The 57,671-nt window shown below is 60.7% G+C and carries 48 protein-coding genes; 16 read left to right on the top strand and 32 right to left on the bottom strand.

Translation table 11 applies throughout. The features are described from left to right. Positions 1 to 64: 64 nt before the first annotated feature. Positions 65 to 1,351: an integrase family protein gene (locus Q0864_RS04810; RefSeq protein ID WP_298566615.1), complete on the bottom strand. Its 1,287-nt coding sequence runs from the start codon at positions 1,349 to 1,351 to the stop codon at positions 65 to 67. A 365-nt stretch (positions 1,352 to 1,716) separates the two neighbouring features. After that, positions 1,717 to 3,174, bottom strand: coding sequence for a hypothetical protein (locus Q0864_RS04805; RefSeq protein WP_298566614.1), 1,458 nt, complete (start codon positions 3,172 to 3,174; stop codon positions 1,717 to 1,719). A 553-nt stretch (positions 3,175 to 3,727) separates the two neighbouring features. Between Q0864_RS04805 and Q0864_RS04800 the strand changes: the two genes are divergently transcribed. Then, the gene (locus Q0864_RS04800) at positions 3,728 to 4,060 is read left to right on the top strand and encodes a TfoX/Sxy family protein (protein WP_298566613.1); all 333 of its coding nucleotides are present in this window, start codon (positions 3,728 to 3,730) and stop codon (positions 4,058 to 4,060) included. A 70-nt stretch (positions 4,061 to 4,130) separates the two neighbouring features. On the opposite strand, the gene ndk is transcribed toward Q0864_RS04800, so the two are convergent. Continuing rightward, entirely contained in the window at positions 4,131 to 4,553 is a 423-nt protein-coding gene (gene ndk / locus Q0864_RS04795; RefSeq protein WP_248363266.1) for a nucleoside-diphosphate kinase, read from the bottom strand. Between the two features lie 146 nt (positions 4,554 to 4,699). Here ndk and Q0864_RS04790 point away from each other — a divergent pair, with 146 nt between their 5' ends. The 3 genes from Q0864_RS04790 (at position 4,700) to Q0864_RS04780 (ending at position 7,841) form a co-directional block, all read left to right on the top strand. Continuing rightward, positions 4,700 to 6,556 carry an ABC-F family ATP-binding cassette domain-containing protein gene (locus tag Q0864_RS04790; protein WP_298566790.1) on the top strand — a complete coding sequence of 619 codons (1,857 nt, stop codon included), beginning with the start codon at positions 4,700 to 4,702 and terminating at the stop codon, positions 6,554 to 6,556. Positions 6,557 to 6,558: 2 nt separating this feature from the next. Further along, complete coding sequence (locus Q0864_RS04785; RefSeq protein ID WP_298566612.1) at positions 6,559 to 7,182, top strand: MarC family protein; 624 nt, start codon at positions 6,559 to 6,561, stop codon at positions 7,180 to 7,182. 77 nt (positions 7,183 to 7,259) lie between these two features. After that, on the top strand, positions 7,260 to 7,841 hold the full coding sequence (locus Q0864_RS04780; protein WP_298566610.1) for a TIGR02281 family clan AA aspartic protease: 582 nt from the start codon (positions 7,260 to 7,262) through the stop codon (positions 7,839 to 7,841). A 9-nt stretch (positions 7,842 to 7,850) separates the two neighbouring features. Here Q0864_RS04780 and Q0864_RS04775 read toward each other — a convergent pair whose 3' ends face one another. Next, positions 7,851 to 8,396, bottom strand: coding sequence for a DNA polymerase III subunit chi (locus Q0864_RS04775; RefSeq protein ID WP_298566609.1), 546 nt, complete (start codon positions 8,394 to 8,396; stop codon positions 7,851 to 7,853). 4 nt (positions 8,397 to 8,400) lie between these two features. After that, positions 8,401 to 9,876, bottom strand: coding sequence for a leucyl aminopeptidase (locus Q0864_RS04770; RefSeq protein ID WP_298566608.1), 1,476 nt, complete (start codon positions 9,874 to 9,876; stop codon positions 8,401 to 8,403). A 134-nt stretch (positions 9,877 to 10,010) separates the two neighbouring features. On the opposite strand from Q0864_RS04770, the gene Q0864_RS04765 reads away from it, so the two are divergent. Genes Q0864_RS04765 through rsmA form a run of 6 tightly spaced genes read left to right on the top strand, consistent with a single transcriptional unit; the run spans position 10,011 to position 17,608 of the window. Next, on the top strand, positions 10,011 to 11,174 hold the full coding sequence (locus Q0864_RS04765) for an LptF/LptG family permease (protein WP_298566607.1): 1,164 nt from the start codon (positions 10,011 to 10,013) through the stop codon (positions 11,172 to 11,174). Beyond that, on the top strand, positions 11,171 to 12,268 hold the full coding sequence (lptG, locus tag Q0864_RS04760) for an LPS export ABC transporter permease LptG (RefSeq protein WP_298566606.1): 1,098 nt from the start codon (positions 11,171 to 11,173) through the stop codon (positions 12,266 to 12,268). Before Q0864_RS04765 ends, lptG begins: the two co-directional genes overlap by 4 nt. Further along, positions 12,268 to 14,418, top strand: coding sequence for an LPS assembly protein LptD (gene lptD, locus Q0864_RS04755; protein ID WP_298566605.1), 2,151 nt, complete (start codon positions 12,268 to 12,270; stop codon positions 14,416 to 14,418). The genes lptG and lptD overlap by 1 nt, the downstream gene beginning before the upstream one ends. Positions 14,419 to 14,460: 42 nt before the next feature. Beyond that, positions 14,461 to 15,774: a peptidylprolyl isomerase gene (locus Q0864_RS04750; RefSeq protein WP_298566604.1), complete on the top strand. Its 1,314-nt coding sequence runs from the start codon at positions 14,461 to 14,463 to the stop codon at positions 15,772 to 15,774. Then, positions 15,771 to 16,772, top strand: coding sequence for a 4-hydroxythreonine-4-phosphate dehydrogenase PdxA (gene pdxA, locus Q0864_RS04745; RefSeq protein ID WP_298566603.1), 1,002 nt, complete (start codon positions 15,771 to 15,773; stop codon positions 16,770 to 16,772). The genes Q0864_RS04750 and pdxA overlap by 4 nt, the downstream gene beginning before the upstream one ends. Next, positions 16,769 to 17,608: a 16S rRNA (adenine(1518)-N(6)/adenine(1519)-N(6))-dimethyltransferase RsmA gene (gene rsmA / locus Q0864_RS04740; protein WP_298566602.1), complete on the top strand. Its 840-nt coding sequence runs from the start codon at positions 16,769 to 16,771 to the stop codon at positions 17,606 to 17,608. The genes pdxA and rsmA overlap by 4 nt, the downstream gene beginning before the upstream one ends. Positions 17,609 to 17,621: 13 nt before the next feature. Here the strand turns inward: rsmA and Q0864_RS04735 are convergent, their stop codons facing one another. Continuing rightward, the gene (locus Q0864_RS04735; protein ID WP_298566601.1) at positions 17,622 to 19,310 is read right to left on the bottom strand and encodes a chloride channel protein; all 1,689 of its coding nucleotides are present in this window, start codon (positions 19,308 to 19,310) and stop codon (positions 17,622 to 17,624) included. Positions 19,311 to 19,386: 76 nt separating this feature from the next. On the opposite strand from Q0864_RS04735, the gene Q0864_RS04730 reads away from it, so the two are divergent. Then, positions 19,387 to 20,760: an FAD-linked oxidase C-terminal domain-containing protein gene (locus tag Q0864_RS04730; RefSeq protein ID WP_298566600.1), complete on the top strand. Its 1,374-nt coding sequence runs from the start codon at positions 19,387 to 19,389 to the stop codon at positions 20,758 to 20,760. Between the two features lie 6 nt (positions 20,761 to 20,766). Here the strand turns inward: Q0864_RS04730 and recN are convergent, their stop codons facing one another. From recN to Q0864_RS04640, 18 genes are all read right to left on the bottom strand, one after another. Continuing rightward, the gene (recN, locus tag Q0864_RS04725) at positions 20,767 to 22,419 is read right to left on the bottom strand and encodes a DNA repair protein RecN (RefSeq protein WP_298566599.1); all 1,653 of its coding nucleotides are present in this window, start codon (positions 22,417 to 22,419) and stop codon (positions 20,767 to 20,769) included. A 39-nt stretch (positions 22,420 to 22,458) separates the two neighbouring features. Then, the gene (locus Q0864_RS04720; RefSeq protein WP_298566598.1) at positions 22,459 to 23,400 is read right to left on the bottom strand and encodes an outer membrane protein assembly factor BamD; all 942 of its coding nucleotides are present in this window, start codon (positions 23,398 to 23,400) and stop codon (positions 22,459 to 22,461) included. Between the two features lie 221 nt (positions 23,401 to 23,621). Further along, a complete protein-coding gene (gene lpxC / locus Q0864_RS04715) occupies positions 23,622 to 24,554 on the bottom strand; it encodes a UDP-3-O-acyl-N-acetylglucosamine deacetylase (RefSeq protein WP_298566597.1) in 933 nt (310 codons plus the stop codon). Positions 24,555 to 25,038: 484 nt separating this feature from the next. Further along, positions 25,039 to 26,712: a cell division protein FtsZ gene (ftsZ, locus tag Q0864_RS04710; protein WP_298566595.1), complete on the bottom strand. Its 1,674-nt coding sequence runs from the start codon at positions 26,710 to 26,712 to the stop codon at positions 25,039 to 25,041. A gap of 234 nt (positions 26,713 to 26,946) precedes the next feature. Continuing rightward, positions 26,947 to 28,281, bottom strand: coding sequence for a cell division protein FtsA (ftsA, locus tag Q0864_RS04705; protein ID WP_298566594.1), 1,335 nt, complete (start codon positions 28,279 to 28,281; stop codon positions 26,947 to 26,949). Continuing rightward, entirely contained in the window at positions 28,278 to 29,186 is a 909-nt protein-coding gene (locus Q0864_RS04700) for a cell division protein FtsQ/DivIB (RefSeq protein ID WP_298566593.1), read from the bottom strand. The genes ftsA and Q0864_RS04700 overlap by 4 nt, the downstream gene beginning before the upstream one ends. Next, positions 29,174 to 30,088 carry a D-alanine--D-alanine ligase gene (locus Q0864_RS04695; RefSeq protein ID WP_298566789.1) on the bottom strand — a complete coding sequence of 305 codons (915 nt, stop codon included), beginning with the start codon at positions 30,086 to 30,088 and terminating at the stop codon, positions 29,174 to 29,176. Before Q0864_RS04695 ends, Q0864_RS04700 begins: the two co-directional genes overlap by 13 nt. 231 nt (positions 30,089 to 30,319) lie before the next feature. Continuing rightward, entirely contained in the window at positions 30,320 to 31,252 is a 933-nt protein-coding gene (murB, locus tag Q0864_RS04690; RefSeq protein WP_298566592.1) for a UDP-N-acetylmuramate dehydrogenase, read from the bottom strand. Between the two features lies 1 nt (position 31,253). Beyond that, complete coding sequence (locus Q0864_RS04685) at positions 31,254 to 31,499, bottom strand: DUF2484 family protein (protein WP_298566591.1); 246 nt, start codon at positions 31,497 to 31,499, stop codon at positions 31,254 to 31,256. After that, positions 31,496 to 31,735: a DUF2484 family protein gene (locus Q0864_RS04680; RefSeq protein ID WP_298566590.1), complete on the bottom strand. Its 240-nt coding sequence runs from the start codon at positions 31,733 to 31,735 to the stop codon at positions 31,496 to 31,498. The genes Q0864_RS04685 and Q0864_RS04680 overlap by 4 nt, the downstream gene beginning before the upstream one ends. Then, positions 31,732 to 32,937 (bottom strand): APC family permease, encoded by a 1,206-nt coding sequence (locus Q0864_RS04675; protein ID WP_298566589.1) that lies wholly within the window; start codon positions 32,935 to 32,937, stop codon positions 31,732 to 31,734. The genes Q0864_RS04680 and Q0864_RS04675 overlap by 4 nt, the downstream gene beginning before the upstream one ends. Positions 32,938 to 32,980: 43 nt before the next feature. Beyond that, entirely contained in the window at positions 32,981 to 34,396 is a 1,416-nt protein-coding gene (gene murC, locus Q0864_RS04670) for a UDP-N-acetylmuramate--L-alanine ligase (RefSeq protein ID WP_298566588.1), read from the bottom strand. A 51-nt stretch (positions 34,397 to 34,447) separates the two neighbouring features. Continuing rightward, entirely contained in the window at positions 34,448 to 35,566 is a 1,119-nt protein-coding gene (locus Q0864_RS04665; protein ID WP_298566586.1) for a UDP-N-acetylglucosamine--N-acetylmuramyl-(pentapeptide) pyrophosphoryl-undecaprenol N-acetylglucosamine transferase, read from the bottom strand. Continuing rightward, positions 35,563 to 36,732: a putative lipid II flippase FtsW gene (ftsW, locus tag Q0864_RS04660; protein WP_298566585.1), complete on the bottom strand. Its 1,170-nt coding sequence runs from the start codon at positions 36,730 to 36,732 to the stop codon at positions 35,563 to 35,565. Before ftsW ends, Q0864_RS04665 begins: the two co-directional genes overlap by 4 nt. Positions 36,733 to 36,908: 176 nt before the next feature. Further along, entirely contained in the window at positions 36,909 to 37,835 is a 927-nt protein-coding gene (locus Q0864_RS04655) for a DMT family transporter (RefSeq protein ID WP_298566584.1), read from the bottom strand. A 101-nt stretch (positions 37,836 to 37,936) separates the two neighbouring features. Continuing rightward, positions 37,937 to 39,370, bottom strand: a complete 1,434-nt coding sequence (locus Q0864_RS04650; protein ID WP_298566583.1) for an NAD(P)(+) transhydrogenase (Re/Si-specific) subunit beta — start codon at positions 39,368 to 39,370, stop codon at positions 37,937 to 37,939. A 13-nt stretch (positions 39,371 to 39,383) separates the two neighbouring features. Next, a complete protein-coding gene (locus Q0864_RS04645; RefSeq protein WP_248363319.1) occupies positions 39,384 to 40,955 on the bottom strand; it encodes a Re/Si-specific NAD(P)(+) transhydrogenase subunit alpha in 1,572 nt (523 codons plus the stop codon). A 178-nt stretch (positions 40,956 to 41,133) separates the two neighbouring features. Then, on the bottom strand, positions 41,134 to 41,592 hold the full coding sequence (locus Q0864_RS04640; protein ID WP_248363321.1) for an isoprenylcysteine carboxylmethyltransferase family protein: 459 nt from the start codon (positions 41,590 to 41,592) through the stop codon (positions 41,134 to 41,136). 141 nt (positions 41,593 to 41,733) lie between these two features. Here Q0864_RS04640 and kynU point away from each other — a divergent pair, with 141 nt between their 5' ends. Then, the gene (gene kynU / locus Q0864_RS04635; protein ID WP_298566582.1) at positions 41,734 to 42,936 is read left to right on the top strand and encodes a kynureninase; all 1,203 of its coding nucleotides are present in this window, start codon (positions 41,734 to 41,736) and stop codon (positions 42,934 to 42,936) included. Between the two features lie 2 nt (positions 42,937 to 42,938). On the opposite strand, the gene Q0864_RS04630 is transcribed toward kynU, so the two are convergent. Continuing rightward, entirely contained in the window at positions 42,939 to 43,850 is a 912-nt protein-coding gene (locus Q0864_RS04630) for a pirin family protein (protein WP_298566580.1), read from the bottom strand. A 177-nt stretch (positions 43,851 to 44,027) separates the two neighbouring features. Here Q0864_RS04630 and Q0864_RS04625 point away from each other — a divergent pair, with 177 nt between their 5' ends. Then, on the top strand, positions 44,028 to 45,221 hold the full coding sequence (locus Q0864_RS04625) for a hypothetical protein (protein ID WP_298566579.1): 1,194 nt from the start codon (positions 44,028 to 44,030) through the stop codon (positions 45,219 to 45,221). Here the strand turns inward: Q0864_RS04625 and Q0864_RS04620 are convergent. The 3 genes from Q0864_RS04620 to Q0864_RS04610 form a co-directional block, all read right to left on the bottom strand. Further along, complete coding sequence (locus Q0864_RS04620; protein ID WP_298566578.1) at positions 45,211 to 45,861, bottom strand: hypothetical protein; 651 nt, start codon at positions 45,859 to 45,861, stop codon at positions 45,211 to 45,213. The genes Q0864_RS04625 and Q0864_RS04620 overlap by 11 nt on opposite strands. A gap of 12 nt (positions 45,862 to 45,873) precedes the next feature. Beyond that, positions 45,874 to 46,413 carry a TadE/TadG family type IV pilus assembly protein gene (locus Q0864_RS04615; protein WP_298566577.1) on the bottom strand — a complete coding sequence of 180 codons (540 nt, stop codon included), beginning with the start codon at positions 46,411 to 46,413 and terminating at the stop codon, positions 45,874 to 45,876. 84 nt (positions 46,414 to 46,497) lie between these two features. Further along, positions 46,498 to 48,240, bottom strand: a complete 1,743-nt coding sequence (locus Q0864_RS04610; protein WP_298566576.1) for a TadE/TadG family type IV pilus assembly protein — start codon at positions 48,238 to 48,240, stop codon at positions 46,498 to 46,500. A 318-nt stretch (positions 48,241 to 48,558) separates the two neighbouring features. On the opposite strand from Q0864_RS04610, the gene Q0864_RS04605 reads away from it, so the two are divergent. After that, positions 48,559 to 49,989 carry a Glu/Leu/Phe/Val dehydrogenase gene (locus Q0864_RS04605; RefSeq protein WP_298566575.1) on the top strand — a complete coding sequence of 477 codons (1,431 nt, stop codon included), beginning with the start codon at positions 48,559 to 48,561 and terminating at the stop codon, positions 49,987 to 49,989. 60 nt (positions 49,990 to 50,049) lie between these two features. On the opposite strand, the gene Q0864_RS04600 is transcribed toward Q0864_RS04605, so the two are convergent. Both Q0864_RS04600 and Q0864_RS04595 read right to left on the bottom strand, forming a co-directional pair. Continuing rightward, positions 50,050 to 51,471 carry an N-acetylmuramoyl-L-alanine amidase gene (locus Q0864_RS04600; protein ID WP_298566574.1) on the bottom strand — a complete coding sequence of 474 codons (1,422 nt, stop codon included), beginning with the start codon at positions 51,469 to 51,471 and terminating at the stop codon, positions 50,050 to 50,052. Positions 51,472 to 51,563: 92 nt separating this feature from the next. After that, positions 51,564 to 52,469 (bottom strand): DsbA family protein, encoded by a 906-nt coding sequence (locus Q0864_RS04595; RefSeq protein ID WP_298566573.1) that lies wholly within the window; start codon positions 52,467 to 52,469, stop codon positions 51,564 to 51,566. A 60-nt stretch (positions 52,470 to 52,529) separates the two neighbouring features. On the opposite strand from Q0864_RS04595, the gene Q0864_RS04590 reads away from it, so the two are divergent. After that, on the top strand, positions 52,530 to 53,684 hold the full coding sequence (locus Q0864_RS04590; protein WP_298566571.1) for an aminotransferase class I/II-fold pyridoxal phosphate-dependent enzyme: 1,155 nt from the start codon (positions 52,530 to 52,532) through the stop codon (positions 53,682 to 53,684). A 323-nt stretch (positions 53,685 to 54,007) separates the two neighbouring features. Beyond that, positions 54,008 to 56,263 carry a Hint domain-containing protein gene (locus Q0864_RS04585; protein ID WP_298566570.1) on the top strand — a complete coding sequence of 752 codons (2,256 nt, stop codon included), beginning with the start codon at positions 54,008 to 54,010 and terminating at the stop codon, positions 56,261 to 56,263. 74 nt (positions 56,264 to 56,337) lie between these two features. Here the strand turns inward: Q0864_RS04585 and Q0864_RS04580 are convergent, their stop codons facing one another. After that, positions 56,338 to 56,808 carry a cytochrome c gene (locus Q0864_RS04580; RefSeq protein ID WP_298566569.1) on the bottom strand — a complete coding sequence of 157 codons (471 nt, stop codon included), beginning with the start codon at positions 56,806 to 56,808 and terminating at the stop codon, positions 56,338 to 56,340. Between the two features lie 78 nt (positions 56,809 to 56,886). Beyond that, complete coding sequence (locus tag Q0864_RS04575; protein WP_298566568.1) at positions 56,887 to 57,657, bottom strand: gamma-glutamyl-gamma-aminobutyrate hydrolase family protein; 771 nt, start codon at positions 57,655 to 57,657, stop codon at positions 56,887 to 56,889. Positions 57,658 to 57,671: the final 14 nt, after the last annotated feature.

The following is a 57,671-nucleotide window of genomic DNA, read 5'->3' as shown; positions in this document are numbered from 1 at the left end:
CGCCGGGAGCCACCCTACCCCCGGCCAAGCGTGACCTGCGGCTACAGCCGGCAAATTTCGGGGGCTACGCGCGAGCGGGGAGCGCCACTACGTTCTTCCCGGCGGCGACCAGCCCCTTTTCCTCGATCCACGCGCCGATCTGCTCGATCTCCGGGTGCAGCCAACGGAGGTCGGTCAGGTCAAGATACGCCCGGCTCGTCACGTCCTCCTGCGCGGGCTTGTGCCCAATCAGCAGGTCGGTGCGGAACTTCTCAATGCGGCATTCCCGCTGCGAAATGTTCGAGAGCGTCTTGCGAAGCCCGTGCGCCCCGACGATACGCCCCGCCACCTTGTCCACCTCGTCCAGCACCGCGCGGGGGTCGGTGATGTGACCGGCCTTACCACGGCTCGGGAACACATGGTCGTTCCCGTCCACCTTCTCGCAGGCCTCAAGCACCTTCGTCGTTGCGGTTGAGAGCGGCAGCATGATCGGCTTGCCCTGCTTTCGGTCGCCGAGGAACCAATACGACTTGGCGGGGTCGTCCTTGTCGATGTGAACGTCGCTCCACCGCAGACGCGCGGCCTCGGATCGGCGGCAACCTGTGGTCATCAGGAACAGCACGAAATTCACCCCGGCCAGCGCATCGCGGTTCCGCGCGGTCAGGCGGGCGTCGTGCAGCGCATTCCAGACCTCGCCCACCTTGTCGAATGGGACGTATCGGTCGGTCCGATCACCCGCCGGTGCCCAATGACGCTTCATCGCGGCGACCGGGTTGTGCGGGATCAGCGGCGTGCCATCAGGCAAGGTATGCTCGTCGGCGGCGTAGTTCATAATGATGCGAAGGACGACCATCGCACTGTTCGCGCTGCCCGGTGCCCCGCCCTTCCGCTTCTTCCCCTTGAGGCCGTTCTTGACCAGCTCAGCGTGGCGGGTCTTCACCATGTCGCGGGTGATGTTGACCACAGGCATGTCGGCCCAGTCCTTGAAGGTCTTCTCGATGAAGAACCGATACCAGTCCTTCGTGCTCTCCTTGAGCTTGCCGGGCCGAGCTAGATAGCTGTCGAAGCATTCCTTGAGCGTGACGCTTTCGGCCTCGGCCTGCTTCTTCACCGCCCTCGGGTCGATCCCCTCGCGCATCTGCTGAAGCAGGCTCTGCGCCTTCTCCCGCGCCTGCGCCTCGGTGTAGAGGCCATAACGACCGATGGTGATGATGACCGCTTTCCCGTTCACCCGTCCCTGGGCGACGAACGCGCGCACCCCGCTGGCGGTGACGCGGTGGCCGTATCCGCCCACCTTGTCGTCCCAATGAATCTCGTATCCCGAGGCGGGCTGTTGCACCTTGTCGATGTAGGTCTTCGTGAGCTTCGGCATGTGGTTCTCCTATGCACATGCTAGCACCATGCTAGCACTCTAGGATTGCCTAGGACATTCTGCCATTATCACGCAACGGCTTCAAGTCATTGTTTTTACACGACTTTGTATGCTGTCGCTAGCTTGCGCTATCTGCCGTTAGAACCCCCGTGGGATACTGTTAATCAATTGGTCGTAGGTTCGATCCCTACCGCCGGAGCCAAAGAATTCAAGGGCTTAGCGATTTTTCGCTAGGCCCTTTTTCTTTACCGGATCAGATTGATGCCTCTGAGTCAGCCGCGCTTCGCACGCCACCGACCGACTGCGTTGTGTTGGCTGGGTGAAGAGCCCCTCTTTCGGACGACTTGCGAATGTAAGAAAGGCGCTTATCCGCGCTTGGGGGTATCTGCGTCGAGATACGAAACAAGCGACTGGTATCGCTTCATGACAGTTCTGAACGCGCCTGCAAGCTGGGGTTCCAGGTTCTGCGGAGTGGGCGCCGTGGCACCTTTGCGTTGGCCAAAGGCTTCTCGTTTCCCGCCTGCCTCTTCGACAATTCGCCGCGGAATGGGGCGGTCATAGGGAACGTCAAGGAAGAAAGGTTTCATATCCGGCTGGCGCAACACACGGCGAATGGCCTGTACGAATTTCGCGCCGACCACGGGCAAGGGAACAAAAATTGTGCCATTGCGCAGGTGAAACTCGTTTTTGCTTTTGGCCGTGCGCAACCCCGTCGGAAGACCCGGTCCCGTGCGCAGCTTCTTTGCCCAGATGCCGTCGCCAAATGACCCTTCGAACACAACGCAATTCTGAATGTCGCGTTCGAATGAGGCATAGACGACATCGTCACCAAAGCCAGATGTGGCGAGGAATTCCGAGGCATAGGCAAGCGCCTCTTCATCAAGGTGAAGCGACAGGGAACGGTCGCTGGATTTCAGGATATGGCGGTGTGCCTTGACCTTGATGCCAAGCTGGGCGCCCACTTCTTCCCCGGAATCGGACCGCCCCCTGACGTCTCCGGTTATTGTATGAGCCAGTTTGCATCCCGCAGCCTTCGCAATCGCTGTGCAGGCTGTGGAATCGTAGCCGTTCGAGATCGTCGAAACGACGCCCAAGGGAAATTTGCGCCGCCTGGACTTGGCATTGCGTGATAGCCGCTTGGCCACACGTCGAAGGTTTCTGCGATACGTTGCGAAGGTCAGGTTTGGCTTTTGTTCAAGGTGAAACCGTCTGAGCGGCACACCATCGGCGGACAAAGAGAAATTGTGATACATCACCCGGTAAAAGGCCCACCCGTCGAGCTTGGTGGCAAATGTCTGGGCCAGATCTGCACCCAAGGCAGAACTGTCGTCACTGTGCTTTTTCAGAACGATCGCAAGATCACGCAGCGCCTCATCGTCGATGTCAGGCAGGGCCAACCGGATCGCCAGCGCCATGCTGTTGGTCACATAGCTGACCCCATCGCAGGTTGCCACATACAGTGCATCGAAACAGTGACGCGGCGGTGTGAAAAGAATGTTGCGCAGCAACGAACAGCCCGTGCCGAAGAAATTTGCACTTTCGCGGAACATCGCTTTATGGACCGGACCATCCCAAACGCCCTCGAAGAAGGTGTCGCCGAACTTTTCGACCTGAGATCCCAGCACGAATTGTGTTTTGTCGGGCGTGGATTTGCACAGCCAGGCCAGTGGCGGGATATCGTCATCGCGGTGCCACGAGACGTTGACAGGCTTGCGCAAGTCCTGGCCCGCGATTTCATTATGCGCCAGAACGCGAAGGCAGGCCTGATAGGCTTCGAAGTTCCGCGAACGGTAGACATTGATAAAATCATCAGAAGAAATCATGGGTGGTTCAAGCTTCCAGAGGCGCGTTGACGAACAAAGAAGGGCCGCAGCGATCGTTTAGACAAAATTCGGCAGAGCATGAAGTCATTTCTTGCTGGGATCAAGAACCAAAACGGGCCGATCCCTCAGCAAGGCCAGTCCGTTTTTCGGGGCGCCGCGGTGCCAAAACCGCAAGAAATCCCGGGTGATCAGGCCGGTTACATGTGGCCCGAACGCCACTATATTTCGTCACAAGCCCCCTTCACGAAACTTTTATTCGTCGATTTCCCTTAACTTTCTGTTAACATGTGAATGTCGAAAGACCTCTGGTGGGGAAAATGTGCGCCATATTCAGGCGTAACACTAAGTAACTGGAGCGGGGAATATGGTAGATAAAACAAAGAATAAGCAGATTAAAACGCCAAAACGTGTTGTGCGGTATCTTCGGCAGGAAACACCTCCGAAGTCTGACCGGACCAAGGCACCAGAACAGGAAACACCGGCTGTGGTGTATACTGACTGGGCCAGCATCTGACGGGTTTTAACCCTGACGCAACGCGACTAGGCTTGGATCATGACTGATCCTGTTTCGTCCATACGCAACCTTGGGCCCGCGTCGGACGCCGCTTTCGAGCGTGCCGGCATCCATACGGCCGAAGACTTGCGCGAACTGGGCGCGGATGAGGCCTATCGCCGTCTCTTGGCGTCGGGATCACGGCCGCACTTCATTGGATATTATGCCATGGTCATGGGGTTGCAGGGGCGCCCTTGGAATGACTGCAAGGGCAAGGAAAAAGACGCCCTGCGCGCCCGGTTTGATGCGTTGAAGGCCGAGGCCGCCGCGAACAAGCCCCCCGAAGATAAGATGGACGCCATTTTGGACCAGATAGGCATCCGCGCGCCCTGACACCCGACCCTGAATTGAAAAAGCCGCCCGGATTTCTCCGCGCGGCCCTTTTTTTTGCGTCCAACCAGCCTTAGCCGACCAGTTCGAGACCCGAGAAGAAGTAAGCGATTTCTTCTGCTGCGGTTTCCGGTGCGTCCGAGCCGTGGACCGAGTTTTCGCCAACCGATTGGGCAAACTCTTTACGGATCGTGCCTTCGTCAGCGTCGGCCGGGTTGGTGGCGCCCATCACGGTGCGGTAGGTTTTGATGGCGTCGTTGCCTTCCAGAACCTGAACGACAACCGGCTCGGAGATCATGAATTCAACCAGCTCACCGAAGAAGGGGCGCTCTTTGTGGACGCCATAGAAGGTTTCTGCCTGGGCTTGGGTCATGTGGATGCGCTTTTGCGCAATGATGCGCAGGCCAGCGGCTTCGATCTTGGCGTTGATCGCGCCGGTCAGGTTGCGTTTGGTGGCATCGGGTTTGATGATCGAGAAAGTGCGTTGAATGGCCATGTCGGTCCCTTTTGCGTTGGGCAGCGGGACCCCTGCCCCGGTGCGTGTGTGATTTGCGGCCCCCGGTAACATGGGATCGGCGTTTTGGAAAGCAGCGATTGAAGGCGATGATTGACGGGCCTTCCAAGCTCAGGCACATGGTGCCCATGCTTAGAATTTCAGACATCACATATTCCATCTCTGGTCGCACCTTGGTTGAAAACGCCTCGGTGACCATTCCGACAGGCCACAAGGTGGGCCTGGTGGGGCGCAACGGCTCTGGCAAAACGACGCTGTTTCGGATCATTCGCGGCGAGATGGGGTTGGACACGGGCGAGGTTTCGCTTCCCAAGGGTTGGAAAATTGGCGGGGTCAGCCAAGAAGTGCCCGGCAACGAAGTCTCATTGATCGACACGGTTTTGCGGGCAGATACGGAACGCGAAGCTCTGATGACAGAAGCCGAAACGGCCACTGATCCGACCCGCATCGCCGAGGTTCAGACCCGCCTGTCTGACATTGACGCATGGTCGGCCGAGGCGCGCGCGGCCTCGATCCTGAAAGGGCTTGGCTTTACCCATGACGAACAGCAAATGCCCTGCTCGGCGTTTTCCGGCGGGTGGCGCATGCGTGTGGCACTGGCGGCGGTGCTGTTTTCCGAGCCTGACCTTTTGCTGCTGGATGAACCGACCAACTATCTGGATTTGGAAGGCGCGCTGTGGCTTGAGGCTTATCTGGTCAAATACCCCCACACTGTGCTGATCGTCTCGCACGACCGTGAGCTGCTCAACCGATCAGTTGGCGGCATTCTGCATCTCGAAGACAAGGGGCTGATCTATTACACCGGAACGTATGACATGTTCGCCAAACAGCGCGCGCAGAAACGCGCCCTTTTGGCGTCCGCGGCGAAAAAACAGGACGCAAAACGCGAGCATTTACAAGCCTTTGTGGATCGTTTCAAAGCCAAGGCATCCAAGGCCAAACAAGCGCAGTCACGTATAAAGGCGCTGGAGAAGATGGAGACCATTCGCGCGCCGGAAGATGCCGCGCGCACCGTGTTCACCTTCCCCAAACCCGAAGAGCTTCCGCCCCCCATCATCGCCACCGAAAACGCGGCTGTGGGCTATGGTGACACCGTTGTTCTGCGCAATCTGAACCTGCGCATTGATCAAGACGACCGCATCGCGCTGCTTGGGCGCAACGGCGAAGGGAAATCCACGCTCTCCAAATTGTTGTCGGGTCGATTGGACCTGATGGAGGGCACCATGGTGTCCTCGAACAAACTACGCATCGGGTTCTTCGCCCAGCATCAGGTGGAGGAGCTGTATGTCGACGAAACGCCCCTACAACACCTGATGCGCGAACGCGCCGCCGAGGGGCAAGCAAAGCTGCGCGCCCGTCTGGCGGGGTTCGGTCTGGGACCGGATCAGGCCGACACCGAGGTCGGACGGCTGTCTGGCGGTCAAAAGGCGCGCCTGTCGCTGTTGTTGGCCACCCTGCCCGCCCCGCATTTGCTGATCCTTGATGAACCAACCAACCACCTCGACATTGAAAGCCGCGAAGCGCTGGTCGAAGCGCTGACCGCCTATAGCGGTGCGGTGATTTTGGTCAGCCACGACATGCATTTGCTGTCCATGGTGGCGGATCGCCTGTGGTTGGTGAAAAACGGACATGTTGCCCCCTACGAAGAAGACCTGCAGGCCTACCGTAAGATGCTTCTTGCCACGGATGAGGATAAGAAACCGCCCAAGGCAAAAACACCCAAGCCGAAACCGAAACGCGCCGACCGGGACACCATCCTTGCCCTGCGCGCCGATTTGCGCAAGGCAGAGGCACGGGTCGAAAAGCTGGAAGCAATGCGCGACAAGCTGGATGCCAAGCTGGGCGACCCCGCGCTTTATGAACCTGAACGCAAAGACGAAGTTGTGGTTTGGCAGAAAAAACACGCCGAAGTGCATGAAGGGCTGGAACGCGCCGAAGAGCTTTGGCTTCGCGCGCAGGAAAAACTGGAACGGGCCGAGGGGTGATCATGGATCTTGCGCTTTTTGTCCCGGCTTTCGTGACGCTGTTCGTCGTGATGGATCCGATCGGCATTTCACCTTTGTTCATGGCGCTGACACAGGGGATGACGACGGCGCAGCGCCGCGCCATCGCGCTGCGCGCCTGTGCGACCGCAGCCCTGATCCTGACGCTGTTCGCGTTTCTGGGCGAAGGGGTGCTGAACTTCCTTGGCATCTCGATGCCCGCATTCCGGATCTCCGGCGGCATTTTGTTGTTGTTGACCGCGCTGGACATGCTGTTTGAACGGCGCACGCAGCGGCGCAAAGACCAGTCCGAGGAAGGCGTGGCCAGCGACGATGACCCATCCGTGTTTCCGCTGGCGATGCCCCTGATCGCTGGCCCCGGTTCGATCGCCACGGTGATCTTGCTGTCGGGTCAGGGCGACGGGCTGGCGGGTGTCGGGCTGGCATTGGCGGTCATGGCGCTGGTGCTTCTGATCGCCTTCATCCTGTTTAACGCGGCATCGCTTCTGGAACGGCTGTTGCGCGACACCGGGATCAAAGTGGTGACACGGCTGTTGGGCATGCTTCTGTCCGCGTTGGCGGTTCAGTTCGTGCTGGAAGGGTTGCGCGACTTTGGCCTGATGGGATGACACGCGGCGCATTGCCCCGATGACATCACGCCTCCGGCTTCCTATATCTTGAAGATCACTGGCTGACGGATGACAGGATGATTGGCGAAGACTATGCCCGCATTGCCTACCTTGTGCTGCTTTTGGCGGCCGTTGGTGGCTATTTCGTCGCGGAAAACCGTCAGACCCTTGGCAAGAACCTTCGACAGCTTCTGATTTGGGGGCTGATCTTTCTGGGAGCCTTGGCGGCAGTGGGCCTGTGGCAAGACATCCGAAACGACCTGTCGCCGCGCCAAAACCTTGTTCAGGAAACCGGGCAAATCGTGCTGCCGCGCGCCTATGACGGGCATTTCTATGCAACGCTTCTAATGAACGGACAGCCCATCGACTTCGTGCTCGACACCGGGGCCAGCAACATCGTTCTGACCAAAGAGGATGCCTTGAGCGCCGGCGTCAAAATGGAAGCGCTTCGCTTCTTTGGCCGCGCCATGAGCGCCAATGGGCCCGTGCGCACAGCACCCGCCCGGATCGCCCGTGTCGAGCTTTTGGGCATACAGGATTATGGGGTCGAGGTCTGGGTCAATGACGGTGAGATGCCGGGATCATTGCTGGGCAACGACTATCTGCAACGGTTCGAAAAAATCGAAATTCAGCGCGACAAGATGATCCTGACGCGTTAGCAATATCCGTTAATTATCTAAAGGTTCCGTGCTGACCTTCATCTCCCAACGTCCGCTTTCCTGGCTCCAATATTTCGCAGTGCAACCGGCAGCGACGACCTCTTTCCATTGCGATCGTGCCTGCGCCACGGCATCCGGGTCATTGCCATCAAACAGAATGCTCACGCGAGTCATCCGGGTCATTTCGTCCGCCGAAACGGCCGCTCCATCAATCGTCAAAAGCGCATTGGCCGCGTTGGCAAACTCCGTGTCCGCGTCTGCTTCGGTTTCTGTAGTCAGCAACACCGGTTGGTCAGCATCATGCGGGCCGCCGGACGGGCCATGCGGTAAAAAGCTGTCGTCGGCAGATGTCCACAACAGCTCGTCCAGCCATTCAAGGCGGTTCGCATCACGGCCGCGGATGCAGACCTTCCAGCCTGCCTCCAGCGACCGTTGCAACAACACCGGCAATGTGGCCTCAAGCGGGGTGCGGGTCATGTGATAGAAAAAGACCTCGCCGCCACCTTGCGGTGACGCGTCCTGCCCGTCTGCTGCCCTCGCGCCCGGTTCTGTCAATGGATCACGCCTCAAACATGTCCAGAACCAGACGGTTCAGCGCCAAAACGCCCCAACCCGTCGCGCCTTTCGGGGCAAGTGGGCCGTCCTGAGCGACCTGAGCGGTGCCCGCGATGTCGAGGTGAATCCAGGGCTGGCCGTCTTTCACGAAGCGACCAAGGAATTGGGCGGCGGTGATGGACCCTGCGGTGCGCCCGCCAACGTTTTTCATGTCGGCTTTGTGCGACTTGATCAACTGGTCATAGCCCGGACCCATCGGCATGCGCCAAGCGCCTTCGCCTTCGGCGCTGGCCGCCTTCAGCAACCCGTTGCACAACGTATCGTCATTCGAGAAAACGCCTGTGTTTTCATGGCCCAAGCCGATAATGATGGCCCCCGTCAGGGTGGCAAGATCTATCATGCCCGCCGGTTTGTATTCTTCCTGCGCATACCACATCACATCGCACAGAACGAGCCGCCCCTCGGCGTCGGTGTTGATCACTTCGATCGTGTCGCCCTTCATCGAGGCCACGATGTCGCCGGGGCGTTGCGCCCGCCCGTCCGGCATGTTTTCGACCAGCCCGACCAAGCCCACCACATTGGCCTTGGCCTTGCGGGTGGCCAGCGTCTTCATGACACCCGCCACGGTGCCAGCGCCACCCATATCCATGGTCATATCTTCCATGCCCGCAGCCGGTTTGATGCTGATGCCGCCGGTGTCAAACACGACGCCCTTGCCAACAAGGGCCAGAGGTGCGGCACTTGCGTCGCCCCCCATCCATTCCATCACAACCACTTTCGACGGGGCCTCGGACCCTTGCCCGACGGCCAGAAGGGCGCGCATGCCAAGTTTCTCCAATGCGGGTTCGTCCAGCACTTTGACCTTTACGCCCAGCTTCTTGAGATCAATCAGACGATCGGCGAATTCAGTGGTCGTCAGCACGTTGGCCGGCTCATTCACCAGATCGCGCGTGAAGAACACCCCCTCCGTCTGCGCCGCAATTCTATCGCGCGCACCCTCGAACATCACCGGGCGCGACACCATCAAGCGCAAGCTGCCACCTTTTGGGGCATCGTCTTTTTTGCTTTTGTGATCGTCAAACGCGTATCCCCGCAAAGTCGCCCCCAGGGCCAGATCATCCGCGTGCTTCAACGGACCAGCCAAAACCAGAATGTCATTCCCGATCAAATGCTTGCCGATCAACCCACCGGCTTTTCGCACCACGTGCTGGTCGGCGCGCGGCTCAAGTCGCACCACCTGAACGGCGTCCGCTTTCAGGCCGGTCGGAAAGGCCAGCTCATGCGCCTCGCCCTCTTTCAGCTTTTCGAATGTCTTGCTTTCAGCAAAGCGCAACAGAGCGCCGCGCATCAGCTTGTTCACCCGCCGCGCGGCTGGATGCAGCTTGCCCGGTTCGGACAGAACCACGGTGATACGGCCTTCGTGTTCATCGATAAGATCAAGGTTCACGTCGCCAAATTCAGGCAGGATCGGGGTCGTCATGGTCCATTCCTTTCAAGCAATCTTTTGCCATTCCTAGCCAGCCGCGCTGCAATTGACCAGATAGCAGTTTTCCCCGGCCTTTGGATGGTTTAGAAAACAAGCCACTAGCTATCCGGGGTTTTCAGGGGGGACGCGTGGCCAGATTCGACCGTTATATGCTGTCGCAACTGATATTGCTGTTCGGCTTTTACGGGCTGGTGCTGGTCTTGCTGTTCTGGGTCAACCGCGCGGTGCGTTTGTTCGACCAGTTGATCGCCAACGGGCAGACCGCCTTGGTGTTTTTAGAGTTTTCGGCAATGATCCTGCCCGGTGTGATTGTGTTCATCATCCCGATCGCCTCGTTCGCGGCGGCGGTTTCGGTGACGAACCGGCTGAACTCCGAAAGCGAATTGGTGGTCGTACAATCGGCGGGGTTTGGCCCTTTCCGCCTGGCCCGCCCGGTTCTGGTCTTTGGCGCCTTCACCGCCCTGTTCATGCTGATCCTGACCCATATTCTGGTGCCGATGAGCCAATTGCGCTTTGCCGAGCGCCAAGCCGAGATCGCGGAAAACATCACCGCGCGTTTTCTGACCGAAGGCAGTTTTGTCCATCCCGCCGAAGGGATCACGCTGTATATCCGCAAAATCAGCGCCGAGGGTGAATTGCACGATATCTTCTTGTCGGACGAACACGATCCTGACCAGCATTATACCTATACGGCGCAGAAGGCGTTGATTCTGAACACAGATGTCGGGCCGCGGCTGATCATGTTCGAAGGGCTTGCGCAGGTTGTGTCCACCAAAAGCCAGCGCCTGTCGACGACCGGATTTGAGGATTTCACCTACGATATATCGGCACTGCTGTCCGGCCCGATCGGCGGGAACCGCACGATCACCCAGATCTACACGCCCGAGCTTCTGAACCCGACCGCTGCCACCCTGGCGGAGACCGGGGAAACGCGCGCGGCCCTGCGTGCCGAAGGGCATTTCCGAAACGCGCAGGCGCTTTATTCCATCATCACCGCGATGGCCGGGTTTTCGATGTTGATTGTCGCCGGGTTCAGCCGGTTTGGCCTGTGGCGTCAGGTCGTGATCGCGCTTGGGGCCGTGGCATTGCTGCAATCCTTTGACAATACCATGCTGGATCTGGCCCGAAGGTCCGATGCCGCGACCGGGCTGGTCTATCTGGCTACGGCCATTGGCGTCGCGTTCAATCTGGTCGTGTTGGTCATGGCCAGCCGCCCCTCGCCGCGTGACGTTCACCGCCGGCGCCGCGCCTTGCGCGCGCTGGGTCGCGAACCTGCCGGGGGCACCACATGACACTGCATCTGTATATCGCGCGCCGGTTCTTGTATGCGTTCTTGACCATGTTGGTGGTGCTGGCGATGATCTTTGTCCTTTTGGACATGGTCGAAAGCATGCGCCGTTTCGATGCGGCCGCGGTCGGGTTTGGCAATGTGCTGGGTTTGACACTTCTGAACGCACCGGTCTGGATGTATCGCATCCTGCCGCTGATCGTTATCTTGTCCACGCTATGGATGTTTTTGAGCTTGTCACGCAGCTCTGAAATGGTGGTGACACGCGCGGCCGGGCGTTCGGCGCTTGCGACACTGATTTCGCCCGCGCTGACCGTGTTCCTGTTCGGCATACTGGCCGTTGCGGTCGGCAATCCGATCGCCGCCGCGACCTCAAAGAAACACGCCCGCATCGCGGCCCAGTATGAAGGCAGCGGTGGATCTGTCCTGTCGATCTCGACCGAGGGCGTTTGGCTCAGGCAGGGCAACGAAACCGGACAGACCGTGATCCGCGCCGTGCAATCGGATCTGGAAGGCACCCGCCTGTCGGGCGTGACCTTCTTTTCCTTCGCGCCTGATGGCGTTCCGACAATGCGGATCGAAGCCGCGTCGGCCAAGCTGGAACCCGGGCATTGGGTGCTGAGCAGCGCCAAGGTCTGGGATCTTGCCGACACGCAGAACCCCGAAACCGAAGCGTTGGTGCGTCCGACCTTCTGGGTCGCATCGAACCTGACGCAGGACCAGATCCGCGACAGTTTCGGCAAGCCCAGCTCGATCTCGATCTGGGATCTGCCGGGATTTATCCGCCAGTTGGAAACTGCAGGCTTTTCCGCCCGCGCCCACCGGGTGTGGTTCCAGATGGAACTGGCAATGCCCGTCTTCATGGTTGCCATGGTGCTGATCGGTGCAGGCTTTACCATGCGCCACACGCGATTTGGCCGAACAGGGATCATGGTGTTGTTTGCCCTGATGATGGGGTTCGGTGCGTATTTCATCCGTAACTTCGCCCAGATCCTCGGTGAAAACGGTCAGATCCCGATCCTGATGGCGGCATGGGCGCCGCCGATCGCGGCGCTGTTGATGCCAATGGGCATCTTGCTGCATCTGGAGGATGGCTGATGGGTCTGTCGCGACTTGCGAAAGCCTTGACCACGGCTGTCTGGCTGGGCTTGTGCGCCCCGCTTGTCAGCGTGGCTCTCACCGTGACCCCTGCATTTGCGGGGCAGGCCAGTCTGATTGCCGACCATGTTCAGGTTGTGGGCAATGGTGCGCTGGTGGCGCGGGGCAATGTGGTTGTGCTTTATGAAGACGTGCGTCTGACGGCGTCGCGTGTGAGCTATGACAAGGCCACAGACAGCCTGACCATCGAGGGACCGATCACCATCACCCGCAGTGAGGGATCGGTGCTGATCGCAGATGCCGCGCGCCTGTCAGCGGATCTGAAAAACGGCATCCTGAAAAGCGCTCGGCTGGTGCTGGATCAACAATTGCAAATCGCCGCGGCCCAGATCAATCGGGTCGAGGATCGCTATACCCAGATGAGCCGCGTCGTGGCGTCTTCTTGCCAAGTTTGCCCAAGCAGCCCGGTGCCGCTGTGGCAGATCCGGGCGGATCGCGTGATACATGACGAAAAAGAACGCCAGCTTTATTTTCATGGCGCGCAACTTCGCATCGCCGACATACCGGTCTTCTATCTGCCCCGGTTGCGCCTGCCCGACCCGACGCTAAAGCGCGCCACCGGGTTTCTGCCGCCGAAGATCCGCACCACCTCGACCCTTGGCACCGGGCTGTTGACACCCTTCTTTTGGAAGCTTGGGGACCATGCCGACCTGACGCTGTCGCCGTTTCTGGCCGCCAAGACATCGACGCTTGAGCTGCGCTATCGACAGGCGTTTCGTGCCGGCGACATTACCTTTACCGGAGCGGTCAGCGACGATGCGATCTTGCCCGGCGAAACCCGCTTCTACCTGTTTGGTGAAGGTGAGTTTGCCCTGCCACGCGACTATACGCTCAGCTTTGAACTGCAAGAGGTATCGGACCCCGGTTATTTGCTGGACTACGGCTATTCCGATCAGGACCGGTTGCGCAATGCAGTGTCAGTGATGCGCGCGCGGCGCGACGAGTTCGTGTTCGCAGGTATCACCCGCTATGACACTCTGCGCGAGGCTGAGATCCCGATCTCGGATCAGCTCCCCTTTGCGCAGATCGACGCCTTTTATGAGCGCCGACTGTTTCCGACTTGGGTCGCGGGCGAGTTTCGCGCGCAATTATCCTGGCAAGCACACTTCCGCGAAAGCGACGCCGATATCCTTGGCCGCGATGTCGCCCGTCTGGGGGCTGGGCTCAGCTGGCACCGCGACTGGGTCAGTGCCTCCGGAATCGTTGTCGAAGCAGATGCCGGCGTGGATGCCAACATCTATTGGATCGAACAAGACAGCCGGTTTGCAACCGAACAAAGCTTTGCGACCCCGTCGGCGGGCATAACCCTGCGCTGGCCGATGTCGCGGGTCACGGGCACAGGAGCGGTGGACGTGATCGAACCGATCGCGCATCTGGCATGGTCAGAACAAGTCGGCGCCGAAATACCGAACGAAGACAGCGTGTTTGTCGAATTTGACGAATCCAACCTGTTCGATCTTAGCCGGTTTCCCGGCAAGGATCGGCGCGAAAACGGCGCGCGGGCGGCTGTCGGGCTGAGCTGGACGCGGCACGCCCCGTCGGGCTGGGCCTTCACGCTGGCGGCGGGGCGGGTCTTTCGCCGGGTCGATCTGGGCCAGTTTACCGACGCCTCGGGTCTGTCAGGCACCGCATCCGACTGGTTGCTGGGGGCACAGGTCAATCTGGGCGGACGGTTTGCCCTGCAGGGCCGCGCCCTGGTCAATGATGATCTCAACATCACCAAATCCGAAACGCGTGCGGCCTATCTGACGGATCGGCTGGAGATGGGCGCCGCCCATATCTGGGTGATCGAGGACACGGCCGAAGACCGACCCGACCCGACCCATGAGCTGCGACTGGACGGCGCGTATCAGATCAGCGATTTCTGGCGCGTGTCGGCAGATGGCATCTTTGACCTTGAGGCCAATCAGGCCACGCGGGCCGGTCTGGGGCTACAATACCGAAATGAATGCCTTTTGGTCGATCTTTCCCTCTCGCGTCGCTTCACATCCTCTATTAATGTGACGCCAACGACGGATTTCGGGTTGCAGGTCGAACTGACCGGATTTGGGGGCGGCCGCGGCGCACGCGCGCATAAATGCGGGGGCTGACCGGAGACGGTCAGCGGATGACAGCCGCGACAAGAGATTGAGATGACGAAGAGCAGATCGGACAAGAAAATGGTGAACCGCATGGCCAACACCCGCATCAACAGCGCACCCGGCAAACATCTGGGCCAACGGCTTTTGTCAGGGATGCTGGCGGGGCTCTTGATCCTCGTGATGACCGGCGCCGGGACGGCCGTGGCACAAGACCTATTTGCGCCGGTAAAGAAAATCAACGAACGCGTGATCACCGCCTACGAGCTGTCGCAGCGCATGGCGTTTCTGACGATCCTGAAGGCGCCCGGAGATATCCGCAAACTGGCGCTTGAGCAGTTGACCGACGAAGCACTGCAACGTCAGGCGGCGGACATCGCCGACATTGAACCTTCGGCCGAAGAGGTTCTGGCGGGGATGGAAGAGTTCACCGGGCGGTTCAATCTGGATGTCGAAACCTTCAACAAGATCATAGCCCAGGGCGGCATCGCGCCCGAAACCTTCCGCGATTTTGTATCCGGCGGCATCGCATGGCGCGCGGTTGTGCGCGCGCGTTGGGCCGGGCGCATCACCATCACCGAAGACGAGATCGACCGCCAACTGGCGCTGACCCGGCCCGGTGCTGGCGTGCGCGTGCTGTTGTCTGAGATCATTCTGCCTGCACAAACGCCACCGCAAATGCAGGCCGCAAACGCGCGTGCCTCGGAACTGGGCGCGATCACCACCCTGCCCGCCTTCGCATCAGCCGCCCGGCGCTTTTCGGTCGCGCCATCACGGGGCCGCTCTGGTCGGCTTGACTGGATGGACATCGCCAATCTGCCGCCCGCAGTCGCTGCGAAAATCCTGCCGCTGGCCCCCGGTCATGTCACCGAACCGATCCCGGTCAAGAACGGCGTCGCGGTGTTCCAGCTTCGGGCGCTTGAAGAAACCGACGTTCCAGCCCCCACGGATGTGACGGTGGATTATGCCACCTTCCTGATCCCCGGCGGTCGCAGCGAAAAGGCCCTGACGCAAGCTGCCAGCATCCGCGCCAAGGTGGACACCTGTGATGACCTCTATGCTGTCGCGCAAGATCTTCCCGAAGAGCAATTGCAACGCGAGGCCCTGCCCATCGGGCAGATCCCCACCAACTATGCGCTGGAGCTTGCCAAATTGGACGAAGGTGAAAGCTCGACAGCGCTGACATCGGCGTCGGGGCAGAACCTGGTCTTTCTGATGCTGTGTTCTCGCATACGCGATCTGCCTGAAGAGATCAGCCGCGATGACATTCGGCGGCAGTTGACCAATGGACGTCTGCAAAACCTGGCAACCGCTTATCTGGACGAGCTGAAGGCCGCAGCCCATATCGAAGACTACCTGACCCAATGACCGGCCATCCCTTGCCGACCGGCGCGCGACGGCCCGTGGCGTTGACCATTGGGGAACCAGCGGGGATCGGACCGGATATCGCGGGTCTTGCCTTCGATACGCTTGGCATTTCGGTGCCGTTCTTCCTGATCGGTGATCCGGCACATCTGCCTGATGATCGGCCGTTCACCCTCATCACGAAACCGTCGGACGCGTTGGACGCAGACAGCCTGCCTGTGCTTGCGCATGATTTCGGAACGCCGCGCACCCCCGGCGTCGCCCAACCGGATCACGCGGCACATGTCATCGCGGTGATCGAGAAGGCGGTCAGCCTGACCCAATCCGGCGAGGCACTGGCGGTCTGCACCAACCCGATCCACAAGAAAGCGCTGAAAGATGGCGCGGGGTTTGCCTTTCCCGGCCACACTGAATTTCTGTCCCATCTTGCCGGAGGCGCTGATGTGGTGATGATGCTGGCTTGCGAAGGGCTGCGCGTCGTTCCCGCCACCATCCACATCGCCCTGTCCGAGGTGCCCGCCGCGCTGACGCCCGCGCTTCTGAAACAAGTCATCCAGACCACCTATGCCGCCCTGATCAACGATTTCGGCCTGACCTCGCCGCGCATTGCGGTGGCTGGGCTGAACCCTCATGCGGGCGAAGGTGGCGCAATGGGGCGCGAAGAGATCGAGATGATCTCGCCCCTTCTTGACGACCTGCGCGCGGGTGGAATGAACCTGATCGGTCCGTCCTCGGCAGACACCATGTTCCATGCCGCCGCGCGCGCAGGCTATGACGCGGCGATCTGCATGTATCACGATCAAGCACTGATCCCGATCAAGACCATCGACTTTTCGGGCGGTGTCAACGTGACACTGGGCTTGCCCTTCGTGCGCACATCTCCCGACCACGGCACCGCGTTTGATATCGCTGGAACGGACAAGGGCGACCCAAGCTCGCTGATCGCGGCGTTGCGCATGGCGCACCAGATGGGCCGCGCCAGACAGGAGCGTCACGCATGAGCCAGATCGACGGCCTGCCCCCTCTGCGCGAGGTCATAGCGACCCACGGGTTGATCGCCAAGAAATCACTTGGGCAAAACTTCCTGCTCGACCTCAATCTGACCGCCAAAATCGCTCGGATGGCGGGTGATCTGGCGAACTCGGACGTGCTGGAAATCGGCCCCGGCCCCGGTGGGCTGACGCGCGGTCTGCTGGTCGAAGGCGCGCGCAAGGTGCTGGCGGTGGAAAAGGACAGCCGCGCCATGGCGCCGCTGGCCGAAATTCAAACCGTCTATCCGGACCGGCTGCAGATCATCAACGCTGACGCGCTGACCCTTGATCCGCTAGAGCATCTGACCCCGCCCATTCGCATCGTCGCCAACTTGCCTTACAATGTCGGGACCGAGCTTTTGGTGCGGTGGCTCACGCCGCCCAGTTGGCCGCCGGTCTGGGACAGCCTGACCTTGATGTTCCAGAAAGAAGTCGCCGAACGGATCGTCGCCCAGCCCGGATCAAAGAAATATGGCCGCTTGGCGGTGCTGGCCCAGTGGCGCACCACACCGCGCATCGTGATGGAACTGCCACCCGAGGCGTTCACCCCGCCGCCCAAGATCCATTCCGCCGTGGTGCATTTCGACGCCCTGCCCGCGCCCCGGTTTGAGGCCGACCCGGACAAGCTGCAAGCCCTTGTGGCCAAAGCCTTCGGGCAACGGCGCAAGATGCTGCGCGCGTCCCTGAAAGGGCTGCATCCCGAGATAGAGGACGTGCTGACATCGGTCGGGATCAAACCCACCTCGCGCGCCGAAGAGATCGGGATCGAAGCGTTCTGCGCCTTGAGCCGCGCGCTGAGCGCGTAGACGGGTAATCGCCCTAGCTGTGTTCTTCTGCCGCCGTATCCGCCAGTGCGCGGTTGAAGGCTTTCAACGCATCAACATGAAACACCGCACCCCAAAGTTCGGGTGGGTCGCCTGCCCCACCAAGCGTTACCACGGGAATGAACCGCGCGTTCGAGCTTTCAAACATCGGCATCAGCGCCTCCAGCGTGGCGTTTCCGTCGACATAGACGCCTTCTTCGATCAATTCCCAGCACTGCGCTTCACCGGCTGCGCGGGCGTCAACCTTGTCGCGCATGATTTGTGCGACACGCACCGTGCTCAACAGATAAGCCTGTGGCCCGGCAGCCAGATGGATATTGCGCCGCTCCAATTGGGTCAGGAAGAAACTGCGATCGACCCAACGGCTGGCCAAGGCTGTCGACAGCGATACCGCGGCCATGACGGCAATTCCGGTTTGCCAGTCTCCGGTCAGTTCGAACACGATCAACGTGGTTGAAATCGGCGCGCCCAGCACCGCCGCCGCAACGGCCCCCATTCCGGCAAGCGCATAGAGTGTCTCGGACCCTGACACGTCAGGGAAAACAGCCGTTGCAACGATGCCGAAGGCCAAGCCAGTCAGCGCCCCGACCATCAAGGCAGGGGAAAACACGCCCCCCCCCATACGCCCGGCCATGGTGATCGCCACAGCCGCCACCTTCACCACCACATAGGTGATCGCCAATTGCAGACCCAGCCCACCGGTCAGGGCGACCGATGTCGTTTCATACCCAACGCCGATGATATGAGGAAACCAGATGGCAATTGCGCCAAGGATCAACCCGGCGAGGGCGGGTCGCAGCACCTTCGGAAGTCGCAAGGTCGCCTGTAACGAATTGCCGACATCATCAGCCCAGAAAATCGCCCGCATAAGGATGACGGCGACCACGCCGCACACAACGCCAAGAAGCAAAAAGGCAGGCAATTCGACATAGAAGGCGAGCGACCCCTCGGCAGGCAAAACGAACTCTGTCACATCACCATATTCGATCCGGTTGATCACCGTGCCCGCGACTGACGCGATGGCGATGGGGGCGAAGGCATGCACCGCGAAGTGGCGCAACACGACCTCCAACGCGAACAGCGCGCCGGCAATGGGCGCGTTGAAGCTGGCAGAAACAGCCGCCGCCACGGCGCAGCCAAGCAAATCGCGGCCGGTCACGCCATTGGCGTTGATCCGCGCGGACACCCAGCTGGAAATCACCGCGGCCAAGTGCACAACCGGGCCTTCGCGGCCTGACGACCCGCCGGTCGACAGCGTAATCATGGACGCCAGCGCCGAACCCAGCCCCGCGCGTTTTTCGACCCGACCGTCCCACAGGGCGGCGCCTTCGATCACGTCAGCCACGGCGCGCACGCGTCCGTCATGGGTAAACCAGTTCAGGATGATCCCGACCACCAGCCCACCAAATGCAGGGATCAGCAGCACCCAATACCACGGCAACGTGCCGGCAAAACTGTGCAGATGCGCAAGGTCTTCGGTGCCATAAAGGGCCGCCTGCAGCTTCTCGATCCCTTTTCGAAATCCAAGGGCGGCAAATCCGGACGCAATTCCGATCACCAAAGCGATCAGCCAGAACTGTACTTGACTGGGGCCTTGCTTGGCCAAAATATGCCAACCGGTGGAGGTCCGATCCACCAAATCCCGCAAAGCGCGATCTAAGAACAATTTTAGCCGATTAGGCATGGTCCCCCGCCCGCGCGGCCCTTCCCAAGATCACGCATTTACCATAAGTTGTTCCGGCTTTGCTGGGGAGGATGGGATGACCATCGACACCGTGTTTACCGAGCTTTCGTCCATGCTAGGCGATCGGCTCAGCCGCTCCAAGTCCGATCTGGACCATCACGGTGGTTCTGAAAGCCATTTCGCCCTTTCCCCGCCCGATGCGGTGGCATGGCCCGAAACCACGGACGAGGTCAGCCGCATTCTGCTCCTGTGCCACAACGCGTCTGTCCCAGTCATTGCTTATGGCGCGGGCACGTCATTGGAAGGTCACACCAGCGCGCCCCATGGGGGGCTGTGTCTGGACATGAGCCGGATGAACGCCCTGATCACCACCGATCCCGGCGACATGATCGCGGTGGTGCAACCCGGCCTGACCCGCGAAGATCTGAACCATGAGCTGCGCATGTTGGGCGTTTTCTTTCCGGTGGACCCCGGCGCCAATGCCTCGATCGGGGGGATGGCGGCAACGCGCGCCTCTGGCACAACCACGGTGCGCTATGGGTCGATGCGCGACAATGTGCTGGGCCTGACCGTGGTGCTGGCAGATGGGCGGATCATCAAAACCGGATCGCGCGCGGCGAAGTCGGCATCGGGCTACGATCTGACGGCGCTGTTTTTAGGCTCGGAGGGCACGCTTGGCATCATCACCGAACTGACCCTGCGCTTGCACGGCACACCAGAAGTGATCAGCGCCGGCATTTGCGCCTTCCCCGATATGGAAGCCGCCGTTGGCACGGTGCAGCAAGTCATCCAGATGGGCATTCAGATGGCCCGCATCGAGTTCGTCGACGCCGACACCGCCCGCGCCTTCAACGGCTATGCCGGCACCGAGATGCCCGAATGCCCGCATCTATTGGTCGAGTTTCACGGAAGCCCTGCCGCGGTGGCAGAAGCCAGCCAAGGCTTTGGCGACATCGCAGACGAGTTTGGCGCGCGCGGATATGAGCACGCCACCCGCACCGAAGATCGCAATGCGCTGTGGAAGATCCGCCACCACGCATATTATGCGGTGTTGTCGCTGCGCCCCGGCGCGCGCGCGATTGTCACCGATATCTGCGTGCCCTTGTCCAAACTGGCGCAGGCGGTCGAAGAAACGCGGGCCGATATTGCCAGTTCAGGTCTGCTCGGCCCGATCCTTGGCCATGTGGGTGACGGAAACTTCCACGCGATCTTGCTGATCGACGACGGCAACGAAGCCGAGAAGGCCACCGCCAAGGCGCTTGCCAAGCGGATGAGCGACCGCGCCCTTGCGATGGGCGGCACCATCACCGGCGAGCACGGCATCGGCATGGGCAAGCTGGAATTGATGGAAGGTGAGCACGGAGACGCATGGGCGGTGATGGGCGACATCAAGGCCGCGCTCGACCCGAGCGGCATCCTGAACCCCGGCAAACTAGTGCCACAAGGGTAACGCGGTTTACCCGCCCAGCAGTTCCTTCGCCGCCGCCCGGCCTGCTTCGGTGATTGTGTCGCCCGAGATCATGCGCGCCACCTCGTCCACCCGCGCCGCATCGTCCAGCGCCAGAACCGTGGAGCGTGTCATGCCCTCCGCCACCGATTTTTGCACCTGCCAGTGGTGGTCGCCCAACGCGGCGACTTGTGGGCTGTGGGTCACCACCAACACCTGCCCGCCATCCGACAATGCTGACAGGCGACGCCCAACCGCATCGGCGGTCGCGCCGCCGACACCCCGGTCGATCTCGTCAAAGATCATCGTCAGCCCATCGGCCTCGCGGGTCAGGCAAACCTTCAGCGCCAGCAGAAACCGGCTCAGCTCTCCCCCGGATGCGATCTTGTTCAGCGGACCGGAAGGCGCGCCGGGATTGGTGGCAACGGTGAAGGTCACCTGATCGCGCCCCTCTGGCCCGCTTTCCGCAACGGCCAGCGCTGTGGTGAAGACAGCGCGTTCCATCTTGAGCGGCGCAAGTTCGCCCGACATCGCCTTGTCCAGATCCTTTGCCGCTGCCTTGCGGGCACGGGTCAAAGAGGTGGCGGCTTGGTCATAGCGCGTCTGCGCTTCTGCCACGTCCTTTTCCAGCCCAGCGATGGCCCCGGCACCTGCATCCAGTGCCACAAGGCGCGCGCGCAATTCTTCGGCAAAGCCACCAAGGTCATCCGGGGCCACCTGATGTTTGCGTGCCATGGCGCGAATCGCGAACAAGCGTTCTTCGGCCTGATCCAGTTCATGCGGGTCGAAGGACAATGTTTCCATTGCTGTTTCAACACCCTGCACCGCATCGCCCAGTTCGGCCAACGCCCGCCCAAGGGCCGAGATTGGCGGATCCAGCGCCTCGCCCGCCTGATCTGCCACGCCTTCCAGCCACCTGAGCGCATCGCCCATCCGGGCCTCGGCCCCTTCGCCAGCGCTCAGCGCTTGATGGGCCTTGGTGATGTCCTCGCCAATCCGTTCGGCGGCCTGCATCAACCGGCGGCGACTGTCGAGCTCTGCATCCTCGCCGGGTTCCGGGGCAAGCGCGCCCAACTCGCCCACCGCGTGGCGCAGAAACTCCTCTTCGGCCTGAGCGGCTTGCAGATCGGCGCGGGCCTGATCCAACGCTTTTTGCGCCTTGGCCAAGTCGCGCCATGCAGCGCGGGTGGCATCAAGTTGCGCGCCAAGCCCGCCAAATTCATCCAGCAATTGACGGTGCACACGCGGGTTCAAAAGACCGCGGTCGTCCTGTTGGCCGTGCAGTTCCACCAGCGTGTCAGACAGGGCGCGCAGCACCTCGCCCGAGGCACGGCGGTCGTTCACCCACGCCGTCTTGCGCCCATCGGCGCGGTTTATCCGGCGCAGCACCAGCTCGTCCTCGACGGGGATACCAGCGTCGTCCAGCACCGCGCGGGCCGGGTGGGTTTCAGGCAGATCGAAGATCGCGGTCACTTCGCCCTGTTCGGCGCCCGTGCGCACAAGATCCGCGCGCCCGCGCCAACCCAGAACGAAGCCAAGACTGTCCAGCAATATGGATTTGCCCGCACCGGTTTCCCCGGTCAGCACGTTCAGGCCCGGCTGAAACTCAAGCTCCAACCGGTCAATGATCAGAAGATCGCGGATATCAAGACCACGCAGCATTGAGCCCCCGGTCGCGCCTTGGCCCATCCCAGATAGGGATCAGAGCCATTCACCTTTGATAAGCTGACGATAGACCTTGTTCAGCCAGTTGTTGCCTTTGGCTTCAGGTTTCAGCCCGGCCTTGGTCAACAAACGATAGCTGCTTTCATACCAAGGGGTCGACTGGAAGTTGTGGCCCAGAATCGCGCCTGCGGTCTGCGCCTCGTTGGTCAGCCCAAGCGACAGATAGCCTTCGACAAGCCGGTGCAGCGCCTCGGCCACGTGGCTGGTGGTCTGGAACTGCTCCACCACCACGCGGAAGCGGTTGATTGCCGCGGCATAGTGCTTGCGCTTGAGGTAGTAGCGACCAATCTCCATTTCCTTCGCTGCCAAGTGGTCGAAGGCCAGGTCGAACTTGAGGATCGCTGATTTGGCGTATTCGGTATTCGGATAGCGTTCGATCACCACACGCAGCGCCTGAAGGGCCTGATAGGTCAAACCCTGATCGCGTCCGATCTCGTCGATCTGGTCGTAATAGCTGAGCGCCAGCAGATACTGCGCATAGGCCGCATCTTCGTCTGCCGGGAAAACATCGATATAGCGCTGCGCACTGGCGCGCGATTGTTCGTAGTCGCGGTCTTTGTGGTAGGAAAAGGCCTGCATGATCAACGCACGCTTGGCCCATTCGGAATAGGGATACAGGCGTTCAACTTCGCCAAACCACTTGGCCGCCTCGGACGGGTCGCCCCGCTCCAGATCGTATTCACCGCGCTTGAAGATTTCTTCGGCGCTCCACTGATCAATGGGTCGCTTTTCCACGGGGGATGCGAACAGACCACCCCCGCCGCCAGATCCGCCGCCGCCCAAACTGCCTGAACTGCCGCCGAGGCTGCCGAAACCCAGACTGCCAGATCCACCGCCGCAAGAGGTCAGAACCATCCCTGACATCAGCGCTGCGCCAATAGCCTTGCCAAAATTCCCGCCGATCATGATCGGTGCCACCCCAAAGATATTCTTGCCAGACCGAAAGATCCGACTTGTTCCTGCTTGTCCTAGCACAGAAATTTTCGAGGCAAAATGGTTTGCTATGCAAATTTCGCGCCTTGGGGTCACATGGTTTGTCGCAGGGCAACACTGTCTTTGCCGAAAAACGCAAAATGCCACGCCGAAACGACGTGGCATGTGGGTCTTAAACACCCGTAGCGCGATGCGTTGACGAAGGCTCAAGCCGACATAGGCAGGTCGGATTTGCGCACACCGACACCCGGCAAACGCCGCGATGCGTTGTCGTCACATTCCACAAGCCGCCAGGCGCCGGGCGTATCAAACAACACACGCAAAAGTTTGTTGGTCATCGCATGTCCGGCCCGGTGGCCCACATAACGCGCTTTCAGCGGCGCGCCGGCCAAGGCCAGATCACCCAGTGCATCCAGCATTTTGTGGCGCACGGCTTCGTTGGCGCGGCGCAACCCGCCGGGGGACAGGACCTGATCACCATCCACGACGACCGCGTTGTCATAAGTGCCGCCAAGGGCCAGTCCGGCATTGCGCATCGCTTCGACATCCGCCTGACGGCAGAAGGTGCGGCAATCGCTCAATTCACGCACGAAGTTGCCGTTCGACATATCAAGGCGCATTTGCTGTGTGCCGATCGCTGCGTCGGGGAACGAAATGTAAAAGTCGATCTCGAACCCGTCTGACGGCTCAAGCCGCGCCCAGGCGGCGTCGTCGCCATCACCTTCGCGATATTCGACGGCCTCAAGCACTTCGATCATCCGCGCCGGGGCTGCCAATTCACGCACCCCTGCCTTGACCAGCCCATCCACGAAACGCGCCGCGCTGCCGTCCATGATCGGCACTTCCGGCCCATCCAGTTCAATCAGCGCGTTGTGAATGCCACAGCCCGCAAGCGCGGCCATGATGTGTTCGATTGTCTTGACTTCGACCCCGGCGTCGTTGCGGATCAACGTGCACAGCGGCGACGGCACACCCGATGCCCAATGCGCAGGGATCAGATTATCGCACCCCGCGACATCGACACGTTTGAACCAGATCCCATATTCTGCCGAGGCGGGCTGGACACGCATACGGGCCGGACGCCCCGAATGGAGCCCGGTTCCGGTAAATGTGACAGTGCTTGCAACAGTCGTCTGCACTTGGCGCCTCTTAGATAGCCTCGGTCCGTCTGGCTTTGGCCCGCGCATGTCTGCGGCAACGGGCGGCCATTGTTCTGCCTCGCACCAGCGGCCGTGGTCGCAACGAACGCAGCGTGGAGTGTCACTGCCTCGATGCGCCCTTGGCCGGCCCGGAAACCGGGTGGTCATCTGGCCCCACACTTCAGCCCTTGAACAAGACTTCTGCAGGACGCCTCTGGCGCGAACCGGCCCATTTGACCGATGACCCAGAGGTAAGTCTTGCCCGGCGCAATCTCAATTCAAACCTCTGTAATGGTTTGTAACATCACCACACGCGTCGCGCCGGCGCTGGAAGCCATCTTAAGTAAGGACAATAAGTCTTTGTTTCTAAAGGTAAAGGGCCAGCCTTTCGGCTGACCCTTGTGTCTTGTCCTGGCTGTGTCCAACCGGCACCAAACCGCCGAATTGAACGACTTGCGCGGGATCAGCCCCCGCGCCGTGTCGATCAGTTGGCCTGACGGCGCAGGAACGCGGGGATCTCGACCTTGTCTTGGTCGGGATCGGGTGCCGCTGTTTGCGGCTGCGCAGGCTGCTCGGATTGCACCGGAGGCTGGTTGCGCACCTGATCTTCAGCACCTGCAGCTCCTGACCCGGTCATCCGGTTGATCAACGAATTGATCCCGAAACGTGGTTTATCCGAAGCGGAACCTGTCGGATGCGCGGGCTGTTGGACAGGGGTTTGACCCTGCTGCTGCGCCCGGGGTTGGTTGTGCACCGCAGCTTGCAGGCGGGCCATCGCCTCGGGCGACGGGGTTCCCGGTGTCGGCGCTTTGGGGGCGACGAACTGTGCAATGCCGGGTTCTTCACCATAGCTTGCTGCAGCGGGGGTGGCTTCAACTTCGTTTTCAGCCGGCTGATACGCGGGCGGGGGAATGTCGCCGCCAGCTTGCTCTGCCTGAAACACGTTTTCGCGGGCTTCATATGCTTGGGCGGGGTCCGCCGCAGAGGCAGCGGGCTCCATGTCGCCAAACAGCGTTGGTTCAGTGGTGGCTTCTGCGGCCACGGCTGCTTCAGGTGCCGGCGCGTTATCGATCGCGGCGGCCGCGGCCACAGCCTCAGGCGCTTCCAGCTCCATCTTCTGCTCCACATCATGGGGCGCTTGCAGCGGTGACGCCAAGCTGCGACGCGGCACCGGCATTTCGGTGTTCACGTCGACCGCGTCGATGCCAGTAGCGACCACGGACACGCGCATCGCGCCTTCCATGTCGGTGTCCAGCGTCGAGCCGACGATGATGTTGGCGTCCTGATCCACTTCTTCGCGGATGCGGTTGGCTGCTTCGTCCAGTTCGAACAGCGTCAGGTCGTAGCCGCCGGTGATGTTGATCAACACACCCTTCGCGCCACGCAGGCTGATTTCGTCCAGAAGCGGGTTGGCGATGGCTTTTTCGGCGGCCTGAATGGCACGATCTTCGCCATTGGCTTCGCCGGTGCCCATCATGGCTTTGCCCATCTCGTCCATCACGGCGCGGACATCCGCGAAGTCGAGGTTGATGAGACCGGGACGAACCATCAGGTCCGTTACACCCTTAACGCCTTGATAAAGCACGTCATCGGCCATCGAGAAGGCCTCGGTGAAGGTCGTTTTCTCATTGGCCAGACGGAACAGGTTCTGGTTGGGGATGATGATCAGCGTGTCGACCATCTTTTGCAGGGCTTCCACACCGTCTTCGGCCTGACGCATCCGTTTTGCGCCTTCGAATTGGAACGGTTTGGTGACAACGCCAACGGTCAGCACACCCAGTTCACGCGCGGCTTGCGCGATGATCGGGGCAGCGCCGGTTCCGGTGCCGCCGCCCATACCGGCGGTGATGAAACACATATGCGCGCCAGCAAGGTGGTCGACGATCTGTTCGATCGATTCCTCGGCTGCCGCTGCGCCGACCGATGCGCGCGCGCCTGCGCCCAATCCTTCTGTCACTTTCACACCCATCTGGATGCGGTCTTTCGATCGCGAATGCTGCAATGCCTGCGCGTCGGTGTTGGCCACTACGAATTCTACGCCCTCGAGTTCCTTCTCGATCATGTTGTTGACAGCGTTGCCACCGGCACCGCCCACGCCAAACACCGTGATCCGAGGTTTCAACTCTTCCTGACCGGGCATGGTAAGGTTCAAAGTCATGATTTGTCCGCCTGTCTATGTCCGCGCCGCACCGATGTTCCCCGATGGCGGCAAATATGGTCTTTTAATTCCGACTGAATCGCCGGTTACTGCCTCATTTGGGTCATGTTACCCCATGAAAGCGCCCTTCGTCACGCCCTAATGGCGCCCAAAGCCGCAAAATATTGGGGGAATCGAAAGGTTTTCAGCAGGATTTCGCCGAACGCACCGCATATTGGGGGTTCGTGGGTCAGATCACCAATTGTCCTTGAACCACTTCAAGGCCCGTCGCAGGCTTCGCGAAGGGTAGGTGTCGGCCGGAATGTCAAAATCCCACCATTCGTCCTGGGGATGCGCTGCAAACAGGCACAACCCCACCGCCGAGGCAAACCCCGCCCCCGTGGCTGCCTGTGGCAGCCCCTGCACCCGCAGCGGTCGCCCGATGCGCACCTGTTGACCCAGAATTTTCGGGGCAAGCCCATCCAGCCCGGGGATTTGGCTGCCGCCACCTGTCAGCACGATTTGCTGGCTTGGCAGATGCTCAAAACCCGAGGCGTCCAGGCAGCCGCGCACCTCTTCTAGAATTTCCTCGACGCGCGGGCGCATGATGCCGATCAGCTCGGCCCGGCTGACCGTGCGCCGGTCATGTTCCCAATCGCCGGTGTCGCCGCCGATCTCGATCATTTCGCGATCATCCATCCCGGTGGCCACGACGCCGCCATAGAAGGTCTTGATCCGTTCGGCCGTGGACAACGGCACCTGAAGACCTTTCGAGATGTCCGAGGTCACATGATCGCCACCCAACCGCACGCTGTCGGAATAAATCATGTGCTTTTTCATGAAGATGGACAGACCAGTTGATCCACCACCCAGATCAATACAGGCCGCACCCAGTTCTTGTTCATCTTCCACCAGCGCCGAAATGCCCGACACATAGGCCGAGCTGGCCAGCCCCGCCAGTTCAAGATCACACCGCTTGATGCAGTAAAGCAGGTTCTGGATCACCGCGCTGTCCACGGTCATCACATGCATATCAACCGCCAGCCGGTTGCCGATCTGCCCGCGCGGATCGCCAAGCCCCGAACGATGATCAAGCGCAAAATTCACCGGCTGCGCGTGCAGGACTTCCCGCCCTTCGCCGATATCGGGCATGTCACAAGACGCCAGCACACGAGCCACGTCATCTTCTGTCACGGCAGTATCGTTCAGGTCGACCGCACCGGCCAGACCGTAGGACCGGGGATTGGCGCCTGAGAAACAGGCGATCACATGATCGACCCGGATATTGGCCATCTTTTGCGCAGCCTGAACCGCGGTGCGGATGGCGCGTTCGGTTTCCTGCATCGCGTCGATTTCGCCAAAGCGCACCCCGCGCGATCGTGTGGTCGACGCCCCGATGACCCGAAACGCGCTTTGTCCTGCCATGGCGCCGATGCCGTCACTGTCGCGAAACTGGCCGGGGCCGTCGAAGCGCAGGATCAGGCATCCGATCTTCGAGCTGCCGACATCCAGAATGGCAATCACGCCCCGCTGCATGGCGGCTTCTCGCATCGAGCGCATGGCGCGCTGTTGGCTGTAAAGATCGGTCATTGCGAGGTCTCTCCGAATTCAAGTCCCTTGATCCGGCGCAGTTCCTCGACCGCAGGGTCGGCAAGGCGCAGCGTCGGGCGCAAGGGGTTTCTCATATCAACAACGGTCAGATCACGGGCCAACACGTCTTGCGCCTGATGCAGGGCAATAACCTGCTCCAGGGCTGCAACGGGGTCATCCGTGGGCAAAAGAATGCGCTGCTTGGTGCCCAGCACGATGTCCCAGCGGCGTTCACCAACGCGCACAAGGCCGCGCAAATCCGCCCCAAGCGGGCGTGCGGTCGCGATCAGCGCCAGCGCTTCATCCACCGCCTTGTCGGCCCCAGCCCCAGCGATCAGCGGAAGATCCGGGCGCCCATCGCGCGCCACCATGCTGGCCACCCGGTGACCGGTCTTGTCCAACAGATCCAGAATGCCTTCGTGGCGCCAGACGATGACGGGTTGGCGTTCTGTAATGGCCACCTCGAGCACGCCACCGGGGCGCACGCGCAATTCGGCTTTTTCAATGACATCAAGCTTTGAGATTTCCTGACGCATCACCTCAAGATCCAGATCAAAGCTGGAGATCGGAAATTCGATCGGCAGCATCTGACGCACGGCGTCGGCCACAACCGGGCTGGCACCTTCGACGGCCATCAGCTTGACCATGAATTCCGGGCGTTCCTGCACAGACCTCTGGATCTGGGCCAGCTTTTCCCCAATCGCATAGCGGTTGGTCGGGTTGGCAAAATACCAGCCCGTCGCCATGAGCACCGCAAAGACTGGCAATCCGACGCGCAGAAAGGCGCGAAACACCGGGGTCAGCCAAAGCCGGTGCACCTTGTAGGCCAGACGCGACGGCGCAGGATCGCGGCGAACGGCCCCCTGCCCCGTCTCAGCCGATGGTTTGGATCTTAGCGATCGCATGACGCGTCCTCCACCATCCAGGCACAAAACTGACTGAAGGAAATGCCCTTGTGCACCGCCTGTTCGGGCGAAAGCGAGGTTGGCGTCATGCCGGGCTGGGTGTTGGTTTCAAGGATGATCAACCCGTCCAGCCCGCGCGTTTCGTCCCAGCGGAAATCCGTGCGGCTGACACCCCGGCACCCCAGCACCTGATGGGCGCGCAGGGCGTAGTCCAGACAGGCGGCTTCGATGTCGGCGGGAATGTCGGCGGGGAAAACGTGGCGCGAACCACCCTCGGCGTACTTCGCGTCGTAGTCATACCAGCCATCGGTCAGAATATCCGTCACCCCAAGAGCTGTGTCGCCCATCACCGAGGTCGTCATTTCGCGCCCCGGCGCATAGGTTTCGACCATCACCGTCTTGGGCATCGTCGGCGCCAGCTTGGGCGGAGAGTTCGCACCGTCCTGCACAATATAGATGCCGACCGAGCTGCCTTCGTTATAGGGCTTCACCACATAGGGCGGCTCCATCACATGGCGCGACCGCACATCGTCCGCCGAGGCCAGCACACTGTCCACAACCGGCAGGCCAGCCATCCGAAACGCATCCTTCGCGCGCTCCTTGTCCATCGCCAGAGACGAGGCCAGAACGCCGGAATGGGTATAGGGGATTTGCAGCCACTCCAGCAGGCCTTGCACGCAGCCATCTTCGCCCCAGCGACCATGCAGTGCGTTGAACACCACATCAGGGGCTTCGGCGCGCAGCCGCTCGGCCAGATCGGGGCCCGCGTCTATCTCTACCACGTCATAGCCTGCAGTCCTCAGCGCCGCGCTGCACTCGCGACCCGAGCTCAAGGACACCTCCCGTTCGGCCGAAGGGCCGCCCAGAAGAACCACAACTTTCGAGACTGTCTTGCCCGACATGCCTGCTTTTGCCTCGTCCGTGATCACACAAAGCGACCAACTGCCCAGCCGTTTCCGGCGCCCATCCGCACATTACGCGCGGCATTTTTCTTTATCGGAGGCTGTACCGCCCCTTTGATAACAGGGCTTTATGCCCCTTGTTTTCAAGGGCGTTTTGCCCCTTTCGACCAGCTCTTGTCGGCTGTGTCCGAAGGGCCTGCCCGACCCCGGTATCTGCGCGCGTCTACCAGCTTATTTGTCTGCCGGTTCACCCACGCGCATAATTTCCCATTGTAGCTTTATGCCACTGTGTTCGTAAACCTTTTTTCTGACCTCTTCGCCCAAACCTTCAAGGTCTGCGGCGGTGGCATCGCCAGTGTTGGTCAGGAAGTTTGCGTGCATCGGGTTCATCTGCGCCCCACCCCGTGTGGCGCCGCGCATCCCCGCATCCTCGATCACCTTCCACGCCTTCAGCTCGTGGCTGTCATCAGCGCGCCCGGTTGAACTGAAACCCGCCGGGTTGCGAAAGGTGGACCCTGCGGTGCGATCCTTGGTCGGCTGGGTTTCGTCGCGCTTGGCCAGTTGGGCCTCCATGCGGGCGGCCAAGGCGGCAGGATCACCCTTGGGTGCCTCGAAAACAGCGTGCGTGATCACCCAGCCCTCCGGCAGATCTGACTGGCGATATTGAAAGTTCAGGTCATCGGCGGTCAACGTCACACGCTCGCCCGTTCGCGTGATCGCTTGTGCCTCAACAAACACGTCGGCCACATAGGCCCCATAGCACCCGGCATTCATCCGCACGGCCCCACCGATGGCTCCGGGAATGGTGCGCAGGAAAGTCAGGTCCACACCCGCATCTGCCGCTTTGCGCGCGACATGAGCGTCAAGTGCGGCGACACCTGCCGTGACGCGGTTGCCGTCGACCGTGATCCCGTTGAAGCCGCGTCCCAGCCGGATCACCACGCCACGAATGCCACCGTCGCGCACGATCAGGTTCGACCCGACCCCCATCGGAAAGACGGGCACATCCGGGTCGAGATCCGCCATAAACCGGGCCAGATCATCTTCGTCTGCGGGCATGAAAAACCATTCGGCAGGCCCGCCGACACGCAGCCATGTCAGGCCCGCCAGATCCTTGTCGCGCACCAGCGTTCCGCGCGTCTCTATTTGGTCAGGAAGGGCCATTTCAACCTCGCATTCTGCGCAGCCACCGGGTCAGGTAGATCACGGGCCAACGCAAGATGGACATCGCCCCTGCCAGCACCAAGACCCCGACCACCGGGCCATTTTCAAAAAACACGTAACCCAATAGCGGAATGCCCACGGCAATCAACCCGTAAGCAGCAGGCCAGTGATGGTGGCGCGACGGAAACAGAGCAATCATCTGCGCGACAACCGCCCAGAAACACGCAAGGATCAGCGAAAGGCTCATGTCCGCCCCAGAGATCTGCGCGCCAGATACCACAAGGGGCGGCGAAACATCGACACGAACCCGACGACGCCGATGCCAGCCCAAAGCCAGCCATGCAGCACGCCGATCCACCCGATCAGAGCCGGTGCGGCGACCAAAAGCACCAATCCCGGCGCGAACTGGCGACGCATTGGCAGAAACGCCACCGCCGTTGCGGCCAACACCCAAAGGGCGGCTGCGATGAGGGCCGGGCTCATGATACCACCGTTGGCAGAAACGACGCCGCCAGCGCCACGAGCGCTGCAAACAAACCCACCCACGGCACCCAGCGTGCAGTGCGGAAGGGGGCGTCGGGCGCTTTGCGCTTCAACGCGATCAGCGCGATATTCACGACGGCGAAGACCACCAGCAACACGCCCGAGGTGACCTCGGCCAGATCCGCGACGGGCAGCGCAAGGGCAGCCCCGATAACGGCCAGACCGACCAGAAACGTCGCCAGCACCGGCGTGCCGAACTTGGGATGCGCGCGGTAAAACAGGCCCAGCATAGGTTCGCGGCGACCCAGCCCGAACAACACACGTGCCGCCATGACGATCTGTGCCAGTACGCCGTTCAGCGCCGCCACGACGGCAATCGCGCCCAATACGACAGGGGTGGTTGTGAAGCCTGCCTCCCACACCAGAACCAGCGGCTGGTCCGAGGCCGCAAGGTCATCGACCGGCACGACACGGATCGCTGCCAGCGCCACCAGCGCATAAAGTGCGGTGGTCACCACCAGTGAAATCAGGATGGCGCGGGGCACGATACGGGTGGGGTCGCGGGTTTCTTCGGCCATGTTCACAATGTCTTCGAACCCGATAAAGGCAAAGAACGCCAGCGCCGCAGCCCCGGCCACACCCGGCCAGTAAGGCGGCGGCAAGGTCGCGATATCCGCCACCGTGGGTGCAGAAAACCCCGCCCAGATCACCGCGCCCAGTCCCAAAAGCTCTACCACCGTGAACAGGGCGGCCAGTGACAGGCTTTCCAGCACGCCAATCGCCGCCACGCCTGCCAAGGCAACGCCAAAACCGACAATCGCCCAAGCGGCCGGGACATCGACGATCGAGGTCAAATAGCCCACCCCGCCCCGCAGCACCGCCGCCGCCGACACCGAACCCGCGACGACGATCGCCAACCCAATCAGCACCGCCAGCAGATGGCTGTTCAGCCCCTTTTCGACGAACGCGGCCTCGCCCGAGGCTTCGGGGATGCGCGAGCTGAGTTCGGCATAAGACAAGGCCGAAGGGGCCGCGACCAGCCCCGCCATCAAAAACGCCAACGGCGCCCAGATCCCGGCTTCGGCCGCGACCGCACCGACCAGCACGTAAATGCCTGCGCCGACCATGACGCCGACGCCATACATGGTCAGCAGCCCAAGGCCTAGATTTCGCTTGAGCGGCGCTGCTTCTGGTCGTTTCATATGTCGGACTCGGTCAAGCAATCACCTGTTGATAGGGCCGGTTTCAACCGCCCGCGGACGCCGTTTGCAACCGCTCTGCAAGACGGTTCGCCCAGGCCGAGATCGTCCCGGCCCCAAGGCACACCACCATGTCGCCCGGCTTGGCGTATTCGCGCACTAGTGCGCTTAGCGCCTCTTCGTCAGGCACCGCCAGGGCATGGCGGTGTCCATGCGCCACCAGGCCCGCGACCAGATCGTCGCGGCTGGCGCCTTCGATCGGGTCTTCGCCTGCGGCATAGACATCGGCAATGCCCACCACGTCTGCCTCGTTGAAACAGCCACAGAAGTCTTCGAACAGGCCATGCAGGCGCGAATACCGGTGCGGTTGGTGGATGGCGATCACACGCCCGTTGGTCGCTTGGCGCGCGGCCTTGAGAACCGCTGCGATTTCCACCGGGTGATGGCCGTAATCGTCGATAATGGTCACGCCGTTCACCTCGCCCACGCGGGTAAAGCGGCGGTTCACACCCCCGAACGCCTTGAGGGCTGCGCGAATCTCGTCGCGTTTCATGCCCAGATGGCGTGACACGGCGACGGCCGCCAGCGCGTTCGAGACGTTGTGATCGCCCGGCATTGGCAAGGTGCAACCGTCGATCCGTGTGCCTTCGTTGTTCAGCTCGATGTCGAAATGGGCCACGCCCGCTTCATAGCGCAGGTTCACCGCGCGCACATCCGCTTGGGCATTGAACCCAAAGGTCACCACACGTCGGTCGGTGATCTTGCCAACCAGCGATTGCACCTCGGGGTGGTCGGTGCAGCACACAGCAAGCCCATAGAAGGGAATGTTCGACACGAAATCCAGAAAGCCCTGACGCAGCGTATCGAAGTCACCCCAGTGTTCCATATGTTCGGGGTCGATATTGGTGATGATGGCAATGGTGGCAGGCAGGCGGTTGAATGTGCCGTCGCTTTCATCAGCTTCGACCACCATCCATTCGCCCTGCCCCATACGCGCATTTGAGCCATAGGCGTGAATGATCCCCCCATTGATCACCGTGGGGTCGATACCGCCATGCACCAACAATTCGGCCACCATGGTCGTCGTCGTCGTCTTGCCATGCGTGCCTGCGACCGCGATGTTGGATTTCAGGCGCATCAGTTCGGCCAGCATCTCGGCCCGGCGCACAACCGGCAAGCCGCGCGCGCGCGCGGTGTCCAGCTCCGGGTTGCCCGGCTTGATCGCGGACGAGATCACCACGACCTCGGCCCCCTCAAGGTTTTCCGCGCGTTGGCCGATGAAGATCTCGGCCCCAAGCTCGGCCAGCCGATCGGTGATCTTGGAGCGTTTCAGATCCGATCCCTGCACCCGGTAGCCATGGTTCAGCAACACCTCGGCGATGCCCGACATCCCGATCCCGCCGATCCCGACAAAGTGGATCATTCCCATTTCAGTGGGAAGCTTGGTGGCTGCAGCATTCATAAATCGACCTTCCAAAAAACAGGCGGCTTGATAAGTGTTCGTGGTGCGGGGTTACGCCGAAGGGGCGTGCGCCGTCAATTCCTCAACCAGTGCGACAAGCGCGGTCGTGGCATCGGGACGCCCCTGCGCCAGCGCCGCACGGGCCATCTGTTCGGCGCCTTGAGGGTGCTCCAGCACCATCGCGATCTGTTCACACAGCATTGCCGGATCAAGCCGGCTTTCCGGGATCAAAATCGCCGCACCCGCATCGACCAGACCACGGGCATTCGCCGTCTGGTGGTCTTCGGTCGCATGGGGATAGGGCACCAGAATGGACGGGCGACCAATGACCGAGATATCGGCAACAGACGATGCCCCTGCCCGGCTGATCACCAGCTGCGCTTCGGACATGCGGCGCGGAATGTCGGTGAAAAACGGCTGCACGTCGGCCCGAATGCCATGCGCGTCATAGAAGGCTGTCACCCGCTCCAGATCCTCGTCGCGCGCCTGATGGCTGACCGAAACATGGCGGTGCAGATGTTCAGGCAGGGCCGCGATGGCGGCGGGAACAGCGTCCGACAAGGCACGCGCCCCTTGCGAGCCGCCGATCACCAGGATCGACATCGGATAATCGCCCGGCGCGATGTAGCCGGCGCCTTGACGGGCCATAACCTCGCCTCGGACCGGGTTTCCGGTGTGAATACCATGCGCGCCGTTGGGCAGCGCGGTCGGCCATGTGCCACAGGCCACTGCCGTCACGCGGGTGGCAAAAAGCTTGTTTACCCGCCCCAGAACACCGTTTTGTTCATGGATCATGCGCGGCAAGCGCAGCACGGATGCAGCCGCCAACGCCGGAATGGTCGGATAGCCGCCAAAGCCTATGACGGCTTCGGGCCGGTCGCGCCGCATTTGCCATATCGCGCCCAGAATGCCCGCCCCCACGCGAAACGGCACCAGCAGCTTGGCCAGAAGACCGCCCCGCGAAAAGGTGGCAGAGCTGACTTCCTCTATTTCGACAACATGGGGAAACCCACTGGTATAGCGCGCGCCGCGGGCATCCGTGGACAGCTTGACCCGCCACCCCTTGCGCAGCATCGCTTCGGCCAAAGCCTGAGCGGGGAACATGTGCCCCCCGGTGCCGCCGGCCGCAATGATGAGCAGCGGTGTCTTGCGAATGGTCTTGGCGCTCATCGCCCTGCCCTTTGGTTGAACACATCCTGTATGCGGCCTTGCGGGCGGGTGCGGGTAAACGCCAGCAACATACCAAGCGCGATGCCCCCGGCGATCAGGGACGATCCGCCATAGCTGACAAAGGGTAGCGTCATGCCCTTTGCGGGCAAAAGCCGCACAGCCACGCCCATATTGATCAGCGCCTGAATGCCAAACATCGCGGCGAGTCCAGACCCGGCAAGGCGTGTAAACGTGTCGCGTTCACGGATCAGGCGCATGAAACTGCGCACCACGATGGTGGCGTAAAGCGCGATGATGACAAGGACCAGGATCAGGCCATATTCCTCGGCGGCGACGGCGATAATGAAATCGGTATGCGCATCAGGCAGCGACCATTTTACCTGACCCTCGCCGACACCAACGCCAAAAAATCCGCCTTCGCGGATGGCATTGGTGGCATAGCCAAGCTGGGTTGTCGGGTCCACGTCCGGGTTCAGAAAACCGTCGATGCGGCGGGCAAAGTGCTCGGAGTTATTGTAGGCGAACATACCTGCCAGAACGACGATGCCAGCGGCCGCGGCCAAAAGCACAATCGGCGCACCGGCGAGAAAATACATCACGCCCCATCCAAACAGGATCAAGGCGGCTTGGCCAAAATCGGGCTGCATCGCCAGAAAACCCACGATCAACAACACAAGCCCCAGCGACATGCTACGCCCGGGCGGGCCATTGATTTCCTGACTGGCCGCCATCAGCCACGCGGCAACCACGACAAAGCCGGGCTTCAGGAACTCGGACGGCTGGATCGAGGCGAAGCCCAGCGAATACCAACGCGTCGCCCCCTTGCCGAAATCGGTGCCGAGCAGCGGCAACAGCATCACCGCAACCAAGGCCACGGCAAAGCCGACCACGCCAAGCCGGCGCACCAATTGTGGACTGAGCATGGTGGTGACAAACAGCGTGATCAGCGCGGCAAGACCAAAGACCAACTGCCGTTGCACATAGTGAAAATGGCCAAGCCCGTTGCGTTCCGCCAAGGGCGGCGACGCGGCCAGCCCCAGCAAGATGCCGATCCCGAACAGGATCAGAATGCACGACACCGACCACTTGTCGATCGTGCGCCACCACCGGGGAAGAATAGGGTCGCCGTCACGCGCGGGAACCGCGCCGTATACCATTTCTGTCATGCGAAAATGCCTGTCACTTGTCCGTACCGCTTGTCTTCACCAACGGACGGCCCCGTTTTCGGGTGCTGCTACCGCTGATCCTCATTCGCCCGTCTGATGCGGGTCATTGCGCAAAGGATAGCTAGGTTTTCACCGTTTTTCCAGACAATTCGCGCCGCATGCCCACCCTTACGCAATCAACTGCCGGGTGGGCTGACGGCGCGCGATTTCGACCGGTCGCGGCCAAGCTGCGCTTCTCGCCAGATGATCACCATCCCGGCGCTGACGACGATGCCTGCGCCCACCAACATTTGCAGGGTCGGCAGTTCGCCAAAAAAGACGTATCCGAAGGCCAGCGCGAAGATCATCGACGTGTAGTCGAACGGCGCAATGGTCGACGCATCGGCATGGGTATAGGCGGTCGTCAACATCAATTGGCCGACGCCTCCGGCAAGCCCCGCACCCAGCAAAAGCGCAAACTCCCACGCCGTCGGCCAGACCCAGCCGAAGGGCAGCGACAGAAGGGACATGCAGATCGCCGTCAGCGAGGCGTAGATCACGACGGTTGAGGGTGGATCAATGCCCACCAGCTTGCGCACAAGGATCTTGGCAACCGCCACGCAGCACGCGGCAATCAGCGCCAATACCGCCCCGAACGCCCTGAGCGCGTCAGCCTCGCCGCTGCCGCCAAAGCCTTCAAGCCGTGGCCATAGAATGACCAGCACACCGACCAGCCCCGCCAGCACCGCGCCGATGCGCACCATCCGCACCTGTTCACCCAAGAAGATCGCAGCAAGGATGACCGTGACAATCGGGGCGGCATAGAAGATCGCCGTAACCTCGGTCTGTGGCAGGTAGCCGAGCGCGGCAAAACTAAGCCCCATCGCCAACACACCAACCATGCCTCGACTGATATGACCCCACGGGTTTTGGGTGCGCAAAGCTGAATGCAGGCGCCCTTCATAGGCAAGCCAACCCAAGATCACCGGAAGCGCGAAGAACGACCGGAAGAACACCGCTTCGCCCACAGGAACATGGCCCGACACGGCTTTCACCATCGTCTGAAGCGAGATGAAGAAAGCCACCGAGCCGAGCTTTAGGGCGATGCCGCGAGAAGGGTTCATCCCCCTCGCTTAGCGCGTTTGCCTGACGGTTGGAAGCGAGAGGCCGTTGAAACGAAAAACGCCCCCGACATGCGGGGGCATTCCTTGATCGTTGCTTTCGTCTAGTTGATCATCGTCAACAAGGTGTCCAGCGACTGTTTCGCGTCACCATAGAACATGCGCGTGTTCTCTTTGAAGAACAGCGGGTTTTCGATGCCCGAATAGCCGGTGCCCTGACCACGTTTTGACACGAAGACCTGCTTGGCCTTCCAGCATTCCAGAACCGGCATGCCGGCGATGGGGCTGTTGGGGTCTTCTTGGGCGGCCGGGTTCACGATGTCGTTCGAGCCGATGACGATGGCGACATCCGTATCAGGGAAGTCGTCGTTGATCTCGTCCATCTCAAGCACGATGTCGTAGGGCACTTTGGCCTCGGCCAGCAGCACGTTCATGTGACCGGGCAGACGACCCGCAACCGGGTGGATTGCGAAGCGAACGTTCTTGCCCTTGGCACGCAGACGGCGGGTCAGCTCGGCCACGTTTTGCTGGGCTTGCGCCACAGCCATACCGTAACCGGGGATGATCACCACGCTGTCGGCGTCTTCCAAAGCAGCCGCCACACCATCGGCGTCGATGGCGATCTGTTCGCCTTCGATTTCCATGGCGGGACCAGAGGTGCCGCCGAAACCGCCTAGAATGACGCTGATGAACGACCGGTTCATCGCCTTACACATGATATAGGACAGGATCGCACCGGACGAGCCAACCAGCGCGCCCACAACGATCAGAAGGTCATTACCAAGGCTGAAACCAATCGCCGCCGCAGCCCAGCCTGAATAGCTGTTCAGCATCGACACAACGACGGGCATATCCGCGCCGCCAATACCCATGATCAGGTGATAGCCGATGAAGAAGGCGGCCAGCGTCATCACAAAGAGCGGGAAGAACCCACCCGTGTTGAAATACCAGATCAGGCAGATCAACGACAGGATCGCGGCACCGGCGTTCAGCATATGCCCACCGGGCAGCTTTTCTGCCGCCGATGTGACCTTGCCCGCCAGCTTGCCGTAGGCGATGACCGACCCGGTGAAGGTCACGGCACCGATGAACACGCCCAAGAACAGCTCGACCCGCAGGATGTTCTGCTCGACCGGCGTTTTATGCGCAAGAAGGGCTGCGAAGCCTTCAAGCCCGTGGCGGGCCTCTTCGTTCATCGACAACACGTTGCCCAGTTCGATATGGGCGTTGTAGCCCACGAATACAGCGGCCAGACCAACCAGTGAGTGCATCGCGGCGACAAGCTGCGGCATCTCGGTCATCTGGACCTTTTGCGCCACATAGGTGCCGATGATACCACCGCCGACGATCAGAAGGATCGACAACAGCCACAGGCCCGAGCCGGGGCCAACCAGCGTGGCGACAACCGCCAGCGCCATGCCGACAATGCCATACCACACCGCGCGTTTCGCGCTTTCCTGTCCTGACAAACCGCCAAGGGAGAGGATGAAAAGAACTGCCGCAACAACATATGCGGCCGTGGTGAAACCAAATTCCATGATCCCTACCCCCTTAAGATTTCTGGAACATGGCGAGCATACGCCGTGTCACGAGGAAGCCACCGAAGATGTTGATCCCGGCCATGAAGATGGACACCGCCGCCAACAAGATCACAAGGAACGACCCCGACCCGATCTGCATCAGCGCGCCCAAAATGATGATCGACGAAATGGCATTGGTGACCGCCATCAGCGGTGTGTGCAACGAATGGCTGACATTCCAGATCACCTGGAAGCCCACAAACACGGCCAGCACAAACACGATGAAGTGCTGCATGAAGCTGGCCGGCGCATAAAGCCCGAGCAGCAGCATCAGCACGCCGCCTACACCCAGCAAAGTGAATTGCTGCTTGGTCTGCGCCTTGAACGCGGCTGCCTCGGCGGCCAGCTTTTCTTCGCGCGTCAGTTCCGGCACCACCGCTTTCGGCTTGGCCGCAATCGCTTGGATTTTCGGAGGCGGCGGCGGGAACGTAATCTCGCCCTGATGGGTGACCGTCGCACCGCGGATCACGTCATCTTCCATGTCGTGATTGATCTTGCCGTCCTTTTCGGGCGTCAGGTCAGTCATCATGTGACGGATGTTGTTGGCATAAAGCGAAGACGCTTGCGAGGCCATGCGCGACGGGAAGTCGGTATAACCGATGATGGTCACGCCATTGTCGGTCACGATCTTTTCGTCCGGGACGGTCAGCTTGCAGTTGCCGCCTTTTTCGGCCGCAAGGTCCACGATGACGCTGCCCGGCTTCATGGCTTTCACCATGTCCTCGGTCCACAACTCGGGTGCTTCGCGGTTCGGGATCAGCGCGGTGGTGATCACGATGTCCACTTCTGGCGCCAATTCACGGAACTTTGCCAACTGGGCTTCGCGGAATTCGGGGCTGGAGACCGAGGCGTAACCACCGGTGGCCGCGCCGTCCTGCTGGTCTTCCTCAAAATCGAGGTAGACGAATTCGGCGCCCATCGATTCAACCTGCTCAGCCACTTCCGGGCGCACGTCGAACGCATAGGTGATCGCGCCCAGCGACGTCGAGGTGCCGATCGCAGCCAGACCCGCCACACCCGCACCGACAACCAGAACCTTGGCAGGGGGAACCTTACCAGCCGCTGTCACCTGCCCGGTGAAGAAGCGGCCGAAATTGTTGCCCGCTTCGATCACCGCGCGGTAGCCCGCGATATTGGCCATGGACGACAGCGCGTCCATCTTCTGCGCGCGGCTGATCCGCGGCACCATTTCCATGGCGATGACATTCGCGCCCGAGGCTTTGGCCTTTTCCATCCCGGTCTCGTTGCCGCCGGGATTGAAGAAACTGATCAGCGTCTTGTCAGCCGACAAACGCTTGAGCTCCGTGTCGTTGGGCGGGCGCACTTTGGCGATGATATCGGCCGCTTTCCACAGCGCGGCGGCGGTCTTGACGACCTCGACACCAGCCTCTTTGTAAGCTGCGTCCGAGAACCCCGCAGCGCTACCTGCCTTGGTTTCGATCACACAGTCATAGCCCAGCTTTTGCAGCATTTGGGCGCTTTCCGGGGTCATTGCGACCCGGTTCTCGCCCTCGAAAACTTCCTTGGGTACACCGATTTTCACAGTCTCTTCCTTCTCCCGTCGTGTGCCGATCGCGGGGCGTTCCCCGGTCCCGGCGGTTTGCTCTGCATCCTATACGCGGCCCGCGCGCAAGATGCTATCGTTACGGAGCGTATTGCGACAATAATGTTTCAATACGCGACTCGTCGTCTTTGGGCAATGCTGCTTTGCAGCACACCCTTCACACCCAGCGACGCACGCGCGCCGCCCATTGCGAATAGTCGTCCCCAAACCGGGCCAGCAGCCCAGCTTCTTCGCCCCGAATGAAGCGCTTGGTGATCAACCATACGAAAATTGGAACCACCACCAGCGCGGGCAAAACGTCCCACCTGAGCACTAGCCCCGCAAGGATCATCGCATCGCCCAGATAGATCGGGTTGCGTGTCAGGCGATAGATCCCGGTTTTCAGGAATGACGTCGGCACCTCTCGCGGTATGACCGAGGTGCGGGCGCGCCGAAACTCCCACATCGCCAACCCCATCAGTCCGAAGCCAAATACGATCAGCGCATTGCCCAGCCCATGCGTCCAGCCCAACCCAAACCCCAGACCGGGAACAGCCCGGTCCAGCGCAAACGCAGCGCCAGCCAGCACCGCAAGCCAGACCGGCGGCATATCAAGCCAGTGCTTAAGGTTGCGCATCGGGGTCTCCGGTTTCGGTTTTGTCGCTTGGCAAAAGTTGTAACGGTTCGGATGCGATGTGCAACGCGATTTGCGCCCAAATGGGCTTGTTCGGCCCCGTGAAATCCATACTCTACGCTTGAAGCGTGTCAGGAGGGCGAGATGACGGATTTCAACGCAACCAAGCGGCTTTTTTCCCTGCCCGATGGCGTGACCTATCTGGACGGCAATTCACTTGGCCCCTTGCCTGTCGCCGCACAGGACCGGGTGGCGGCCTGCCTGCGCGATGAATGGGGCGAGATGCTGATCACCGGGTGGAACAAGGCGGGCTGGATGGACCAGCCGCGCGCCTTGGGCGACCGGATCGGGCGGCTGATCGGGGCCGCGCCGGGCAGCACGGTCGTGGGCGACACCCTGTCGATCAAGGTCTATCAGGCGCTGGCCTCGGCATTGGAGCTGCGTCCCGACCGCCGGGTGATATTGTCGGACAAAGGCAACTTTCCGACCGACCTTTACATGGCTGAAGGTTTGGTGCGCTCGCTGGGTCAGGGGCGCCAGATTGAGACGCCCAGCCCCGAGGACGTTGCCGAGCGCATCACGGCGATCGGAAACGATCTTGCCGTTCTGATGCTGACAGAGGTCGATTACCGCACTGGGCGGCGCCACGACATGGCCGCGTTGATCCGGGCAGCTCACGCGGTCGGGGCCGTGGTGATCTGGGATCTGGCGCATTCGGCAGGCGCGTTCCCGGTTGATGTGACGGGCACGGATGCAGATTTCGCGATTGGCTGCACCTATAAATACCTCAATGGCGGCCCCGGCGCGCCCGCGTTCATCTATGTCGCGCCCCGCCACGCGGATCGCATTCACCCTGCCCTGTCAGGATGGCTGGGCCACGACGCACCCTTTGCCTTCGACCAGGACTATCGCCCCGGCCCCGGCATCGACCGGATGCGCGTCGGCACGCCGCCCGTTTTGCAGATGGCCGCGTTGGACGCCGCTTTGGACATCTGGGATCAGGTGGACATGGACGCCCTGCGCATCCAATCGGTCGCGCTGTGCGAGCGGTTCATTGAGGGGGTCGAGGCCGCCTGCCCTGACCTGACCCTTGCCAGCCCACGCGAGGCGTCCATGCGCGGCTCTCAGGTCAGCTTTCGGTTCGAACACGGCTATGCTGCGATGCAGGCCTTGATCGCGCGTGGCGTGATCGGCGATTTCCGCGCGCCCGACATCATGCGGTTTGGCTTCACGCCGCTCTACATCGACGAAGCGGATGTCGACAGGGCCGTTGAGATCTTGTCTGACATCATGGCGACCCGCCAATGGGACCGGCCCGAGTATCACACCCGGGCCGCCGTCACATAGGTTTAGTGTGCGGGCTGGATGAACGTGCCGTTGCGCAGATCGGCCATCGCCTGCCGCAACTCGTCTTTCGTGTTCATAACGATGGGTCCGTGCCACGCGACGGGTTCACGGATCGGGGCGCCTGCGACCAGCAGAAAGCGCACGCCTTCGGGACCAGCCTGCACGCGCACATCGTCACCTGCGCCAAAACGGACGACAGTGCGGTTGCCGGACAGGTCGCGGATGTTGACCTCCTGCCCCATCACCTCTTTTTCCAGCAGCACACCTTGCGGCGCGGCGGCATCGGTGAAGGCACCCGCGCCTTCGAACACATAGGCGAAGGCCTGACGGCGTGTGTCCACGGGGAACGTCTTGGTCACGCCAGCCGGCACGCTGATATCCAGATACAGCGGGTCCGCCGCGATCCCGTCAACGGGACCGGACTTGCCCCAGAAATCGCCGACAATGACGCGGACCTTGGTGCCGTCATCTTCCTCGATCACCGGAATTTCGACCGACGGCACGTCCTGATAATTCGGCGCGGTCATCTTCAGATCGCGCGGCAGGTTGGCCCAAAGTTGGAACCCGTGCATCTGCCCGCGTGCGTTCGCGTGGGGCATTTCCTGATGCATGATGCCAGAGCCCGCGGTCATCCACTGGATATCGCCCGCACCAAGACTGCCCGCATTGCCAAGGCTGTCCTCATGTTCAACCTCACCGGCCAGAACATAGGTGATGGTTTCAATGCCGCGGTGCGGGTGCCACGGAAATCCCTTCTCAGAGAGACGCGGATCGTCGTTGCGGAAGTCGTCGAACAGCAGGAACGGGTCATAGGCCTCGGGCTCGTGGAAGCCAAAGGCGCGGTGCAGATGAACCCCTGCGCCTTCCAGTGTGGGTTGGGCGTGCGAGGCGGACAGAACGGGACGAATGGACATGTGATCCCCTTTCAGAAGGTGATGTGGCGTTGAGCATCATCTAGGGATGCGCGGCATGCTCTACAATTGCGCGCAGCTTAACAGTCGCTGCGCATTATTGCACAATTCGCGTGTGGGGAAGCGCGCGCGCCGCTTTCGTGTTATACTTGCAGAATTCTTTTATGGATTGAGGCACCTATGGCCCAGCAATTTACCGACGCCGAATGGCAACAGATCGAAACGCATCTGGATCAAGCCCTGAGCCTGGACCCTCAGGCCTATGGCCTGCCGGAACAGCGCGACGGGTCGGTCATCCTGATGTCATGGAACATCCGCAAGTTTGGCGCGGTGGCTGATCGGGATGGCCTCAAGAAAAGCGCAGGCGCGACGCGGATGATCGAACGGATCGCGGCCCAGGCCGACCTGTTGTCGATCCAGGAGCAGCAAGACGACACCGGCGCGTTGGAGGCGCTGGTCGCCGCGCTGAGCCCCGATTATGGCGTCATTTACAGCGACGTGACGGGCCGCAGTCCCGGCTACAAGGGCATGTCGGAACGGTTTGCGTTCCTTTACCGCCATGACCGCGTGCGATTGGGTCACTTGGCCTCGGACCTGTCCTATGATCGCACCGCGATTGCCGCCAACATGAACGAGGCGCTGAAAGCGTCCTTCGATACCAGCGTGCCGGGGCAGGATGACCCCGGCTACCTAGCGCAATTGATGAATTGGGTGCAGAACACCACCCGCCTCATGGGGTCGCAGTTTTCCAAGTTCGTGCAGTTTATCCGCAGCCCCTATCTGGTGGAATTCCTGATTGACGGGCCTGACGGGCAGTATGAGGTCTATGCCGTCAACGCGCATCTTGTTTCGGGGAAAAAGAACGAACGGGAGCAGGAGTTTTTCGCCTTGTTGGAGTGGTTGCTACATGACAGTCGCAAAACCGTCAGCAAGCGCGGCAAGATCATCATGATCATGGGCGATCTGAACCTTGATTTTGACAGCTCGAATGCAGACCGGCGGGTGGGGATTGAGAACTACGTCACCGGGATCAACGCGAAACGGCGGTTGGATGCCAAGGTGAACTTCCCGTTCCTAGATGGCAATTTCAACACCAACGCGCGGCGCACCCAGACCTATGACCATATCGCGTGGCTGGCCGATGACACGCGCCTGCCGCGTGGGCGGCACAACGATCTGGCGGGCACGCTTGGCGCGGACCAGTTCGACTATGGCATGTTCGATTTTACCCAGCTGTTCATGGATGCAGGCCCCGGCCTGTTGCCGAGCGGCACACCGGATTACGACCGGTTCGCCCATGACCTGTCAGACCACATGCCGATCTGGGTCAGATTGCCACTGCCCGCAGACGGGCAGCACAGGTTCACGACGTAGGCACGGGGCAGTCGGCCGGCTCTTTCTTCCAGCACAGCGTTTCTGCCTCACGCGGGCTGGTGACGATAACGTCATAGAAATCACGAGGGTAGATGCCTGTCCACGCGCCCCAGAACGGTGGCACGTATTTCGCCACGGTTTCGACCACGATCAGGTTTTCACCCTGATACATCATTGGAATAACTGGCCCAAGTTGCAGGCGCATCTGGTCACGCGTCAACGGGGACACCCCGTCGCCAAGGCTGACCTTGGAATTGACCCGGCCCAGTTTGCGGGTCTCTTCGTTCGTGCAGTTGCGATTGCACTTTACGACCGTCACGCGCACCCAGCTGGCTTCGCTGGTTTGGGTCATGTATTGAAACATCTCGTCCAGACCTTCAAGCGTGGCCCGGTCGTAGCTTGGAAAGCGCGACAGAAAATCGGACACCGCGTAGTTCGCTTTCAAGGCCTGACTTTGACGGCGGTAGGCGTCGTAATAGGCAAAGGTTGCCTGAAGGCCAAACAGGATCACCGGAAGAATGATGACGCTTTCGACGGTCACCGTGCCCGTTTCTGCCCGCGCAAAGTCACGGACGCGTTGGCCGATCCGGCGGCCAAAGGCCGTCATGGCGGTCAGGGAAGAGGTCATAGGGTCAGACATCTGTTCACTTCCTCATGGCTCGTTCACATAGGACGACACGGCCGCAATGGCCACGCCACCGGACGGATCACGCGGCAGCCCCATCACGAAGGGGGTGGTGCTGAAGAACGGGTCTTTCACAACACAGACACGCACCAGCATAAGATCGCCACCACCACCGGTCGAATATTCGGTCAACGGCTTGATTTCCTCGGCGCGGTCCACACACGGGATGGCACCGGTCGGGAAGGTCCAGCCCGCCTGATCTATGCGGCGCAGATCGACCGAAATCTCGTCCATGCAATTGTAAAACAGCAGCGTTTCGTCACAGATGTTCTGCTTGAATTCTTCCAGCGTCGTCGGACGCCCGTTGCCTAGACGCAGACCGCGGATGTTCAGGTCCAGCGCGCGCTCTAACATTACCGACCGCATGCCGTAAAAGCTCAGCTCGAACGAGGTCAGAAAGATCGTCATGAACAACGGAAACCAGAGCACGAACTCGATTGTCGAACTGCCTTCCGAGGCACGCAACCAGCGCTGCAATCTCTTATATGCCTGTTTCATCGGTTTCATTCCAATTGCCTTCGCTGGGTCGGGTGGCTCAGCGTTCCCCCAAACGCCGCGTTTCACCAACTCAGCCCGGTTTGCCCAGACGGATCAGTTGACCAGTCTAAGCTTGTTGATGTCCTCTGCGATCTTCGAAAAGACCTGTGACAGGTTCACGCTGTTGTCACCCTGGGTGATCTTGTAGTGCAGGCGTTCGCCACCTTTGACAGACGCACATTTCTGCATCGCATCGGTTGCGGTGTCCGGGGTCTCCATCTCGATCGTATAGATCGTCATGCCGGAGTCCTTGGCCGCCTTGCACTGATCCAAGAGGCGTTGGTCGATGTCCTTGGTGCCGTCACCATCGCTGTCATCAGAGTTCGAGATCTTACGGCCCGGCGCGCCCAGCCAGTCGAACCGCTGCAAGAACCCCCAGGTGTATTTCTTCGCCCAGAATTCTTCGTAGGTCAGCTGCTCGGTAATGCTGTTTTCAGGCGTCCGATAGGGCGTGCATTTGTTGCCATTTCTTGACGGGAAGCAATCATTTGCGCCCTGAAAGCCGTAGGGCTTGGGCCGCCAGACAGTCTCACCGGTGCTCGGATAGAACCACTGATAGCTGTCAGAGCTTTCGCGGTAGACAGACATGATATCGCGGTCGTTATAGGTGTTCAGCCAGAACGGCGATAGACCGGTGCGGAACCCATCAAACAAGTGGTGATGGTTGGTGTTCTGACCATCTGTCATCAGCACCAGAAATTTCGACGAGGCGGTTGTGGCCGGGTTGAACGGGCGCCCGGCGAAGTCGCCATGCACGACTTGATCGGCAATCAGGCTTGTCACGACAGGTTGCGCCTTATGGTGCAAAAGCGCCGTGCCCCATTTCATGCCGATATCAATCGCGGTGTCGCCCGAAGCGTTAAGCGCGTTGATCTTCGTTTCCATATCGGTGGGCGAATCTTCGAACGCGACCACCTCGCGCCAGCTGTCGGTGTGGCACGACAGATAAGCGTCGCCGTTGTTGTTCTTGTAGTTGCCACCATAGCGCAGAAACTTGGCAGACTGGTCAATCGCCACATCGGGATCAACGGCCGTCTCTTTGAAGTCTGCATCTTCGAACGTCGCACAATAGGCGATGTTCTGGGCATCGTTGCGGGTAAATTTGCTCAGCACAGTCGACCCGACATTCACCTGCGTCGAATACGGCACGAGCGAGATCGAAGTCTTGCGCTTCGTCAACGTGCACTCGGTGGCTTTGGTTGGATCATTCGGGTTGCACAGCAGCAGGTTGGAAAACTCTTTCGCCGCTTTGCGAAGCTCGTAAATCTTGGTTTTACCAGTCGTCGCCAGTTTGTCCATTGACCCGGACACGTCCACTACCAGCGACACCTCGGTCAATTGGTTGATCTTTGCCGCACCGCCACTTGCAGGGGCTGTCAGGTAATGCACACCAACGGCTTTCAGGAACGGCGTGCTCACATTCATATGGGCTCTGCCGGTGACCCGTGTGCCGTCTGCACCAACCTCGACCGTTACGTCTTCGGCCTTGATGAAGTTCCCCAGACCGGATCGTGCGAAATAGTCCAGCACGACACCTTTACGGTCACTTTCCTGATCGGGATGGGCAGCAGCCAGAAGCGCGCGGTCCATCGTGGCTTGAATGCGCGTGCGATTCAGCTCGGTGCGCATCAGATCGATCGACAGGCCCGACACAATCAGCATGGCGACAAACAGCAGCAGGGCAAAGTTGAACATTGCCCCCTCTTCGTCACGCGTGAATGCGCCAACGCGCCCCGACCGGTCCGCCTGACCCAAATCGACACGCAATCCTTTCAACAGGCTTTTCAAATGAGCCATATCGAACTCCCTTCCCGCACATCAGTGCGGTACCAATTAACAGCCACCACCACTTTTAAGACTTCGTGAAATAACCTGAAGCCTATGGCGAAATTAAGGCATTCTTAAGTGAATTGCGAGCACGAGATGCACGATCACCTTCATTGTGCCGTCATGGGCAACAATAGCGGTGTATTTAGGCACTAAACCCTCAACCGTTTCCAAAACCAAGCAGAATTCTAGGGTGGTATGTTTATGAAATGGGCCTACGCTGGGGTTGGAAACGCCGCTGATTAACGATTCTGCGGCACTGCAGAAAAGAAAAAGTCGAGGTAAAAAATGGCCCAGACGAACGAACCAAGCTTCCGTGAATCCGTCGATTTGATGTTTAACAGGGCGGTCGCCCTGATGGACCTTCCACCTGGGCTTGAAGAAAAGATTCGCGTCTGTAACGCCACCTATACCGTGCGGTTCGGGGTGCGTCTGCGCGGCGAAATTCGCACCTTCACCGGCTATCGCTCGGTCCACTCGGAACATATGGAGCCGGTCAAGGGCGGCATTCGCTTTGCGATGGGCGTCAACCAGGATGAGGTCGAGGCGCTGGCCGCCCTGATGACCTATAAATGCGCCTTGGTCGAAACGCCGTTTGGCGGGTCAAAGGGTGGTCTCAGGATCGACCCGCGCCAGTATGAGGAACACGAGCTGGAACTGATCACCCGCCGGTTCGCCTATGAACTGGCCAAGCGCGACCTGATCAATCCGTCGCAGAACGTCCCTGCCCCCGATATGGGCACTGGCGAACGTGAAATGGCATGGATCGCCGACCAATACGCCCGGATGAACACCACCGACATCAACGCGCGCGCCTGTGTCACGGGCAAGCCGACACATGCAGGCGGCATCAATGGACGGGTCGAGGCGACGGGCCGCGGTGTGCAATATGGACTGCGTGAATTCTTCCGCCACCCCGAGGATGTCAAGAAGGCACGCTTGTCGGGCAAGCTTGAGGGCAAGCGCGTGATTGTCCAAGGTTTGGGCAATGTGGGCTATCACGCCGCCAAGTTCCTGTCCGAACAAGACGGGGCGAAGATCGTCGGAATCATCGAACGCGACGGGGCGCTGACCGACCCCAAGGGGCTTGATGTTGAAGCGGTTCATCACTGGATCTCCTTACACGGGGGCGTCAAGGGATTTGCTGATGCCACCTATGTCAAAGACGGGGCATCGGTTCTGGAAGAAGAATGCGATATCCTGATCCCTGCCGCCCTTGAGGGCGTGATCAATCTGACCAATGCTGACCGGATCAAGGCACCTTTGATTATCGAAGCGGCGAACGGACCCGTCACTTCAGGCGCAGATAAAGTCTTGCGCGAAAAGAAAACGGTCATCATTCCAGACCTTTACGCGAATGCGGGCGGTGTGACGGTCAGCTATTTCGAGTGGGTCAAGAACCTGAGCCACATCCGGTTCGGTCGCATGCAGCGCCGTCAGGAAGAGGCGCGCCACCAGCTGGTGGTGGACGAGCTTGAACGGTTGGACCGCTATCTGGGCGACGCCTGGTCGATGACACCGCAATTCAAAGAACAATATCTGCGCGGCGCGGACGAGCTGGAACTGGTGCGATCAGGCCTGGATGACACAATGCGCACCGCCTATCAGGACATGCGCGAGGTCTGGCACGAACGCGATGACGTGGATGACCTGCGTATGGCGGCCTATATCGTCGCCATCCGGCGCGTGGCTGCCAGCTATCGCGCGAAGGGTCTGTAAAGCTTGCGCCCACCTTGTTTCATCATGAGGTGGGCGCGCTAAGTCATTGGTAAAATGGACCTACTGGCGCAAACGCTCGGCCTTTGCCGCGTCTTGCAACGACCAGTATTGCAGCGCGTCCCGTATCCCTTCAGCCGCCTTTTGACGCCATGCCGCATCTTGCAAAAGCTTGCGGTCGCGCGGCGAGGACAGAAATCCAAGTTCAATCAGCGCCGACGGGATGTCGGGCGCTTTCAAAACCGAAAACCCCGCCTTAAGGCGCGGTGACTTGTAGCTGGACCCGGTGGCGGAGTAGATCCCTTCGACCAGGCTGTCCGCCAGCGCCTCGGATCGGGGTGTCGTTTCGTTGCGGGCCAGATCCATCAGAACCAACGCCACTTCGTCATCCTGTCGGGACAGATCAACCCCGGCCAACAGATCCTCGCGATCATGGCGTTCAGCCAAGGCTTGCGACGCGATATCCGAGGCCTCGTCTGACAAGGTATAAACCGTTGCCCCGGTGGCCCGCCCCTGCGCCAGCGCATCGGCATGCAGGGACAGAAACACATCCGCCCCGGCGCGCCGTGCGATCGTGACGCGTTCCTCCAAGGGCACAAACACGTCCCGTTCGCGGGTCAGAACCACTTTGAAGCCGCCCGCGCGCAACAGGGCCTCCTTCAGCTCCAGCGCGAAGGTCAGCATCAGATCCGCCTCGACCGCACCTTCGCGTTCTGCGCCCGGATCGATGCCGCCATGGCCCGGATCCAGCACCACGACCACATCCCCAAACCCTGTTTGACGCGTTTTGGGCGACGGCATCGGGCGCGGCGCGGCCTGTGTGAAAACGGCGCTGGCAGGGGCGCCTGCAGCGTCTGCGAACGCCGCTGCTGTCGACTGCGCCAACGCAAGGTGGATCGTTGCGTCGCTGTCCGGAGTTGCCTCCATCCATGCGCGCTCTACGATCATCGGGTGCGCCAAGGTCAGCACAAGGCGCGTCCAGCCGGGGCGATATAGCCCCGCGCGGATGTCCGAAAAATGATCCGACGCCGCCATCAGGGCCGCAATGTCCAACCCGTCCCAGGCCAGTTCCGAGACGTCCACGACCACCCGCTGTGGGTCGTCCAGCGTGAAGACCCGCCACGGCACCGTGCGCGTCATGGCGATGTCGATCCTGACGCCGCGCCACCGGTCTTGAACGGAGACGCCGTCGCCAGTCAACCGGGCAAGACCGCTAAGCCCTTGGGGTGGTGCGGGAACTTCCGCAGAAATGGCTGAAGACGACGGGCTAGCGGGCGGCGGCGTAGCACCCGGAGCGACCGTGTCGCCGGCGGCCTCAACCGCCGCATCCTCAGCGACAATGCGCGCAGGTTTGGGCGGCGGGATGGGCGAGGTTTCTGGGGCTGCATTGTCCTGCTGCGCAAAGGCGGGCGGCACACAAATGCCGCCCAAAGCCGCGACAAGCCCTATGGCCCGCAGGGCTGCGCCAGCTTTAAGCCTGATCATGGATGACATGCTGCTTTGACTCTGCCTGAATTCTTGACGTGCACGAACCTTAGCAAGCCCGTCCTTCAAGGTCAGCCACCAATCCGCATCCTTCACCCTTCGTTGCGCTTGGCTGCAATGATCGCTTCCATCTGCTCCAGCGGCATGTAGCCGCGCGCCATGTCGTCATGCATCACAAAGGCAGGTGTGCCAGTGATCTGAAGTCGTTGGCCCAAAGCGCGGTTTTCTGCCAGAACGGCCTCGACCTCGGGGGCGTCCATGCGTGCAGCGATGGCCGCGCCGTCCAGGTCCAACCCATCTGCAAGCTTGATCAACGATTGCGCGCTGATATTGCCGCGCACGGTGATCAGGGCCTCATGCAGCTTTTCATAGGCCTCTTCCCCGAACAGTTGTTGTCCGGCGATGGCGAAGCGCGACGACAGAACACTGGCTTCGGTCAGGATCGGGTATTCCTTCAAAATCAGACGGATGTTGGGATCTTTCTCTAGAAGCTCCTGCACCACGTCATAGGATTTGCGGCAATACCCACATTGGTAATCCACGAATTCGACAATCGTGATGTCACCATCGGGGTTGCCCGATACATGCGAAAAACCGTCGCTGAACAGGGCGTCTGCATTCACCCGAACCAGATCCTTGTCAAGCGCGCCCTGCGCGGCCGCCTGACGTTCCTCAAGAACGCCGATGGCCTCCATCAGAACTTCGGGATTGTCCATCAGATAGGCGCGCACCTCGTCCCGAAATGCGTTGCGGTTGTCGTCGGACAGGTTGGTCATATCATGCGCCATCGTCGGCAGCGCCGTGCAGAGGGTCAAGGCGGCTGTCAGGGCAAGGCCAGTGGTCTTCTTCATCACGTCTTTCCGTTCCTGTTCACATGCCCCGTGCAGGGCCACGTTGTTCATATCAGACCTCTGCGCGAGGTCAGCGCACATTTGCGCGATCACCAGAGCGTTTACGCCATTTGCAGGGCGCATCCAACTGCCAATTCGACGCGCCATCCGCCATTGACTTCATGCGCGCCCGGATGCACCTAGACCTCAACAGCCAGCGAGGGACCGATGAAAAAATCAAGCCGAGGTGTCGTTGATCCATTCATCGTGATGGATGTGATGGAAGCCGCGCGCGCCGCCGAGGCCGCCGGGCGCCACATCATCCACATGGAGGTCGGCCAACCCTCGACCCCCGCCCCGGCCAAGGCGCGCAATACACTGGCCCAAACGATGGACCGCGACGCGCTAGGCTACACCGTGGCCCTGGGCCTGCCCGCCCTTCGGGAAGGCATCGCAAACCTTTACAAAGATTGGTATAACCTCGATCTGGACCCGGCGCGCGTGGTGGTCACGCCGGGCAGTTCAGGCGCCTTTATTCTGGCCTTCACCGCGCTGTTTGATGCGGGCGACAAAGTCGGGTTGGGCGAGCCGGGATATCCATCTTACCGGCAGATCCTGAAAGCCCTGAACCTGACACCGGTCGGCATTCCGACCCGCCCGGAGCATCGACTGCAACCCGTGCCGTCCGAGATCCCCGGCGACCTGGCGGGCCTGATCACCGCCTCGCCCGCGAACCCCTCCGGCACCATGCTGGACCATGCCGCGCTTGAGGCGCTGATCGGCACCTGCCATGATCAGGGCACCAGCTTTATCGCAGACGAGATCTATCACGGTCTGCAATATGAGGACCGCGCCGTGTCCGCACTGGAGGTGTCGGATGACATCTATGTGATCAACAGCTTCTCAAAATACTTTTCGATGACCGGGTGGCGCGTGGGCTGGATGGTGGTTCCCGAAGACCACATCCGGCTGGTCGAACGTCTGGCCCAGAACATGTTTATCTGCCCACCTCATGCCAGCCAGATTGCCGCCCTTGCCGCGCTGGACGCCCGCGACGAGCTGGATGCAAATCTGGCCACCTATGCCGCCAATCGTCAGTTGATGATCGAGGGGTTGCCAAAGGCCGGGTTTGACAAATTCGCCCCGCCTGATGGCGCGTTCTATATCTACGCTGATGTCAGCGACCTGACCAATGACAGCCGTGCCCTTGCGGCCGAAATTCTGGACAAGGCCGGTGTCGCGGTCACGCCCGGCATGGATTTCGATCCTGTGCGCGGGCACCAGACGTTGCGGTTTTCCTATGCGCGGTCGACCGAAGACATCCAGGAAGGGCTTGCGCGACTGGCTGCGTTCCTGCAGACACACCCACGCAAAGCGCGCTGAACCTGCCGCGGCGAAACAAAACCCCGCTGTTACGCCAATATGGGGAATGCGTGCCGCTCCGCAGATCTCGGATTTTCTTTGATTGGTAGACAATCCTCCGGATTTCACTCGTTTGGCGCGCACCCTCCCCATAAATAGTGATGAGACTGCTTATAATTTGCTGAAATTTGGCAGATTCTGGCCCGTTGGGTCTTTTTTCGGTCATGGTTTCCTGCAATTAAACCAATGTTCAGGCACGCGCTCTATTTTGAGCCGCAGGACATAGACAGACACCGCCGTCCGAAGGTTCGGGCGTGTAACCAGTAAGAAGAGAGCAGAATTAGATGCCGACCCATACCCTTAAGTTTTACGACCTCGATCCTTCAGGCGTCATTCCAACCGGGACCGGGTCCACCTTCGTCTGGTCCGGGCCGACCACCGCCACTGGGACGGCAACAATCACTGACAACGAAAGCGGCATTCAAGGCCAAACGCTGGACGATGACAGCGATGGCGGTGAAAGCGCGTTCGGCAATGCGACGATTGGCGCGGACACATCCTCTGGCGTCAACATGGATGCGGAACTGGTCTGGACCGTGCGCGACACGGTCACCGGAGAGGAATTCGAAGTCGTCCAGCTGCAGGTCGAAGGCGGCGATGCCAGCGGCTATTACACCATGTCTGAAACGCCCTTCATCGCGGGGCGCAGCTATGAAATCGTCGACTATGACAGCAACCCGGATGTCACGGCAGGTGACCCCGCCTTCACCTACTCCGACCAGGTCGATGGCATTCTGACCGGCACAAGCGGTGATGACGTGATCGACGGCACATTCGTCGACGAAGACGGTGAAGTTGTCGATGGCAACGACAGCGTGAGCACTGGTGGCAATGACGATGTGATCTATGGCTACGGCGGCAACGACACAATCTCGTCCGGTGCAGCCAATGACACGATCGAAGGCGGCGCAGGCAATGACACGATTGATGGTGGCACTGGCGACGACGTCATCTATGGCGATGACAAACCCGCCACCGCGACCGAAGAGGTGCTGGACTGGAGCGCACAAGGCGGCGACGGCACCAACCTGAGCGCCGGCTTCACCCAGAACACCGGCGAGATGGACGTCTCGGTCAGTTTTTCCAGCGATGGCACGAACAGCCCGGAATACCGGGTCGAGACAAGCGACACAATTTATGTCGGGTCCGGTGAAGACTTCGACGACAATTCAAGCCTTTACCTTTTTGGCGATGGTGACAGCACGACTTCGACCACCACGATCGACTTTGCAGCCGCGACCGGCAGCACGTCGCTTGATGATGTGGAAAACGTGTCCTTCCGCATCAATGACGTGGACTGGGGTTCGGGCAACCACACCGATGTGGTGACCGTCAACGCGATCGACGCCAACGGAAACCCGGTCACCGTCACACTGACACCGGGCGGTGGCGACACCGTTTCGGGCAACACGGTCACAGCCAACAACGTATCGGAAAGCCAATCTGATCTGGGCGGATCGGTGCTGGTCGAAATCGCCGGCCCTGTCAGCGAGATCGAGATCATCTATGGCAACGCCCAATCCGGCACCCAGGCGGTCTGGGTTTCGGACGTGCATTTCGACACCATCCCCGACACCTCGATTGGTGGCAATGACACGATCGATGGTGGCGATGGCGACGACATTATCTATGGTCAGGGTGGCAACGATACGCTGACCGGTGGGTCCGGGTCCGACACGCTTGACGGTGGCGATGGCGATGACACGCTGAATGTCGGCGCGGGTGACACGGTGTCTGGTGGCACCGGCTCGGACACGATCAACCTTGATCCGACAGATGGGCTGGATGGATCTGGGTCGACGATCACCATCGACGGTGGCGAAGATGATGATGATGGCGACACGGATACGCTTTATCTGAACCACCTGGTCGATGACTGGGATGATGTGGTCTTTGATCCCGGCAATTCAGAGAACGGGACGGCCACGCTGTCCGACGGCACCACGCTGACCTTCACCAACATCGAAAACGTCATCATCTGCTTTACGACCGACACAATGATCATGACCGATCACGGCGAACGCCCGATCCAGGATCTGCGTCCCGGCGACATGGTCGTGACACGCGATCACGGGGTGCAACCGATCCGCTGGGTTGGCCAAAAAACCACGCAAGGTCAGGGTGATCTGGCCCCGGTGCGCATTGGCAAGGGGCTGTTCGGCAACGACCGGTCGTTGTTGGTGTCGCCGCAACACCGGATGGTTTACGAAGGCCACAACGCCACGTTGTTGTTCGCTGAGCGCGAAGTCATGATCCCTGCCAAGCACCTGATCAACGGCAGCGATGTGGTGATCGAACCGCAGGCCGAGATTACCTATTTCCACATGTTGTTCGATCAACACGAGGTTGTCTTTGCCAATGGCGCGGCAACGGAAAGCTTCCATCCGGGTCATGAGGGGCTGGGGGCGATCGACGCCGCCGCCCGTGAAGAGCTGTTTACACTCTTCCCCGAGCTTCGTTCCGATCCGCGCCACTATGGTGATACGGCCCGCATGGTTCTGCGTGCCTACGAAGCCCGCGCCTTGCCGCGCGTCGCCTGATTACGGCGACTGACCAAACGAAATGCGGGCGCCCTTGATGGCGCCCGTTTTCATTTTTACGGCTCGGTCAGGGATCACTCTATCCCATTTGCCCGTTGCACCGCGCGAATGAACGCAACGACATCCGCAACCTCAGCGCGGGAAATCCCTTCGACCGGTGCCATATCTCCAAACCGCCAGTGATGGGCACGGACCCCAAGCTCGGCCGCCCGGAAAAAGGCCGCGTCGCCGTGGTGCGAGGGTTCATAAATCTTGTGGATCAATGGCGGCCCTGCCCCGTCGATACCGCCAGCCGTTTCGCCGTGGCAGGATGCACATTTGGCAAGAAACACCGTCTGTCCGAGGCGTTGAGCGTCTTCAAGCGCGGGCATATTCACCGCAACCAGTTGAGCGCCCGAGGCAGCCGCAGGGGGCATTGCGCCATCCGCCGACCCCGCCGCGCCACTGTCATCACGCCCTGAAAGGCGCGACAGGCTTAGCCCGGCCATGGCAAGCGCCACCACGGCGACACCTGCAAACGCAGTCTTTCGGTTTGATCGAATCATGATGTCTCCCTTTTCAAGGAAGACCTTGGGCATTCCAGCTAGGGGAAGGTCAACACCCGTCGCCATCGCTTGGTCATTCTATGCAGGCACCGGCGCGCGATCGCGGGTGGCCCAATCGCGGGCGGCATCACCAAAGGCTGTGAACAACACCCGTGACACGGGGTCTTCGGCTGCCATGTATTCCGGGTGCCACTGCACGGACAGGGTAAAGCCCGGCGCATCCCGGATAAACAGCGCCTCGGGCGTTCCGTCATCGGCATGACCTTCGATCACAATGCGCGAACCGGCGGTCTTGATCCCCTGCCCGTGCAGCGTATTGGTGCGCACCCGGCGAGAGCCGAAAAGCTGGTGAAAGACGCCGCCTTCCTCAAAATGGACGTCGTGGCGGATGGCGAACTTTTCCTCAAGCGTGCCATCGGGTGGCATCCGGTGGTTCATCCGGCCCGGCAGGTCGCGGATCTCGGGATAAAGCGTGCCGCCCATGGCGACGTTGACCTCTTGAAACCCACGGCAAATGCCGAAAAAGGGCTGGCCGCGATCCACGCAGGCGCGGATCAGGGGCAAGGTGATGGCGTCGCGGCAGCGGTCAAATTCGCCATGCGCTTCGGTTTCGTCTTCGCCATATTCGGCCGGGTGCACATTGGGACGCCCCCCAGTGAACAGAAACCCGTCGCATGTTTCCAGCAATTCGTCGACCGAGACGAAGCGCGGATCGGACGGCACGATCAGCGGTAGGCACCCCGCCACCTGTGCGATTGCTTCGGAATTCATCGTCCCGCCGGCGTGGCTGGGATACTGGTCATTGATCAGGTAGGTATTGCCAATGATACCGATGATGGGGCGTCTCATGCCTGCTCCGCAAT

This window comes from uncultured Aliiroseovarius sp. (genome assembly GCF_947497285.1).
In the GTDB taxonomy this organism is placed as follows: domain Bacteria; phylum Pseudomonadota; class Alphaproteobacteria; order Rhodobacterales; family Rhodobacteraceae; genus Aliiroseovarius.
This window is presented reverse-complemented; position numbering and strand designations above follow the sequence as displayed.

What these genes read in the sequence shown, in the direction of transcription:
- Q0864_RS04810 (WP_298566615.1), bottom strand. Translation starts at nt 1,351, where the DNA reads ATGCCGAAGCTCACGAAGACCTACATCGACAAGGTGCAACAGCCCGCC.
- Q0864_RS04805 (WP_298566614.1), bottom strand. Translation starts at nt 3,174, where the DNA reads ATGATTTCTTCTGATGATTTTATCAATGTCTACCGTTCGCGGAACTTC.
- Q0864_RS04800 (WP_298566613.1), top strand. Translation starts at nt 3,728, where the DNA reads ATGACTGATCCTGTTTCGTCCATACGCAACCTTGGGCCCGCGTCGGAC.
- ndk (WP_248363266.1), bottom strand. Translation starts at nt 4,553, where the DNA reads ATGGCCATTCAACGCACTTTCTCGATCATCAAACCCGATGCCACCAAA.
- Q0864_RS04790 (WP_298566790.1), top strand. Translation starts at nt 4,700, where the DNA reads ATGCTTAGAATTTCAGACATCACATATTCCATCTCTGGTCGCACCTTG.
- Q0864_RS04785 (WP_298566612.1), top strand. Translation starts at nt 6,559, where the DNA reads ATGGATCTTGCGCTTTTTGTCCCGGCTTTCGTGACGCTGTTCGTCGTG.
- Q0864_RS04780 (WP_298566610.1), top strand. Translation starts at nt 7,260, where the DNA reads ATGATTGGCGAAGACTATGCCCGCATTGCCTACCTTGTGCTGCTTTTG.
- Q0864_RS04770 (WP_298566608.1), bottom strand. Translation starts at nt 9,876, where the DNA reads ATGACGACCCCGATCCTGCCTGAATTTGGCGACGTGAACCTTGATCTT.
- lptG (WP_298566606.1), top strand. Translation starts at nt 11,171, where the DNA reads ATGACACTGCATCTGTATATCGCGCGCCGGTTCTTGTATGCGTTCTTG.
- lptD (WP_298566605.1), top strand. Translation starts at nt 12,268, where the DNA reads ATGGGTCTGTCGCGACTTGCGAAAGCCTTGACCACGGCTGTCTGGCTG.
- Q0864_RS04750 (WP_298566604.1), top strand. Translation starts at nt 14,461, where the DNA reads ATGACGAAGAGCAGATCGGACAAGAAAATGGTGAACCGCATGGCCAAC.
- pdxA (WP_298566603.1), top strand. Translation starts at nt 15,771, where the DNA reads ATGACCGGCCATCCCTTGCCGACCGGCGCGCGACGGCCCGTGGCGTTG.
- rsmA (WP_298566602.1), top strand. Translation starts at nt 16,769, where the DNA reads ATGAGCCAGATCGACGGCCTGCCCCCTCTGCGCGAGGTCATAGCGACC.
- Q0864_RS04735 (WP_298566601.1), bottom strand. Translation starts at nt 19,310, where the DNA reads ATGCCTAATCGGCTAAAATTGTTCTTAGATCGCGCTTTGCGGGATTTG.
- Q0864_RS04730 (WP_298566600.1), top strand. Translation starts at nt 19,387, where the DNA reads ATGACCATCGACACCGTGTTTACCGAGCTTTCGTCCATGCTAGGCGAT.
- recN (WP_298566599.1), bottom strand. Translation starts at nt 22,419, where the DNA reads ATGCTGCGTGGTCTTGATATCCGCGATCTTCTGATCATTGACCGGTTG.
- ftsZ (WP_298566595.1), bottom strand. Translation starts at nt 26,712, where the DNA reads ATGACTTTGAACCTTACCATGCCCGGTCAGGAAGAGTTGAAACCTCGG.
- ftsA (WP_298566594.1), bottom strand. Translation starts at nt 28,281, where the DNA reads ATGACCGATCTTTACAGCCAACAGCGCGCCATGCGCTCGATGCGAGAA.
- Q0864_RS04700 (WP_298566593.1), bottom strand. Translation starts at nt 29,186, where the DNA reads ATGCGATCGCTAAGATCCAAACCATCGGCTGAGACGGGGCAGGGGGCC.
- Q0864_RS04695 (WP_298566789.1), bottom strand. Translation starts at nt 30,088, where the DNA reads ATGTCGGGCAAGACAGTCTCGAAAGTTGTGGTTCTTCTGGGCGGCCCT.
- murB (WP_298566592.1), bottom strand. Translation starts at nt 31,252, where the DNA reads ATGGCCCTTCCTGACCAAATAGAGACGCGCGGAACGCTGGTGCGCGAC.
- Q0864_RS04685 (WP_298566591.1), bottom strand. Translation starts at nt 31,499, where the DNA reads ATGAGCCTTTCGCTGATCCTTGCGTGTTTCTGGGCGGTTGTCGCGCAG.
- Q0864_RS04680 (WP_298566590.1), bottom strand. Translation starts at nt 31,735, where the DNA reads ATGAGCCCGGCCCTCATCGCAGCCGCCCTTTGGGTGTTGGCCGCAACG.
- Q0864_RS04675 (WP_298566589.1), bottom strand. Translation starts at nt 32,937, where the DNA reads ATGAAACGACCAGAAGCAGCGCCGCTCAAGCGAAATCTAGGCCTTGGG.
- murC (WP_298566588.1), bottom strand. Translation starts at nt 34,396, where the DNA reads ATGAATGCTGCAGCCACCAAGCTTCCCACTGAAATGGGAATGATCCAC.
- Q0864_RS04665 (WP_298566586.1), bottom strand. Translation starts at nt 35,566, where the DNA reads ATGAGCGCCAAGACCATTCGCAAGACACCGCTGCTCATCATTGCGGCC.
- ftsW (WP_298566585.1), bottom strand. Translation starts at nt 36,732, where the DNA reads ATGACAGAAATGGTATACGGCGCGGTTCCCGCGCGTGACGGCGACCCT.
- Q0864_RS04655 (WP_298566584.1), bottom strand. Translation starts at nt 37,835, where the DNA reads ATGAACCCTTCTCGCGGCATCGCCCTAAAGCTCGGCTCGGTGGCTTTC.
- Q0864_RS04650 (WP_298566583.1), bottom strand. Translation starts at nt 39,370, where the DNA reads ATGGAATTTGGTTTCACCACGGCCGCATATGTTGTTGCGGCAGTTCTT.
- Q0864_RS04640 (WP_248363321.1), bottom strand. Translation starts at nt 41,592, where the DNA reads ATGCGCAACCTTAAGCACTGGCTTGATATGCCGCCGGTCTGGCTTGCG.
- kynU (WP_298566582.1), top strand. Translation starts at nt 41,734, where the DNA reads ATGACGGATTTCAACGCAACCAAGCGGCTTTTTTCCCTGCCCGATGGC.
- Q0864_RS04630 (WP_298566580.1), bottom strand. Translation starts at nt 43,850, where the DNA reads ATGTCCATTCGTCCCGTTCTGTCCGCCTCGCACGCCCAACCCACACTG.
- Q0864_RS04625 (WP_298566579.1), top strand. Translation starts at nt 44,028, where the DNA reads ATGGCCCAGCAATTTACCGACGCCGAATGGCAACAGATCGAAACGCAT.
- Q0864_RS04620 (WP_298566578.1), bottom strand. Translation starts at nt 45,861, where the DNA reads ATGTCTGACCCTATGACCTCTTCCCTGACCGCCATGACGGCCTTTGGC.
- Q0864_RS04615 (WP_298566577.1), bottom strand. Translation starts at nt 46,413, where the DNA reads ATGAAACCGATGAAACAGGCATATAAGAGATTGCAGCGCTGGTTGCGT.
- Q0864_RS04610 (WP_298566576.1), bottom strand. Translation starts at nt 48,240, where the DNA reads ATGGCTCATTTGAAAAGCCTGTTGAAAGGATTGCGTGTCGATTTGGGT.
- Q0864_RS04605 (WP_298566575.1), top strand. Translation starts at nt 48,559, where the DNA reads ATGGCCCAGACGAACGAACCAAGCTTCCGTGAATCCGTCGATTTGATG.
- Q0864_RS04600 (WP_298566574.1), bottom strand. Translation starts at nt 51,471, where the DNA reads ATGATCAGGCTTAAAGCTGGCGCAGCCCTGCGGGCCATAGGGCTTGTC.
- Q0864_RS04595 (WP_298566573.1), bottom strand. Translation starts at nt 52,469, where the DNA reads ATGGCGCGTCGAATTGGCAGTTGGATGCGCCCTGCAAATGGCGTAAAC.
- Q0864_RS04590 (WP_298566571.1), top strand. Translation starts at nt 52,530, where the DNA reads ATGAAAAAATCAAGCCGAGGTGTCGTTGATCCATTCATCGTGATGGAT.
- Q0864_RS04585 (WP_298566570.1), top strand. Translation starts at nt 54,008, where the DNA reads ATGCCGACCCATACCCTTAAGTTTTACGACCTCGATCCTTCAGGCGTC.
- Q0864_RS04580 (WP_298566569.1), bottom strand. Translation starts at nt 56,808, where the DNA reads ATGATTCGATCAAACCGAAAGACTGCGTTTGCAGGTGTCGCCGTGGTG.
- Q0864_RS04575 (WP_298566568.1), bottom strand. Translation starts at nt 57,657, where the DNA reads ATGAGACGCCCCATCATCGGTATCATTGGCAATACCTACCTGATCAAT.